At 56.6% G+C, this 48082-nt stretch carries 47 protein-coding genes and 1 pseudogene (1 of these 48 running past the window's edge); 32 read left to right on the forward strand and 16 right to left on the reverse strand.

Annotation, left to right across the window (positions count from 1 at the left end):
* Positions 1–70 carry the 5' portion of a hypothetical protein gene (locus tag AC6CHM_RS20180; protein ID WP_498174397.1) on the reverse strand. The gene continues 248 nt to the left of window position 1, outside the view, so only the first 70 of its 318 coding nucleotides appear in the window; its start codon is at positions 68–70; the stop codon falls past the left edge of the window.
* A gap of 249 nt (positions 71–319) precedes the next feature.
* Between AC6CHM_RS20180 and AC6CHM_RS20185 the strand changes: the two genes are divergently transcribed.
* A complete protein-coding gene (locus tag AC6CHM_RS20185; protein WP_370878713.1) occupies positions 320–418 on the forward strand; it encodes a DUF2274 domain-containing protein in 99 nt (32 codons plus the stop codon).
* A gap of 297 nt (positions 419–715) precedes the next feature.
* Here AC6CHM_RS20185 and AC6CHM_RS20190 read toward each other — a convergent pair whose 3' ends face one another.
* A complete protein-coding gene (locus AC6CHM_RS20190) occupies positions 716–1930 on the reverse strand; it encodes an ROK family protein (protein ID WP_498174399.1) in 1215 nt (404 codons plus the stop codon).
* Positions 1931–2126: 196 nt separating this feature from the next.
* Between AC6CHM_RS20190 and AC6CHM_RS20195 the strand changes: the two genes are divergently transcribed.
* The 6 genes from AC6CHM_RS20195 to AC6CHM_RS20220 all read left to right on the forward strand — a co-directional run bounded on the left by AC6CHM_RS20195 (position 2127) and on the right by AC6CHM_RS20220 (position 8209).
* Positions 2127–3365, forward strand: coding sequence for an extracellular solute-binding protein (locus AC6CHM_RS20195; RefSeq protein ID WP_498174401.1), 1239 nt, complete (start codon positions 2127–2129; stop codon positions 3363–3365).
* 82 nt (positions 3366–3447) lie between these two features.
* Entirely contained in the window at positions 3448–4329 is an 882-nt protein-coding gene (locus AC6CHM_RS20200; protein WP_115053985.1) for a carbohydrate ABC transporter permease, read from the forward strand.
* Positions 4329–5174, forward strand: a complete 846-nt coding sequence (locus tag AC6CHM_RS20205; protein ID WP_115053984.1) for a carbohydrate ABC transporter permease — start codon at positions 4329–4331, stop codon at positions 5172–5174. Before AC6CHM_RS20200 ends, AC6CHM_RS20205 begins: the two co-directional genes overlap by 1 nt.
* A 2-nt stretch (positions 5175–5176) precedes the next feature.
* On the forward strand, positions 5177–6193 hold the full coding sequence (locus tag AC6CHM_RS20210) for an SIS domain-containing protein (RefSeq protein WP_115054101.1): 1017 nt from the start codon (positions 5177–5179) through the stop codon (positions 6191–6193).
* A 1-nt stretch (position 6194) separates the two neighbouring features.
* Positions 6195–7136, forward strand: a complete 942-nt coding sequence (locus AC6CHM_RS20215; protein ID WP_498174404.1) for a carbohydrate kinase family protein — start codon at positions 6195–6197, stop codon at positions 7134–7136.
* Positions 7133–8209: an ABC transporter ATP-binding protein gene (locus AC6CHM_RS20220; RefSeq protein ID WP_498174406.1), complete on the forward strand. Its 1077-nt coding sequence runs from the start codon at positions 7133–7135 to the stop codon at positions 8207–8209. Before AC6CHM_RS20215 ends, AC6CHM_RS20220 begins: the two co-directional genes overlap by 4 nt.
* Here the strand turns inward: AC6CHM_RS20220 and AC6CHM_RS20225 are convergent.
* From AC6CHM_RS20225 to AC6CHM_RS20240, 4 genes are all read right to left on the reverse strand, one after another.
* Entirely contained in the window at positions 8206–8574 is a 369-nt protein-coding gene (locus AC6CHM_RS20225) for a YbaN family protein (RefSeq protein ID WP_498174408.1), read from the reverse strand. The two genes, AC6CHM_RS20220 and AC6CHM_RS20225, sit on opposite strands and share 4 nt — an antisense overlap.
* A gap of 86 nt (positions 8575–8660) precedes the next feature.
* Positions 8661–9281 (reverse strand): ATP-dependent Clp protease proteolytic subunit, encoded by a 621-nt coding sequence (locus AC6CHM_RS20230; protein WP_498174410.1) that lies wholly within the window; start codon positions 9279–9281, stop codon positions 8661–8663.
* Between the two features lie 39 nt (positions 9282–9320).
* Positions 9321–9668 carry an SRPBCC family protein gene (locus tag AC6CHM_RS20235; RefSeq protein ID WP_498174412.1) on the reverse strand — a complete coding sequence of 116 codons (348 nt, stop codon included), beginning with the start codon at positions 9666–9668 and terminating at the stop codon, positions 9321–9323.
* On the reverse strand, positions 9665–9979 hold the full coding sequence (locus tag AC6CHM_RS20240; protein ID WP_498174414.1) for an ArsR/SmtB family transcription factor: 315 nt from the start codon (positions 9977–9979) through the stop codon (positions 9665–9667). The genes AC6CHM_RS20235 and AC6CHM_RS20240 overlap by 4 nt, the downstream gene beginning before the upstream one ends.
* Before the next feature lie 208 nt (positions 9980–10187).
* Between AC6CHM_RS20240 and AC6CHM_RS20245 the strand changes: the two genes are divergently transcribed.
* Positions 10188–10601, forward strand: coding sequence for a DUF2147 domain-containing protein (locus AC6CHM_RS20245; RefSeq protein WP_498174416.1), 414 nt, complete (start codon positions 10188–10190; stop codon positions 10599–10601).
* 1721 nt (positions 10602–12322) lie between these two features.
* On the opposite strand, the gene AC6CHM_RS20250 is transcribed toward AC6CHM_RS20245, so the two are convergent.
* The 3 genes from AC6CHM_RS20250 to AC6CHM_RS20260 form a co-directional block, all read right to left on the reverse strand.
* Positions 12323–12502, reverse strand: a complete 180-nt coding sequence (locus AC6CHM_RS20250) for a hypothetical protein (RefSeq protein WP_498174418.1) — start codon at positions 12500–12502, stop codon at positions 12323–12325.
* Positions 12503–12716: 214 nt separating this feature from the next.
* Positions 12717–13052, reverse strand: coding sequence for a hypothetical protein (locus AC6CHM_RS20255; RefSeq protein ID WP_498174420.1), 336 nt, complete (start codon positions 13050–13052; stop codon positions 12717–12719).
* A gap of 2068 nt (positions 13053–15120) precedes the next feature.
* Entirely contained in the window at positions 15121–15681 is a 561-nt protein-coding gene (locus AC6CHM_RS20260; protein WP_336441231.1) for a TetR/AcrR family transcriptional regulator, read from the reverse strand.
* Between the two features lie 108 nt (positions 15682–15789).
* Between AC6CHM_RS20260 and AC6CHM_RS20265 the strand changes: the two genes are divergently transcribed.
* Positions 15790–16578, forward strand: a complete 789-nt coding sequence (locus AC6CHM_RS20265; protein WP_498174473.1) for an SDR family NAD(P)-dependent oxidoreductase — start codon at positions 15790–15792, stop codon at positions 16576–16578.
* Positions 16579–17239: 661 nt separating this feature from the next.
* Here the strand turns inward: AC6CHM_RS20265 and AC6CHM_RS20270 are convergent.
* Positions 17240–18163: an alpha/beta fold hydrolase gene (locus AC6CHM_RS20270; protein ID WP_498174423.1), complete on the reverse strand. Its 924-nt coding sequence runs from the start codon at positions 18161–18163 to the stop codon at positions 17240–17242.
* Between the two features lie 279 nt (positions 18164–18442).
* Here AC6CHM_RS20270 and traI point away from each other — a divergent pair, with 279 nt between their 5' ends.
* The 12 genes from traI to trbI all read left to right on the forward strand — a co-directional run bounded on the left by traI (position 18443) and on the right by trbI (position 28714).
* Positions 18443–19060, forward strand: coding sequence for an acyl-homoserine-lactone synthase (traI, locus tag AC6CHM_RS20275; protein WP_354346041.1), 618 nt, complete (start codon positions 18443–18445; stop codon positions 19058–19060).
* 15 nt (positions 19061–19075) lie between these two features.
* Positions 19076–20044, forward strand: a complete 969-nt coding sequence (trbB, locus tag AC6CHM_RS20280) for a P-type conjugative transfer ATPase TrbB (protein ID WP_498174425.1) — start codon at positions 19076–19078, stop codon at positions 20042–20044.
* A complete protein-coding gene (locus AC6CHM_RS20285) occupies positions 20034–20417 on the forward strand; it encodes a TrbC/VirB2 family protein (RefSeq protein ID WP_498174427.1) in 384 nt (127 codons plus the stop codon). The genes trbB and AC6CHM_RS20285 overlap by 11 nt, the downstream gene beginning before the upstream one ends.
* Entirely contained in the window at positions 20410–20709 is a 300-nt protein-coding gene (locus tag AC6CHM_RS20290; RefSeq protein WP_307277921.1) for a conjugal transfer protein TrbD, read from the forward strand. Before AC6CHM_RS20285 ends, AC6CHM_RS20290 begins: the two co-directional genes overlap by 8 nt.
* A gap of 9 nt (positions 20710–20718) precedes the next feature.
* A complete protein-coding gene (locus tag AC6CHM_RS20295) occupies positions 20719–23172 on the forward strand; it encodes a conjugal transfer protein TrbE (RefSeq protein WP_498174475.1) in 2454 nt (817 codons plus the stop codon).
* Positions 23144–23983: a P-type conjugative transfer protein TrbJ gene (gene trbJ / locus AC6CHM_RS20300; protein WP_498174477.1), complete on the forward strand. Its 840-nt coding sequence runs from the start codon at positions 23144–23146 to the stop codon at positions 23981–23983. Before AC6CHM_RS20295 ends, trbJ begins: the two co-directional genes overlap by 29 nt.
* Positions 23980–24180: an entry exclusion protein TrbK gene (trbK, locus tag AC6CHM_RS20305; protein ID WP_307277923.1), complete on the forward strand. Its 201-nt coding sequence runs from the start codon at positions 23980–23982 to the stop codon at positions 24178–24180. The genes trbJ and trbK overlap by 4 nt, the downstream gene beginning before the upstream one ends.
* The gene (gene trbL, locus AC6CHM_RS20310) at positions 24174–25373 is read left to right on the forward strand and encodes a P-type conjugative transfer protein TrbL (RefSeq protein WP_498174430.1); all 1200 of its coding nucleotides are present in this window, start codon (positions 24174–24176) and stop codon (positions 25371–25373) included. The genes trbK and trbL overlap by 7 nt, the downstream gene beginning before the upstream one ends.
* Before the next feature lie 40 nt (positions 25374–25413).
* Positions 25414–26076: a conjugal transfer protein TrbF gene (locus AC6CHM_RS20315; RefSeq protein WP_498174479.1), complete on the forward strand. Its 663-nt coding sequence runs from the start codon at positions 25414–25416 to the stop codon at positions 26074–26076.
* Between the two features lie 77 nt (positions 26077–26153).
* Positions 26154–26933 carry a P-type conjugative transfer protein TrbG gene (gene trbG, locus AC6CHM_RS20320; protein WP_498174481.1) on the forward strand — a complete coding sequence of 260 codons (780 nt, stop codon included), beginning with the start codon at positions 26154–26156 and terminating at the stop codon, positions 26931–26933.
* Positions 26933–27388 (forward strand): conjugal transfer protein TrbH, encoded by a 456-nt coding sequence (gene trbH / locus AC6CHM_RS20325; protein WP_498174432.1) that lies wholly within the window; start codon positions 26933–26935, stop codon positions 27386–27388. The genes trbG and trbH overlap by 1 nt, the downstream gene beginning before the upstream one ends.
* A 12-nt stretch (positions 27389–27400) precedes the next feature.
* Positions 27401–28714: an IncP-type conjugal transfer protein TrbI gene (gene trbI / locus AC6CHM_RS20330; RefSeq protein WP_498174434.1), complete on the forward strand. Its 1314-nt coding sequence runs from the start codon at positions 27401–27403 to the stop codon at positions 28712–28714.
* A gap of 372 nt (positions 28715–29086) precedes the next feature.
* Here the strand turns inward: trbI and AC6CHM_RS20335 are convergent, their stop codons facing one another.
* The gene (locus AC6CHM_RS20335) at positions 29087–29485 is read right to left on the reverse strand and encodes a type II toxin-antitoxin system VapC family toxin (protein ID WP_336441217.1); all 399 of its coding nucleotides are present in this window, start codon (positions 29483–29485) and stop codon (positions 29087–29089) included.
* A complete protein-coding gene (locus tag AC6CHM_RS20340; RefSeq protein WP_307277940.1) occupies positions 29482–29733 on the reverse strand; it encodes an AbrB/MazE/SpoVT family DNA-binding domain-containing protein in 252 nt (83 codons plus the stop codon). The genes AC6CHM_RS20335 and AC6CHM_RS20340 overlap by 4 nt, the downstream gene beginning before the upstream one ends.
* A gap of 700 nt (positions 29734–30433) precedes the next feature.
* On the opposite strand from AC6CHM_RS20340, the gene AC6CHM_RS20345 reads away from it, so the two are divergent.
* Positions 30434–30745: a DUF736 domain-containing protein gene (locus AC6CHM_RS20345; RefSeq protein ID WP_307277941.1), complete on the forward strand. Its 312-nt coding sequence runs from the start codon at positions 30434–30436 to the stop codon at positions 30743–30745.
* A gap of 420 nt (positions 30746–31165) precedes the next feature.
* On the opposite strand, the gene traG is transcribed toward AC6CHM_RS20345, so the two are convergent.
* From traG to traC, 3 genes are read right to left on the reverse strand one after another with little or no spacing between them, the layout of a single operon-like run.
* Entirely contained in the window at positions 31166–33079 is a 1914-nt protein-coding gene (gene traG / locus AC6CHM_RS20350) for a Ti-type conjugative transfer system protein TraG (protein ID WP_498174437.1), read from the reverse strand.
* A complete protein-coding gene (gene traD / locus AC6CHM_RS20355) occupies positions 33066–33281 on the reverse strand; it encodes a type IV conjugative transfer system coupling protein TraD (RefSeq protein ID WP_498174439.1) in 216 nt (71 codons plus the stop codon). Before traD ends, traG begins: the two co-directional genes overlap by 14 nt.
* Before the next feature lie 4 nt (positions 33282–33285).
* Complete coding sequence (traC, locus tag AC6CHM_RS20360; RefSeq protein WP_498174441.1) at positions 33286–33579, reverse strand: conjugal transfer protein TraC; 294 nt, start codon at positions 33577–33579, stop codon at positions 33286–33288.
* Positions 33580–33850: 271 nt separating this feature from the next.
* Here traC and traA point away from each other — a divergent pair, with 271 nt between their 5' ends.
* The 10 genes and pseudogenes from traA to AC6CHM_RS20410 all read left to right on the forward strand — a co-directional run bounded on the left by traA (position 33851) and on the right by AC6CHM_RS20410 (position 47824).
* Positions 33851–37150, forward strand: a complete 3300-nt coding sequence (gene traA / locus AC6CHM_RS20365) for a Ti-type conjugative transfer relaxase TraA (protein ID WP_498174443.1) — start codon at positions 33851–33853, stop codon at positions 37148–37150.
* Positions 37147–37677, forward strand: a complete 531-nt coding sequence (traF, locus tag AC6CHM_RS20370) for a conjugative transfer signal peptidase TraF (protein WP_498174445.1) — start codon at positions 37147–37149, stop codon at positions 37675–37677. Before traA ends, traF begins: the two co-directional genes overlap by 4 nt.
* A complete protein-coding gene (locus AC6CHM_RS20375; RefSeq protein ID WP_498174483.1) occupies positions 37667–38836 on the forward strand; it encodes a conjugal transfer protein TraB in 1170 nt (389 codons plus the stop codon). The genes traF and AC6CHM_RS20375 overlap by 11 nt, the downstream gene beginning before the upstream one ends.
* Positions 38837–38853: 17 nt before the next feature.
* Complete coding sequence (locus AC6CHM_RS20380) at positions 38854–39462, forward strand: TraH family protein (protein ID WP_498174447.1); 609 nt, start codon at positions 38854–38856, stop codon at positions 39460–39462.
* Positions 39463–39652: 190 nt separating this feature from the next.
* Positions 39653–40318, forward strand: coding sequence for a helix-turn-helix transcriptional regulator (locus AC6CHM_RS20385; protein ID WP_498174449.1), 666 nt, complete (start codon positions 39653–39655; stop codon positions 40316–40318).
* A 212-nt stretch (positions 40319–40530) separates the two neighbouring features.
* Entirely contained in the window at positions 40531–41580 is a 1050-nt protein-coding gene (locus AC6CHM_RS20390; RefSeq protein ID WP_498174451.1) for a class I SAM-dependent methyltransferase, read from the forward strand.
* A 31-nt stretch (positions 41581–41611) separates the two neighbouring features.
* Positions 41612–43012 carry a hypothetical protein gene (locus tag AC6CHM_RS20395; protein WP_498174453.1) on the forward strand — a complete coding sequence of 467 codons (1401 nt, stop codon included), beginning with the start codon at positions 41612–41614 and terminating at the stop codon, positions 43010–43012.
* A gap of 93 nt (positions 43013–43105) precedes the next feature.
* Positions 43106–43237: pseudogene (locus AC6CHM_RS20400) on the forward strand (GNAT family N-acetyltransferase); the annotation flags it as partial.
* A gap of 94 nt (positions 43238–43331) precedes the next feature.
* Positions 43332–45833 (forward strand): autotransporter outer membrane beta-barrel domain-containing protein, encoded by a 2502-nt coding sequence (locus tag AC6CHM_RS20405; protein WP_498174455.1) that lies wholly within the window; start codon positions 43332–43334, stop codon positions 45831–45833.
* A gap of 104 nt (positions 45834–45937) precedes the next feature.
* Complete coding sequence (locus tag AC6CHM_RS20410) at positions 45938–47824, forward strand: jacalin-like lectin (protein ID WP_498174457.1); 1887 nt, start codon at positions 45938–45940, stop codon at positions 47822–47824.
* Here the strand turns inward: AC6CHM_RS20410 and AC6CHM_RS20415 are convergent.
* A partial coding sequence (locus tag AC6CHM_RS20415) for a hypothetical protein (RefSeq protein ID WP_498174459.1) occupies positions 47815–48082 on the reverse strand: 268 nt, incomplete at its 5' end. The genes AC6CHM_RS20410 and AC6CHM_RS20415 overlap by 10 nt on opposite strands.

The raw sequence follows: 48082 nt of genomic DNA on the forward strand, positions 1-48082 counted from the left end.
CATAGCCGGGCGCGACAGCGTTGACGCGCACGCCCTGTAAGCCGCGGCCACACCGGACGCTCGCTGACATCGTCGGCCAAGACCCCCACCGACCTTAAGGCGCACTGCTGACGACAAACATCGACTTGGACGAAGGCACCTGCTCGCTTGCCCTGCTTGAGGCGACCTCAGAGTTCTTCGGCCTCACACTGCAGCAGACCCGCGCAATCATATCGGCCAGGTTTCGCTCCAGCCTTGGCAGGTAGGCGTGATCGTCACGCGTGGTCTCGTTCTGGAACCGTAAGGAGGTTGATCACGGAGAAGCTGAAGCTTTGGCGCGATTCTCGATGAAAAGCCGATCAAGGCGATGATTGAGTTACCCGTGCCACTACACAGGAATCTCGTTGCTTATACCTCACCAGGTCGCCCGGGTTCCTGATCTCTCGCTTCAACGTGGAAAATCAGTCTGCCCTGCCCCATTATTCAGTGGGGCAGCGACCGGCCCAAGCCTGAACTGTTGGTCACGCCCCCCAATGTCACAAAGCGCTTTCTCTGCCGCGAGACATTGGCGGCCACGTCGCAAAATCCGTTGCAGTGTGTCAACTGGTCCCGCACGAGGCAACCGTAAGCTTACCCGGCGTATCTGTCTGAGGTTGCTCGCGATCACCTATTGAAGGTTTGGAGGCAGAGTGCGTGACGAGATGGCAGGGAATAATCAGCCTCCTTGGCGTATTGTTCACGCGTTCTTCAAGATTGCCGAGAATCGGGGGTCGAAAGCGCGTGCAATGGGTTCAGCTGCGGCACCTATTGCAGCAGACCAAGGATCGGCAAGTCCAGCTTGCAGTCGCGGCTGCGGATGGCGGTTTGTCCGATCAGCAATGGATGGTAGTAAGGGCTCGATTTTTTCAACAAGCCGGTCAATCAGAATTCGGGGAGCGCCACCGCACAGGATAACTGTTTGCGGATCGAAAACGAGTTCGAGTATCTGGACCGCGCGCCGCAACCGTTCCGCTACATCATCCATCCACTTTTCAAGTTTTGACCCGCCCTGATGCACTGCGTCGGTCACCATTGCAAACAGATCAGGCGCAGATGGATCAAGTTCCAGTAATTTGCACAATGCCGCCATCGAAGCATAGTGCTCCAGTGGCTCGACATCGGCACCATCTCCCGGCACCAAGGTCAGCATCATGCCGATCTCTCCGGCGTTGGAATGGGCGCCTCCGTAAAGCTCGCCGTTGAGAATGAGACCCGTACCCAAGCCATAACCGAAATAAATGCAGATGGCATGGTCAAGTCCATGTGCTGCGCCGAGTAACCGCTCCGCTGTCGCCGCCGCCGAAGCGTCATTTTGTAACGCAACCTCAAGCCCCGTACCTTCGGCGATACGTTCTACAAGTGGAAAGTTCTGCCAGGCGGTCATCATCCATGGATCGTCATAGAGCGTGTTAATGCCAAAAGGTCCGGGCATGGCAATCCCAAGCCCGACAAGGCGATCTTCACCGCCGGAAACCTGTTCGGCTAACATTGTTCTTGCCCGTGCTACAAGATCAAGCACCACGACGACACCTACCTCCGGTCCCCCTGACGGGAGCATTGCCTCGATTTGAACCAGCACATCACCAACCAGGTTGACGATAACAGTGCGCGTTACATGTCGGTCAATCTGGAGGCCGATTGCAAAGGCTCCTTCGGGTACCAGTTGATAGGGTGTTGCCGGCTGCCCTCTGCCCTTTCGGATACTGGCTTGCGAGCGTACCAGACCCTCACCGGCCAGCTCTTCGATAATGTTGGACACTGTCTGGGGTGTCAGCCCGGTCGCCCTCGCCAAGTCGGCACGAGACAAGGCTCCGTTAATCCGTAGCGCATCAATCATGATACGTCGATTATGCGCGCTTGCTCCACCAAGATTGGTGCCGCTTTTGGCTCTTATCGTTGGTCTGTCATCCATGTCCAAGCCCTCTTGACAGCAGCAGAATATTGATCGACTAATAAGTCAAGAGAATTGATTTAATAGTCGACCGAAAGAGTCGCCGAAAAATCGTCTCCAGGGGAACGTGAGCAAAAGCTCTCGATCTGTAGCGATCACCGAGCACTGTCCATACCGGTCAGCGTTCAGAACTGCCAGAGCTAAACAGGAGGTAAGAATGTTGAAATCCGTCACGACCGCGCTTTTAGGCGCAACGCTGCTGGCGGCGGCGCTGTCCGCACCCGCTCACGCTCAAACCAAGATCAATGCCTTGTTCATGGCACAGGCCGCTTACAGCGAAGCTGATGTGCGCGCCATGACAGAGTCTTTCACAAAGGCGAATCCGGATATATCGGTCAATCTTGAATTCGTTCCATACGAGGGCTTGCATGACAAGACTGTCCTCGCACAGGGATCGGGTGGCGGCTATGACGTTGTATTGTTCGACGTTATCTGGCCTGCTGAATATGCAACGAACAAAGTATTGCTCGATGTGTCGGACAAGATCACTCCCGAGATGAAATCAGGCGTTCTTCCCGGTGCATGGACGACTGTCGAATATGAAGGCAAGCGCTATGGTCTGCCATGGATACTCGACACCAAATATCTGTTCTACAACAAGGAAATTCTACAAAAAGCCGGTATCGCGAACCCGCCCAGGACTTGGGCCGAGCTTTCCGAGCAGGCCAAGATCATCAAGGATAAGGGTCTGCTCTCAACGCCGATAGCCTGGAGTTGGTCTCAGGCCGAAGCTGCGATTTGTGATTACACGACGCTGGTCAGCGCCTATGGCGGCAGTTTTATCAAGGATGGCAAACCGGTATTCCAGACAGGTGGCGGCCTTGATGCGCTCAACTACATGGTTGAAAGCTACAAGTCAGGCCTGACAAACCCCAACTCGAAGGAATTTCTCGAAGAAGATGTCCGGCGCGTGTTCCAGAATGGCGAAGCTGCCTTCGCCTTGAACTGGACTTATATGTACAACATGGCCAACAATCCAAAGGACAGCAAAGTTGCAGGCAAGGTGGGAGTCGTTCCGGCTCCCGGCGTAGAAGGAAAAAGCACGGTCTCGGCAGTTAACGGCTCGATGGGTCTCGGGATTACCTCGACCAGCAAACAGCCTAATGAGGCGTGGAAGTACATTACTTTCATGACTTCCCAGGCGACGCAAAACCAATATGCCAAGCTCAGCTTGCCAATTTGGACATCGTCTTATGACGACCCGGCTGTTTCGAAAGGTCAGGAAGAACTGATCGCGGCCGCCAAGACCGGTTTGGCTGCCATGTATCCGCGCCCGACAACACCAAAATATCAGGAACTGTCGACGGCATTGCAGCAAGCAGTTCAAGAATCACTGTTGGGCCAAGAAGCGCCGGAAGCAGCGCTGAAAACGGCGGCTGAAAACAGCGGATTATGATTTGATTGGAAAGGCGGCCGCGTTGTCTGCCGCCGTTCCCTCATTCATTATAATATATTGATGATGTGACGGGCAATATTTCATGACGAACAATTGGATTACGACCCGGGCATGGCTGCTTATGCTGCCGCTGCTTGTCGTCATGATAGCGGTTATTGGCTGGCCGCTGATCGATACGATCCGGCTATCCTTTACCGATGCAAAGCTGGTAGGAACCCAAGGCAGTTTTGTTGGGCTGGACAATTATGTGAAGGTCCTTTCCGGTTCAAATTTCCAGCGTTCACTCCTGACAACTTTTTGGTTTGCGGTTCTTTCCGTCTCCGCAGAGATGGTGATCGGGGTCTTGGCGGCATTGCTTCTCAATCAACGTTTCTACGGCCGCTCGGTCTTGCGTGCACTGATGATTTTACCCTGGGCCTTGCCAACTGTCGTCAACGCCACCTTGTGGCGCCTGATATACAACCCCGAATATGGAGCACTGAATGCACTCCTCGTGCAAATAGGGATGCTTGATTCCTATCGCTCATGGCTCGGCGAACCCGGGACAGCACTGGCATCGCTGATTCTTGCCGATTGCTGGAAAAACTTCCCGCTGGTTGCCCTAATTGCTCTTGCCGCTCTTCAGGCTGTGCCCCGCGATATTACGGCAGCTTCCATGGTCGATGGCGCAGGAGTCTGGTCACGTTTCAGATTTGTCACCCTGCCCTATCTGGCCGGCCCACTTATGGTTGCATTGGTGTTGCGGACCATCGAAGCTTTCAAGGTTTTTGATATTATCTGGGTCATGACCCGTGGCGGTCCTGCTAACAGCACCCGCACCCTGTCCATCCTCGTCTATCAGGAAGCATTCTCGTTCCAGCGAGCCGGATCAGGCGCATCATTGGCATTAATTGTCACCTTGCTGGTGACGGTGCTTGCCGTCGCCTATGCAGCTCTTATTCGCAAAACCGCAGGAGCGTCATGATGGAGCGTCAAAGCCTCACCCTGACCATTTTCGTTCATATTGCGGCACTGGTTTTGGCTATCGTCATTCTTGCGCCAGTTGCCTGGTTGTTTGTTATGAGCATTTCCTCAACACCTGACCTGCTCGCAAAACCATTGCATTGGTGGCCTGATACTGTCGATCTTTCGCGATATGGTGTGCTGCTTTCTTCTGTTGCAAACAGTGCGGGTGAAGCATTTGTCGCCTCTCTTTTCAACAGCCTCAAGGTTGCAGGCATGGCGACTATAGCAGCGCTAGCCATTGCCGTTCCGGCGGCATGGGCAGTCTCGCGAACACCTGCGGTTGGCTGGTCCCTTTATGCGGTCATTGCCACCTACATGCTTCCGCCGGTTGCTCTTGCAGTTCCGCTTTACATGGCTCTTGCCTGGTGGGGCTTACTCAACAATGTCTTCGGACTCGCCCTCGTCTATCTGACGATCCTGGCACCTTTCACCACATGGCTGTTAAAATCAGGTTTTGACTCTATCCCGCGAGAAATCGAAAGCGCAGCGGTTATGGATGGAGCGCGGCTGGATCAGATATTACGCCTCATTACTCTGCCCCTGGCGGCACCGGTTATGGCCACTGCCGCTCTGTTTGCGTTTCTGCTTGCGTGGGATGAGTTCTTTTATGCGTTGCTTTTCACCTCTGATCAGCGCGCCAAGACATTGACCGTGGCTATTGCCGATCTGGCTGGCGGTCGCGTGTCGGATTACGGTTTGATTGCAACTGCGGGCGTACTGGCTGCCCTCCCCCCGCTGTTGATCGGTCTGTTCATGCAGCGTGCTCTAATTTCGGGCCTCACAAGTGGCGGCGTTAAAGGATGAATATGCTTTCTGAAACTACAAAGCCCGACGGACTTGTCGCTATTGAAAAAGAAATGGCACGGCAGAATGCAGACGCCTTGGCTTCCTTTGAAAACGCCTCGACTTTGGCAGCTGTAATTGCACAGTCATTGCGCAAGACCCGGCAGTTACTGCTGTTCGGCATGGGCGGTTCGCATGCGGTCGGTCGTGCAGTTGAGCCATTTTACCGAAGCCTCGGTATTGATGCGATTGCGGTTCCTTTGTCCGAACAACTGGGTCAGCCACTGTCGACAGATGGCAAAACAATTATTGTCACGTCTCAGTCAGGTGAAAGTGCCGAAGTTTTGCGTTGGTTCGGTGAGACAGGCATTCGAGCTGATACGTTCGGTCTGACGCTGGAAGAAGGGTCGACGCTGGCGCGGACAATTCCTTCCCTCATAGGTGCTGGCGGAACTGAAAAGGCATTTGCTGCGACGCGCAGTCTGACCATAAGCTTTGCGTTGCACCTCGCGATCATCAATGCGTTGGGAGAAAACACGGCGGAAGCCTTGCGGATCCTGGGATCGTCTGACGTTACCCAAGTCAAAGAAGCGATTTCCGCTTTTTCCAATGTGAGGGCGATCGTCACATCCGGGCGGCGAATGCAGGGTGTGGCCGAAGCCATAGCGCTGGGTCTTACCGAGTTGTCGCGTATTCCTTGTTTCTCGCTGGAAGGCGGTCAATTGCGACACGGGCCAATGGAGATGCTCGGACCAGATGTTGGCGTTGTTCTGTTTCGAGCCAAGGACGGAACGGCGGAACTCGTCAGCCGCATGGCGCTCTCGGCGCTCGAGGCCGGATCGCCGGTTATTGTGTTTGATGCATCGGATGAAGAGCCGATCAAAGAGGCGGTAATGATTGATGTCGGTGCCGCATCAGGTATTGCCGCTGTTTTTGCACTTCTGCCCGCTGCGCAACATTTCATGCTCGGCTTTGCCGGTTCGCGCGTAAAGGACCTTGGAACGCCTGTACGTTCCACCAAAATTACGCGGAGTGAATAATATGGCGCTGCGGCCTCTTGCCATTATCGGTAATGTCAATGTTGACCTCATACTGGGGCCTGCCGAACCTTGGCCACAGCCAGGTACGGAGATCATGGTCGATCACGATGAGCTTCGGGTCGGCGGATCGGCTGGCAATGCGGCTTTGGCTTTGCTGGGTTTGGGCGTTGAGTGCCAGATCGCCGCCAATGTTGGCGATGATCAGTTCGGCGAATGGTTGCGGCAGGCATTCAACGACCATGCCGTGCATTGGCCCGTGTGCCGGACCGGAACAACTCTTTCCGTCGGGATCACTCATCCCAATGGCGAACGCACATTCTTCACAACCAAAGGCCACATTGCGCACTTGTCGTGGACAGACGTGCACAAAATGCTTGATCCGAAGCTTCTGGAAGGTGGCACTGCAATCCTGTGCGGCTCGTTCCTGACCGGCATACTTGCAAATGATTATGATGCCCTGTTTGACTGGGCAGAAACGCATAATATCAAGATCGCTCTTGATACAGGCTGGCCTATAGACGGATGGACAGAGGAAAATCGTTCGCGCACACGACATTGGCTAAGCCGCTGTCATATCGCCTTGTTTAATGAGGTGGAAACCATCTCCCTTACCCACGCGACCGATGTAATTGAAGCTGCGCACAAGCTGAAGGCATTGATGCCGGACGATGCAATTGTTGTGGTCAAACGTGGCCCGGAAGGGGCGCTTGCCATAGGACCGGACAATATTGTTGTCTCGGCGCAAGCCCCTTCTGTCGCCGTCGTCGACACGATCGGTGCCGGGGATGTTTTCAATGCTGGCTTCGTTGCCGCACAAGCCAGCGGCCAGAGCATTGAAGAAAGCCTGCGCGCTGGTGTGCGTATCGCAACCATGGCCATATCCACTGTGCCTCGCCGTTATGATGGTGAAGATCTTCAAATCGTTTCGGGGAAAGAGTCATGAGCGCGCTTGAACTAGTTGATATTCGCAAACGCTATGGGAACATCGAAACTTTAAAAGGGATTGATCTGTCACTTGCCGATGGCGAGTTTCTCGTGCTGCTGGGTTCTTCAGGTTGTGGCAAGTCCACGCTGCTCAATATTATCGCTGGACTGGCCGAGGCTACGGTCGGTGATGTGCGCATTGGTGACCGCTCTGTAACCGGAATTCATCCGAAGAACCGGGATATAGCGATGGTGTTCCAGTCTTATGCGCTTTACCCGAATATGTCGGTGGCCCGAAATATTGGCTTTGGTCTGGAAATGCGCAAAGTTTCCGAAGCCGACCGCAATGTCGCGGTGCAAAAAACGGCAAGGATACTTCAGATTGAGAATTTGCTGGCGCGCAAACCGTCCGAACTGTCCGGTGGTCAGCGCCAGCGTGTTGCCATTGGGCGTGCGCTTGTGCGCGATCCGCAAATATTCCTGTTTGACGAGCCGCTTTCAAATCTCGATGCGAAATTGCGGATGGAAATGCGAACCGAACTGAAGCGTTTGCATCAGATGCTTGGAACCACGATTGTCTATGTGACGCACGATCAGATTGAGGCCATGACACTGGCAACGCGCATCGCGGTTATGCGCGATGGTCAAATCGAACAGCTGGCCACGCCGGATGAAATTTATAATCGCCCCGCTACGCGTTATGTGGCAAGTTTCGTCGGCTCTCCACCAATGAATATGCTGGATTCCACTTTCTCCGATGGATTTGCTCATATTGACGGGACACTGAGCAGTATTCCCCTCCCCGCGCATCTTCACAAGGCCGCCGCTGAAGCGCGGAACATTACAGTTGGCGTCCGTCCCGAGGGTCTGACGCTTGCGCAGGTCGGGGTCACGAATTTTGGTATAGATGCAAAGATTGAAGTGGTCGAACTGACAGGGCCGGAACTTGTTGTCACTGCCACCATTGGCACGCAACGTCTTACCGCCAGTCTGCCCCCTCGATCGCAGGTGACAGTGGGGGCCATGCAACGCTTTGCCATCGATCCCGACGCTCTGCATGTGTTCGACAAATCGACAGAAAAGCGAATTTAAATGCTTGGCCGACTGAGAACATATGCAGCGCTGGCAATAAAAAATATAGCGACGAACCCTGCCAATAATGGTGACGGCCGGGCAAAAAAATAAAATGAAGCATAACCAAAGGCCATGCCGCCGCACGCAATCCACTTGATCCGCATTGGTATGGCGCCACGTTCTCGCCAATTGACCAATGTCGGCCCAAAGACGGGATGCTCTAGCAGCCATTTCTCAAAACGCGGCGATGATTGCCCAAAACACCAGGCGGCCAAAATCAGGAAGATTGTTGTGGGCATTACTGGAAGAAGCAGACCTATGAAACCGAGCGCGACCATTAGCCAGCCGAGCGCGAAATAAACTGTCCGCTTCGCCTTGTTCATACCGCCTGCTTTCCACGCGCTGTTTATTGTAGACAAGTATCTACATGTTTTTGCATATGAAGTCAGCGGGTTTGCAGGTGCCAAACTCACGCAGGCAGCAATTGCTGCGGCCCTTCTCTCTTTGACAGAACCGTATCAATCAATCCCCACTCTTTTGCCTCGTCGGCGGTCATGAAATGATCGCGATCCAATGTCCGCTCCACCTCTTCAAAAGAGCGTCCGCAGTGTTCTGCATAAAGTCTCGTCACACGCTGCTTCGTTTGCCGCATCTCTTCAGCCTGGATAAAAATATCCGAGGCCTGACCCTGGAATCCACCAAGTGGTTGATGCACATGGATGCTGGAATTGACCAAGGCAGTTCGATGACCGGGTTCGCCAGCCATCAAAAGAAATGAACCCATTGATCGAGCGGTACCCATGCACAATGTTGCAACAGGGCAGGTGATGAATTGCATTGTGTCATATATCGCAAGTCCACTGGTTATCACGCCGCCAGGCGAATTGATGTACATGGAGACAGGCTTGGTGGGGCTTTCAGATTCAAGAAACAGCAGTTGTGCGCAAATCAACGCAGCCATTCCGTCCTCCACCTGACCGTTGAGAAAAACGATACGTTCGCGCAGCAGTCGTGAATATATATCAAAAGACCGTTCCCCTCGGCTGGACTGTTCCACGACCATAGGGACAAGTTGCATCATGTCGCGCATAGGCGAACTCCTCTCTGTCAGATTGAAAGTTTGTTGTGGTCAGGCGGCCAAGCGTTGCCTTGGAAAATTGCAGTTGGCAGCAATCATGGATTGCTCATGCACGATATGAAAAGTGGTTCCACCTTTGTCATTCGCGTTGATCTGGAACGTCACGGTACTGACCGCTTCATTATCTTTGATGCTATAGCGCACATGTGTGCCCGGTTCCGCAGAGATGAGGCGTAGCTCGATACGGTCCTGTGCTGCTTCATCGTCCATATCAGAGCACGGGAGACTGCCGAGCCACCGCGAGACATATTCGGGGATGGTTAATGCGCGCCACACCTTCGTTGGTTCAGCATCCAGTTCGTAAGTGAGCCTGATCCGCGCTTCGCTTTTCGGTGTCATTGATCCATCTCCTTGAGAAGCCGTTTCAGCTCGTCCACCCGCTTCGGCCAGAATGCGTGATATCGGCTTAGCCATTGGTGCATCCGCGCGATCCCATCCGGGTTTATTCGATACATCACGTTGCGACCGAGCTTTTGTTCGGCAATCAAACCGGCGCTACGCAAGACAGCAAGATGTTGCGAGATGGCCGGCTGCGACATTGCAAACCCGTGCCGCAACTGCGTGGCGTTCATTTCACCGTCGGCCAGACGTTCAAAAACTGCGCGTCGCGTTGGATCGGCCAGTGCCTTGAAAAACTCTGTCTCATTCATGAGAATACATAAGCATAGACTTATGTGATTCGCAAGGCCTGTGTTCGGGCAGGGGCTGGTGACCGAGCCGGCCAGGGCAAGCCGATCACCACCATCGAAATTTGCTCTTTTTTACCCCTAATCTCGTCAGATTTACGGTCTATATGGTTAATCAGCAAATCATTAGCCCGCTTATAGCCGGGCTCGACTGTCCTTTGGAGATCATGCCTTGTTCACATATCAAAAATTTGGCCTTGCCCTTGTCCTGTCCTCGGCACTTGTAACCGGTGCTGCCGCCGATACGCAGCCGGTAACCGGCACTTATGTCAATCAGTCCGGGGGCACCAAGGTCCGGCTAAGCGACTGCGGCACCGGTCTGTGCGGTACGGTCATATGGATGAAAAACCCGGTCAATGATGTCAACAATCCGGATGTTTCCAAACGGAACCGGTCCGTGGTCGGCATTCAGGCGGTGAGCCTGAAATCAACAGGGCCTGCCACATATGCCGGCTCTCTTTACGATACAGAAAGCGGCAAGACCTATTCAGGCAAGGCGCAATTCTCTGACAATGAGGTCACACTATCTGGATGTGTCCTGGGCGGATTGATATGCAAATCGTCCGTCTGGCGACGCGCAGAATAACCGGCTTTGTCCGCAAGTGGTTGCAGCACTGCGGCTGTGGTCTCGCAGCACGGATAGGTAGGCGTGCCGTTACGGCAGGTAGTGGATATCCCGGCGCAGATGGTGTCTGGACATTCCCACAGGTGCCTCGACGCAGAAGGCGTCACGTAACAGTTCCTATGTTGATGCTCCGGTGCGCCGGAAGCAACGATCCTGCTTCGCTGCATGCTCCTTGACGAGCCGGACCAATCATCTTGACGCCCAGCATCCTGCGGCTCGTGGCTTTGGTGATTGTGCCGGTACGCGCGCGTTATGAGTAAGCTGCTCCTCGGCGTCCGAAAGGCTTTGTCAGCGATCATTGCGCTTTTCGGCCAACCTGGCACGATAAAAGGCGTCCGCTGCCGCCGCATTGTGGGTACGGGACCATCCATCGAGCGGTGCGGAAAACGTCCGAGTTCGACGACAGCAAGGGCTGCGAGCTTGGCATTGATCGTCGCATGTTGCCTTGCAGGCGGATTGCACAACAGTGACTGCATGATCGCGCCGGGAAGGAAAATTCCTGCACCGCGGAAAATCCGCCATCAATGCCCGCCTCAAACAATAATTCCGGATCATCGTCTGGATCCGGATGATCTTCCACCGCTGTCGCCCTTGTAGTTGCGGTCAGCGTGGGAATTGGTGACCTGTCCATACCGCTTGTCGACGACGTGGCGGCAAGCGAAGCCAGCAGCAACGTAGCGACAATTGGGAGATTCCGGACAAGGTGGCCTGTCTCATTTACTATCCCAGACCAAGAGCCTTCACTGCTTGGCCACCTTTTCAGCCCCGTATAGGATGTTTTCGGATTCAAGGCCGGCCCGTCCATTATCAGATCGCCTGTTCGTTGCAGCGGGCCAATGGCCGGATCGCGAGTCCGGATTTTGATTTTCGCTTTGCATCTGTCGTCGTTGCTTGCCACACGATCGGCTAAATTTCAGGTAGGCAAGGCTTATGCACTTGATAAAGGTCGGGCGATCGTGCAAGATATTGACAGGCGCTATCCATCGGCGGCTGTGCCCTTTTGGCCAGAAACCCTCCGCTCCAAGCTTTGATAAGCAGTTAGTCAACGCCTTGATTATCATTACAAAATTAGTCGTAACGGCAGTTAAATCGCCGTTAGTTGCTCTTCCTCAGAGGGGATGGATTTCCCGACGGGCAAAATACCACCGGGAGTGCAATCCCCGTCATTATAGTCATCCGGCCAGCGGCATGCGGCAGAGGGGTTGGAGGCTTATTTCAAAAAGTTCTCAGCTGAGAACTTTTGCACAACTTTTGGTGGCCGCCATTTGCAAGAGTTCTCAGCTGAGAACTTCCAGGGAATGCGATATCGTGGGTTTTGAAGGCGGCCGAGGCGCGGTTTGCAACGTCTTCCTAATGTATGCTTGCCCCACTTGTTTGTTGACGGTTCCGGGGGCTCCGCCACGTACATCGCCGATCTCGCGATTGATTGGTCTTTGCAATCCAACAGAGTCACACTTTCCCGATGGTTAAGGCAAAGGCCCACCTAGTCCCTTAGTGGCGCCAGCCTGATTTGCGGGCGCCAGCCGGAACATATATTCACTGATGGCGAGTAGTTACCCAGTGGTGACTTGCCTGGCGCGCCCGGTCTGGCAATGAGCTGGCCCATATCGGCCTGTTTCCGATCAGCCATTGTGCAACACGGGCCGTGAGGCTCTTGACCCGCCCTTCCCGCTTGCCATAGGTCAGTTCGAGCAACTGGTTCCCGCGGGATAGACCAGCGCGGCGCGTCCGTCATTGCCAATGGCAAGAGGATGACGGACGGCAGCATCCAGCTCTATATGTCCGCCTTGCCTTGGACGGGGCGCCTTAGGTAAGTTGAGCCGCATGGGGCCTGCATCCATCAAGTGGGTCGGCTTGGTCATTTGTCCACCCGTCTGGTCTCCAGCGCAGGGACAATGTCCCGGTTTCCGAAGCACCAGCGCCCCCAGTAGTAAGCTCGGACCAGCCTGATCCTGCAACTCTGACTCATGGTCCTGTCTGCGGAGCATGAGTAGATCGCTCATCTGGAGAAAGGCAGGCGCCGTTGGCCGGACCGGACCTGACTGAACTTCTGAATTCCCTCGGGCAGCAGAGGCTTCAATCGCTGCAGGAGGAATTGCTGGCTTCGATCACCTGAAACATTGCCGGGCTGCATGGGGCGCGCAGGGCGATCCGGCGCCACGGCCAGTTGACCAACTGATCAATCATGGTGATATCGTTTACATCCGAGGTATTGAGACAAAGTTCGCCGATCCGGCGCAGACGGAAAAGAACCGTGTGTTTACCGAGGCAGCCGGGCAGTTTGCCCGGATGTTTGATCACGCCGGACATTTGACGATGAAGAGGCGCTGGCACGAGATGAATGAGCCGCTCAATCCCCACGATATTGTCCTCATCGATGGCTTCTCCCGGGGCACCGAGTGACCGATGCACTCGAACAATCGGGTTTTCCGTGCTGACCGCAACCCCGGATCATGCTGCCTAACGATGTTCGGCACATCATGCCCGATATCATTTGAGGCGTGGCAATCTTGCTGCAGATGGACAGAATTGAAAAATGTGCGCATAGCAAACCCCGGCAGCGGTCACGCAGGTTCCGGTTATTGCCATGACGGGCCCGATGCCCAAGTTGGTCGTTCCCGATGTTGCCTTACTTCGAAGAGCGGCGGGTTGGTCGGCCGGCACGGCAATGCGCCCGTTCGTTGTTCAAGTCCCGATTGATCCGGCACCAGCGCGGGACAAGTGTCCCATTTGCAGGGGCAGGTTCCAGGCGTTGCCCGCCCGCCATCATATTAGCAGCCCGGAAATAAGCCTAAATTCCGCGCACCGGAGATACCGCAGGACCCGGGGCAAAACAAAGCTGGGAAGGCAAGCCTCCCGTCCCTTGTTGCAAAGAATTCAGCTCGACAGAAATCCCGCATCGGTCCGTCAAGCCGGTAAAATGGCGAATGCAAGACCCTTGTGGGCGCATGGTGCGGCAGGTCAAAGCCGGCGACCACGGCATCATTTGATCAGTCCCCGGGGTGTGGACGCAACCCGTCGGGTGTCGATGCATACCAGGAACTTCCAGCAAGGGTTCATGCAAAGGCCGGCTAGGGGATGGACAGGCGTCAAGGATCTTCTGGATCGATATTCGATTCAGCACACAGCGCCATCCCGATCTTCGCCTGGCTTATTGGTCGCGACGCCTTTTCCTGCGATGCGCCCGTCAATCAGGTGCAAAGCTGGCTTGCCGCAGGGGAGGGCGAACCTGTGAGTTCGTGTCGCAGATGCCCCTGCCGAAATGCCAGCGATTTTCCATGGCACAACCCCATTCACACCGGCGCCGGCAGGAGGGGTGCAAGCGCCCAATCACGCCCCACATTGTGATAAGGCCATCGTTCATGCTCAGCCCCACCGTAGACCGACCAGCCGTCAGCGCCATATCCCCAGAGCAAGGTAACAGATGCTGGGAAAGGCGCACGCAAAATGCTGTAGCTTGCGATTTTGTGATACAGCGCCAGTCCCGGCGCGGGATCATCACGAGGGTAAGGCAGGCGCGGCGGTCCTCCACCGGCCCATATCTCGGGTCACGGCCGGTTCCATGATCGCTGCTGGGCAAATTGTTGTCACTGTGCGTTGACAGGATCGTTGCAGCAACACTTCCGACTGGCAAAAAGTTTGGCATGGCGCCTGCTGTAACCGGGCGCGAAATGCCTTCTTCACTTGCCCGGTTTAAGCGAATGCCCGGGGCATCACAACGAGCCTGTAGCCGAAGACATCATGGCAGGAGAACTGGTTTGCGTCATCGTGCAACGGGCAGATCCGGTTGAACGGTGGCAATTAACAGGCGCCAGTTCTCTGGTCTCAACGCGCGCCGATCAGGGGGCGTTGAGCATACGAGTTTTTTGCGTCCGGGAAGTATCGTGCGGCGCAGTTGCGCTTACCGTCCCCGCTGCAAGAAGGGCCTTACGTGTCGTCCTTGGTTCCGGCGACCGGTATTAATCCCCTGGGCTCGTGCTTGAAGCCCAGCAAGCCTTTCGAAAGAGCAGGAAGGTACTCATGTATAAAGGGATGTGGCCTAAAACCACGCGCCCCGCGAGAGGAAGTGAAATGGTCTTTAGCTGCGGGATGAGCGAAAATGCTCATTTAAAACGGGTACTAGGCACAGCCAAGCGCCGGCAAAACCGAATCCGAATTTTACTGGCGAGCGGTTGTGTCAAAGCAGCCCAGTGACTGTCTGCAGTTCTGATTTGCTTTCATCAGCGTCAAACGGAACCGGACTTCAGTTATTTTGCAGCCCGTGCTGGTTTACTTCCAGTGCTGGTTTACTTCCAGTGCTTTAGCAATGCCAGAAGGTCTGGACACTTCGAACAGCGCCGTTGGTCAAGTCCGGCGCTGGTGCCAGACAGGGCGCATACGGCGCCTGCTGTCAACGGATCAGGTTCGCAGGAGAAAGCTGCCGCCGCACTCTCTGGCGGCCCAGCCGGGGTTCAGTTGCGGTATTTGGCAAGCATGAAAATCATGTCACGGTCTGGTTGACTGCGTTATCAATCCAAGCACGTGTCTGTTCCAAAATTTCGTCCGACAGAACGGGATCGTCGATCGCGCGGGCGATGATCACCGCCCCCACCATCGCCGCCCAGCTTCCGACTGCCGCACGACGCCTGTCGACCTCGCTCAACTGCGCAAGCGCCTCACCGAGGCGATCGATCTGCGAGCGAAGGCCTTCGGTCATGGCCGAGCGGGCCGCCGGGTTCTGATAGCGGATATCTGCAACAAGGCCCGCAGTCGGGCAACCACTGCCGGCATTATCCCGATGCCGGGGTGAAAGATAGGCATTCAAATAAGCGCGAAAATCCCGCCCGCCGCCTTCGTCCGCGGCAAGGACATGGGCAAGGGTATGTGCGATCAAATCGTCTTTCGAACTGAAGTGGCCATAGAAGCCGCCATGGGTGAACCCGGCCGCTTCCATCACTTCCGCCACGCTGACCGCATCGAACCCTTTGTCGCGAAACAGCCGGCTGGCAGCATCCAAAATCCGGCGGCGGTTATCTGCCATCTGCTCGCGGCTAACCTTCATTTTGAAATTCTCCGTCTGGTCCATTGACTTTTACATGATGACGATCATATTTAGCTAATCATGATGTCCGTCATGATTATAGGTTCGATCAGAGAAAAGGGCAATGCCATGACCATTATTCCGTCAGTCCTCATCACCGGCGCCTCTACCGGCATCGGTGCCGCCTATGCCGAGCGTTTTGCCGGCCGCGGGCACGATCTTGTGCTGGTTGCCCGTGATATGGCGCGACTGGAGACCCTGGCGTTCCGCCTGCGCCAGGAATATGGCGTGGCGATCGACATCATCCGTGCTGATCTTACGCAGCCTGGCGAGCTTGCAACGGTAGAAACGAGGCTGCGCGATGACGCCCGTATCGGAATCCTTGTCAACAATGCAGGAACCGCCATTGGTGGTACGTTCATCGAGCAGAGTACCGACTCCGTTGCACGGCTGGTGGCGCTCAACACGACTGCGCTTGTGCGGCTCGCCAGTGCCATCGCTCCACGTCTTGCGAAGGCTGGCGAAGGAGCAATTGTCAATATCGGCTCCGTGGTCGGACTGGCGCCGGAATTCGGTATGACGGTCTATGGCGCAACCAAGGCTTTCGTTCTGTTTCTATCGCAGGGGCTCAGCCTGGAGCTTGCGCCCAAGGGGGTTTATGTCCAGGCGGTGCTTCCCGCCACGACGCGAACTGAGATATGGGAGCATGTCGGCGCTGACGTCAACACGCTCTCCAACGTGATGGAGGTGAACGATCTGGTTGATGCGGCACTGGTCGGATTCGACCGCCGCGAGCCGGTAACCATCCCACCGCTTCCCGACGCCGGTCAGTGGGACGCGCTTGAGGCAGCGCGCCAAGCCATGCTTCCAAATTACGGAAATCAGCATCCGGCCGAGCGCTACCGCGCGCCGGCCTAGAAACTCACCTGAAGATTTCGGTCCAACGATCGCTGCGGTGGGCAAACAATTCTAACTCATGGCAAACAAGGAACTGTCTGAGCTTTATAGTGTTGCCCATCAAATCCTTACCAACCCAATAGTCACTTCGCCCTTGACCCGCAACCGGGTTGGCCGGGCTTCGTCCCGGGCGCCGAAGGCGGAACGCGTCATTTTATATCGGTTCGGTAACAGCCGGAGCAGGAAAGGGTCCTGCTTGCCCAGACGCCAATAGACTGAACGAACATGGCGGGACTGTCGCCGCTCATTAATGTTCGGCCGGCAATGTATTGCTTAAGCCCGAGGGGTGATATGCGATTAGGAGAAATAATGAGTTTGTTCACGAGGGCCAAAAGCCCGACACCAACCGGATTTTGATCAGTGGCGGGGAAGGCAGTGTTTCAGCGTATCAGGCATTGATTTTGCCCTATGTCCGCCAACGTGCGTTCAGTTGACATATCCCATTTGCAGCCGGCCCGTAACTGCCATTGGCCATGCAACGCAGAATTTGCATCTATCCGGCAAAATCTGAAATCCATTGGTCGAAGACCGCAGATCAAAGACGTCTGCTCTAAGGAGATCGCGGAAGAGGTCGCCGGATTAACGGACAGGCCGCTGCTATTTTCCGGCGACGCGCTCCACCCTATCTGTTCGCCTCGTTGACTATCTCGTCCCAGGTTTTGACCTTCTCCTGCCCATCCAGGAATGGCATGACTGCCTCCGGCAACTCGGGCGCAAAGAAGATATCGTAATGGGTGCGGTTGGGAATGATAGCGAGCCGGTTTTGTGACATGGTTTCACGCATCCAGCCAGCATCCCTGAGCCCGCCGCCAAGCAATTGGTAAAACTTGATTTCATGTTCGGGCCTGTACATGTCACTGTCGGCAAACACCAGCATTACCGGCATTTTCAATTTGGCAACGTCCTTGGAATAATCATACGGTTTGCGCATGAAATCGCCCATCGCGCCGATGAGGCGCGGAAAGTCCGCCGGCTTCGGGGCCACCGCCGCGTAGCTTTTGTACATGGGTGTATCCTTCATCATGTCGGCCATGTCCGCATTCATCGTCGCCTGCATCTTGATCATCTCAGGATAGAACCCGTCCTGCGCATAGCCCGCCGAGACCAGGGCAAGGCGGCTGACGACTTCGGGATGCTGTACGGCAAGCCGGAACGCCACGCCGCCCCCGAACGAATAGCCAAGGACGTCTGCCTGGTCGTGTCCGAGTGATTTAAGGATAGTTGCCATAACATCGCCCATCGCCTCAAGGCTGATCGGGCGGGCTCCAAGCCCGGTGCGGCCATGTCCCTGAAGATCGACACCAATGACCTGCCGGCCTCTGGTGAGCCGCTCCATGATCGGTTTGAACATGTCGATCGAGCCAAGTCCGCCATGAAGGAGAAGCAGTGGCTTGCCTGCGCCCTCACCGTGAACTTCATAGTAATAGTTGATACCGTCCGCTTGGATATGCCCGCTTTTTGCGGACACAGCCGTCGCTGCATGGACTGCAGATGTGACGCCCAGTGCCAGTGCTGCCACTGCAAACAGGCTCGACAGGATTTTCATGTTCGTCTCCTCGGATTGTTTCAGTTGATGTCGTGAAGACGAACCACGACCCTGAAATCCTACATACCTTTCGGCAATGATCGAAAAAAAGTGAAATCGGCAAGCACGTGCCTGCCTGTGGCTTTGGCCGAAATGCGCATTGTCGCCGGTGCTGCTGGCTCAACCAATGCCGCAATCCCTTCGAACTGATGGCCGGCAGGACTGTAGAATTCTACACTCGAACAGATCTGAAATTCATGGTCGCTTGCCTCCGTTGCCAAACAAAGGAGGTCGTAAAGGATGTTAGCGCTTGCAATACAGGACGCCCGGGACCTGAATTCACGGCGACTCGTCAACGAACTCTTCAAGCTGAGAGCACGTGTTTTTTCGGGCCGGCTCGCTTGGAATGTCAACGTTCGCGATCGGCGCGAGACCGACGCCTATGATCTGCTTGACCCTACATATATCCTCGCCATTGCAGAAGACGGAATCCTGGCTGGCTGCGCCAGATTGCTTCCCGCAACCGGGCCAACAATGTTGGCGGATATTTTTAAAAAGCTCCTTGCGGCCGGGCGACTGGCGGCTCATCCGGCGATGGTGGAGAGCTCGCGGTTCTGTGTTGATACCTCCCTTGTGCGAAGCAGGACAGCGGGCACGTTGCACGAGGCAACCCTTACCCTGTTTGCAGGCATTATCGAATGGTCGATGGCAAATGGATTTAAAGAGGTCGTCACTGCAACCGACGTCAGATTTGAAAGAATCCTGAAGCGGGCGGGCTGGCCGATGCGTCGCCTCGGTGAGCCGTGCAGGATCGGAGATACGATCGCGGTCGCAGGTTCTCTTGCCGCCGACGCTGCAAGCTTTGACCGGATCCGCCCGGCGGCATATCGCTCGGCAATTGTGCCCAATCGCGAGTAGAATATGGGGGCTGTCATGAACCGGTTGCGCTCCCATCCGCGCCTTATCCGCAAGCTTGAGGAAGCCCTTGGCGACCATCTGTGTGCCGCACTTGGCGATGCTAACGTCGTTGAGATAATGCTCAACCCCGATGGAAAGCTCTTTATCGAACGATTGGGGAACGGCATGACGCCGGCTGGCGAAATGCCACCTTCCACAGCCGAGATCATCATTGGAAGCATCGCACATGCGCTGCAATCAGAAGTTGACCAGGACCGTCCGATCATTTCCGGCGAACTGCCGATTGGCGGGCACAGGTTTGAAGGATTGCTGCCTCCGGTCGTTGCCCGCCCCTCCTTCACGATCCGGCGCCGGACGTCGCACCTCATCAGGCTCGAGGACTATGTCAGATCGATGGTGATGACGGAGCGCCATGCTTCCGCCATCCGCCATGCTATTTCCTCTCGCCTCAACATCGTGATTTCGGGAGGCACCGGGTCGGGAAAGACAACTCTTGCCAATGCTGTTCTTGCCGAGATCGTCGAAATCGCTCCGGATGACAGGATTGTCATTCTTGAAGACACGGCGGAGATCCAGTGTGCTGCCGAAAACGCCGTTGCACTGCACACAAGTGACAGGATCGATATGGCGCGACTTCTCAAGAGCACTATGCGCCTGCGCCCGGACCGCATCGTTGTCGGCGAGGTCCGTGACGGTGCAGCCCTCACTCTGCTCAAAGCCTGGAATACGGGGCACCCGGGAGGCGTTACCACAATCCACTCCAATACGGCCCTGTCGGCTTTGCGTCGTCTTGAACAATTGACCGCCGAAATCAGCCCGCAACCCATGCGCGAAGTGATCGGTGAAGCCGTCGATCTGGTGATCTCAATCGAACGTACGCCGCAAGGGCGGCGCATTCGCGACATGGTCCGCGTCGAAGGCTTTACCGGCACTCAATATGAAACCCAAAATCCCCAGATCCAGGAGGAACGTTATGTCGCGTGATTATCGTGTGTTTCTATTCGCCGGAACTTTCGCGGCTGCAATGAGCATTTTTGTTATAGGACCTGTATTTGCCTCTTCCGGGGGAGGCGGGTTGCCATGGGAATCCCCGCTCCAGCAGATCCAGCAATCCATCACCGGACCCGTCGCCGGATTCATCGCGCTGGCTGCGGTCGCCATTGCAGGTGGAATGCTGATCTTTGGCGGTGAACTCAACGACTTCGCACGCAGGCTTTGCTATATCGCCCTTGTCGGAGGTGTCCTTCTCGGCGCGACACAGATTGTCGCCCTGTTCGGTTCGACAGGCGCATCGATCGGTCCGATGGAGGCGCCCGATCGGAAAGCCCTTCCGCAAGGGGAGAAGTCCCATGGCTGAAGTCGGCTCCGGGCTTGAAAGGACGCCGATCCAACGGGCGCTCTCTCGTCCGAACCTTTTGATGGGAGCCGACCGCGAGCTCGTTCTCCTCACGGCGCTTGCGACGGTGATCCTGATTTTCGTTGTTCTGACGTGGTATGCGGCCCTGTTCGGCGTCGCGTTCTGGCTGATCGCCGTCGGCGCACTGCGGATGATGGCAAAAGCCGATCCCTTAATGCGCAAGGTCTATCTCCGCCACATCAGATACACTGTCCATTACCGGCCGACGTCGACGCCCTGGCGCCGATATTGAGGAGCAATGATGGTCGCTCTTTCTCGCTTCCGCCACGCCGGCCCTTCCTTTGCGGACCTTGTTCCTTATGCCGGGCTCGTCGCCAACGGCGTTATTCTTCTCAAGGATGGCTCGCTGATGGCCGGCTGGTATTTCGCCGGACCCGATAGCGAAAGCTCTACGGACGTCGAGCGCAATGACATATCGCGCCAGATCAATGTCATCCTTTCACGCCTGGGTTCGGGCTGGATGATCCAGGTCGAGGCCGTCCGGGTTCCGGCAACCGATTATCCAGGAGACCGGGACTGTTTCTTCCCCGATGCGGTGACCCGCGCGATTGACGCCGAGCGTCGTGCGCATTTTGAACGGGAAAGCGGTCACTTCGAAAGCCAGCACGCGCTGATCCTGACATGGCGCCCGCCCGAGCCCCGAAGTTCCGGTCTGACACGCTATCTCTATGCCGATCGCGACACCCGGTCTGCCTCCTACGCCGATCAGGCGTTGGAGGCATTCCAGACCTCGATCCGCGAAATAGAACAATACCTCTCCATCACGATGTCGATCAGGCGGATGGTGACGCAGGAAGTCGGAGGGCCACGAGGGAGTGTGGTGAAATATGATGAGCTTTTCCAGTTCATCCGCTTTTGTATTACAGGGGAGAACCATCCTGTGCGGTTGCCTGCTGTCCCTATGTATCTCGACTGGCTGGTGACAGCCGAGCTGCAACACGGCATGACACCCATGGTGGACAACCGGTTTGCGGGCGTCGTTGCGATCGATGGTCTGCCAGCAGAGAGCTGGCCAGGCATCCTGAACGCGCTCGACCTCATGCCGCTGACCTATCGCTGGTCTTCCCGATTCATTTTTCTCGATGCCGAAGAGGCCAAGGCAAAGCTTGAGCGCACGCGTAAAAAATGGCAGCAGAAGGTTCGCCCATTCCTTGATCAGCTTTTCCAGACACAAAGCAGAGCCGTCGACCGGGATGCGATGCTCATGGTGGCCGAGGCCGAGGACGCAATTGCACAAGCCTCATCCCAGCTTGTAACCTATGGCTATTATACGCCGGTGATCATTCTGTTTGATAAGGACAGTGTCCAGCTCAAAGACAAATGCGAAGCGGTCCGCCGGTTGATTCAGGGAGAAGGGTTCGGGGCGCGCATCGAAACCCTCAATGCGACCGATGCCTTCCTCGGCAGTCTGCCCGGCAACTGGTATGCCAATATCCGCGAACCGCTGATCAACACGCGCAATCTCGCAGATCTCATCCCGCTCAATCAGGTTTGGTCCGGCAGGCCCGTTGCTCCATGCCCATTTTATCCGGCCGGATCCCCGCCCTTGATGCAGGTGGCAAGCGGCTCGACGCCGTTCCGGTTTAATCTTCACGTCGATGACGTCGGCCATACGCTCGTTTTCGGGCCGACCGGATCGGGCAAGTCCACGCTGTTGGCTCTGATTGCCTCGCAGTTTCGCCGCTACAAGGACGCCCAGCTCTTTGCATTCGACAAGGGGCGTTCCATGTTGCCATTGACGCTTGGAGTCGGTGGTGACCACTACGAGATTGGCGCAGAGCCGCAAGCGGCAAGAAGCGAGCTTGCTTTCTGTCCGTTGTCCGAGCTCTCGACGGACACGGATCGTGCATGGGCGAGCGAGTGGATCGAGATGCTGGTGACACTGCAGGATGTCCCCATCACTCCCGACTATCGCAACGCCATCTCCCGGCAGATCCAACTGATGGCGCAATCGCGTGGCCGGTCGCTTTCCGACTTCGTCTCCGGTGTGCAGATGCGCGAGATCAAGGACGCATTGCACCACTACACGGTCGACGGTCCGATGGGGCAACTTCTTGACGCGGAAGCGGACGGATTGTCACTGGGTGCTTTTCAGTGTTTTGAGGTTGAGGAATTGATGAATATGGGCGAGCGCAATCTTGTGCCGGTCCTGACCTACCTGTTTCGCCGCATTGAAAAACGGCTGACGGGCGAGCCAAGCCTCATTGTTCTTGATGAGGCTTGGCTGATGCTTGGCCATCCGGTCTTCCGGGACAAGATCAGGGAGTGGCTGAAAGTCCTGCGCAAGGCCAATTGCGCGGTGATCCTCGCAACCCAGTCGATCTCGGACGCCGATCGTTCCGGCATCATCGATGTGCTGAAAGAAAGCTGCCCGACCAAGATTTGTCTTCCAAACGGTGCGGCGAGAGAGCCCGGAACACGCGAGTTCTACGAAAGGATTGGCTTTAATGATCGCCAGATCGCCATTGTCGCCTCCGCCGTGCCGAAGCGGGAATATTATGTAATTAGTCCCGAAGGGCGCCGGTTATTTGACATGGCTCTTGGACCTCTGGCGCTTTCATTTGTGGGCGCATCCGGCAAGGAAGATATCAAGCATATCCGTGCCCTTTATGCCGAACATGCGGCCGACTGGCCGCTCCATTGGATCAAGCAGAGGGGGATTGCCGATGCGGCATTGCTGTTACCGAAAGCTTAGGAGAAACCTTTTCGCGACCGCCATGGCCGTGGCAGTGCTTGCGCCGGTCACCTCAGGTTCCGCGCGCGCTGGCGGTGTCACCGCACAGGCTACAGAATGGACCCAGCTGGCCAACAACGCTGAGCTGATCAGCCTCGTCGGCAAGTCGGCCGAGCAGGTGAACAATCAGATTACCCAGATCAATCAGCTGGCAGAGCAAATCCAGAACCAGCTCAACATCTACAGGAATCTTTTGCAAAACACCGCCCAGCTGCCGGATCATATATGGGGCCAGGTTGAAAATGATCTGGGCAAGCTTCAGAGCGTTGTCGAACAGGGGCAGGGCATCGCCTTTTCCATGGGCAATGTCGACGATGTCCTGAAGCAGCGCTTCGCGAGCTTCGCCGACATGAAAAGTAACCTGCCGGACAGCGCGAGCTTTTCGTCGACCTATCAGGACTGGTCAAACGCCAATCGTGACACGATCCTCGGCACACTGAAGGCTGCAAATCTCACCGCTGAGCAGTTTACCAGCGAGGAGAGCACAATGTCATCATTGCGCTCAATGTCCCAAAGCGCTGATGGGCAGATGAAAGCACTGCAGGTCGGCCATCAGATCGCCGCCCAGCAGGTCGGCCATCAGATCGCCGCCCAGCAGGTCGCGCAAATGCAAAAGCTGCGCGGGCTGGTTTCACAGCAGATGACCATGATGGGCACGTGGTTTCGATCCGAACAGGCACAAAAGGATCTTGCCCAGGCCCGACGGGAAAAATTCTTCAACGCACCGATCAATGACATCCGCGGCGGCCAGACAATGGAGCCGCGCTGGTGAGCCCGCGCATCCTCGTTATCCTCGTGCTGGCGTGTGCCATCGTTTTCGGAATGGTGATTCAACCCGACGCGATGACTGAGCCACTGGCGATGATTTCGGAACCGGGTGCTGCACAGCGCGAATACCGCGAGCGTTTTTTCGGTGGCGGTCCGGACCGTGATGTCCGCGGCGGCCAGGAGATGAAGTCAGGATGGTAGTTTTACGCGCTTCCCGCGCTCAGGAGACAGCGTTCTTCGTCGTCGCGATTTTGCTGCTTGCGAGCGCGCAAGCGCTTGCACAACAGGGTGCGGTGCTGACCACGCTGGAGAACCAGGTCGTGAGTGCCGCAAAGGGATGGGAGACAACGATCATGAATGCAGCGCGCTCCCTGTTCTGGATTCTCGCCGGTATCGAAATCGGCATTGCCGCTATCTGGCTGGCGGTCAGTGCCGCCGCGCTCGATTCATGGTTTGCCGAACTGGTGCGCCGGATCATGTTCATTGGCCTCTTCGCCTTTATCCTCGACGGTGGCCCGGCATTCGCCAAGGCCGTAGTCGACAGCCTGTACCAGATCGGCGCCGGTGGTGGCTCTCCGTCGCCCGCCAATATTTTCGACGCCGGAATCCGCGTTGCGTCGAAGATGTCCGAGCAGGCCAAGTTCGGTCTGTTCGAGGACAATGCGCTGGCCATCGCTGCGGTTTTCGCGATGGTTGTGGTTGTCGTTTCATTTTCCCTGATCGCAGCCATCTTCATTGCCGTCATGGTAGAGATGTATGTCGGGCTCCTGGCAGGAATGATCATGCTCGGGCTTGGCGGCTCCTCCTACACCAAGGATTTCGCCATCCGATATCTGGTTTATGCCTTCTCGGTCGGCATGAAACTGATGGCGTTGGTGATGATCGCCAAGATCGGCTCCGAGACCCTGCTCGGACTGGCTGAGGCGCCAACCGCAACCACCGACCAATTTATTACCACGCTCGCCATCGCCGGCATATCGGTCGTCGTGTTCGTAATTGCGATGTATGTCCCTCCTATCATGCAGGGCGTGGTGCAGGGTGTGTCCGTGACGGGCGGCATGGAGACGATCCGGCACGGCTCGCAGGCGTCGGGTTTTGCCGTCGGTGCGACGGTGGGCGCGACTTCCCTTGCCATGGGAGGAGCGAGAATCGGTGCAGCGGCGTACGCCGATGCCCGGTCGACGGGCTCGTCAGTGGCAGGAGCGGCGCTGAAAGGAATGGCAAGCGGGTTCGGGGCAACTGGAGGCGCACTCGCCTCGGCAGCCCGCGATCAGGCGATGGGCGGACGCGGCACCTATGGCACCTCAACGCTCGGGCTCGCCAACGCCAAGCTCGAGGAAGCCAGAAAGTCATCCCTGGCGCCCAAAGACTCATCCGGAAATAAGGGACGCTGATATGAGACGATCGACTGCCCGAAACAAGGCGTGGGGGGTGATGGCACCGGGTGAGACAGCAGAAAACCCCTATATGGCCGCACGGCTGGAATGGAATGAGCGCTACGGCTCCTATATCCACGCGGCAAGGACATGGCGGATCGTCGGCATTGCCGGCATGCTGATGGCGGTAATCGGCTTCAGCTATGGGCTTTTCCAAAGCACCCAGGTGAAGCTCGTCCCCTACATCGTCGAGGTCGACAAGCTCGGAACCGCCGCAAGTGCCGGCGTCCCGCAGCAGATCGAATATGCCGACCCGCGTGTGGTGCGGGCCACGCTTGGCGGTTTCGTTTCAAATTTTCGCTCGGTGACTCCCGATGCGATTGTACAAAAGCACTATATCGACCGCACCTATGCGCTGCTCAGAACTTCGGACCCCGCGACCGAGAAGGTGAACAGCTGGTTTCGCGGCAATTCTCCCTTTGAAAAGGCCAGGAACGCCACCGTAGCGGTTGAAGTCAACAACATCGTTGCGCTGTCAAACCAGTCCTACCAGGTCGACTGGACTGAATATGAACGCGACCGGAAGGGCAAGGAAACCGCGGTTCGGCGGTTTCGAGGCATTGCCACAGTCACCCTCAATCCACCACAAGATGAAAGCATCATCCGGCTCAATCCGCTAGGTCTTTACCTGCGTGACTTCGACTGGACGGCGCAGCTTTAAAAGGTATGAAACCAGACATGAACGTCAGCGCAATCTCCGCCAGGGCCGTCCTGATTGCATCCATCACCCTCCTCGTCATGACCACATTCCTTCCGTTCGCTCTGGCTCAGAGCATGAGCGCTAATGAAGCGAAAGGTACAAACATATCCGGCCAATGGCGGGGAAGCCGCGGACTCGTCACGAAAGGGGCGGATGGCAAGGTCATCTTTCTTTTCGGGGAAGTGCAACCATCCGTCGTCTGTTCACCATTGCAGGTGTGCGACATCGAACTTCAGGCCGGCGAGGTGGTCCGTGACGTCCTTGTCGGCGACACGGTGCGCTGGAAGGTTGAACCCGCCACCTCCGGTGCAGCCGGTGGACAGGCGATTCATCTGATCGTTAAACCCTCCGAGCCTGGCCTGGTCACGTCCATGGTGGTGACAACATCGCGGCGAACCTATCACATTCAGCTCAAATCGCATGCAAGGCAGTATATGGCACGTGTGGGTTTCGAATATCCCGAAGACGTTTCGGCGAAAGTCTCTGACATCAATGCACGGCTGGAAACCGGCACGATTTCCGGGGCCGGTTTGCCCCCAGAACAATTGAATTTCGGCTATTCGCTTTCCGGAACAGCAAGCTGGCGCCCGGTGCGCGTCTACGGTGACGGATCGAAAACCTATATCCAGTTCCCAAAATCCGTATCAGCCAAGGATGCACCGGTTCTGTTCGTCGTGTCGGGGGGCCAGAACCGCATTGTCAACTACCGCATGAAAGGCGATATAATGATGGTCGACTACAATATTGACCGTGCCGTACTTGTCTCCGGCGTCGGCTGGAAGCAGGAAAAGATCACCATCAAGCGGGGAGGGCGGTGATGCGATTGCATTCACCTGTTCGCGCCATGATGGTTGCCGGGTTTCTCGCCTTTGTTCTTTCAGGGTGTGCATCGGTTGCACCAACGGGATTGATCGCCGGCACCGCGCTGCCTGAAATCTCCGATACTGCCGCAGGCGCGATCGCCGGCGACATGGTCAGTCGTCTTGCCGAACAGGTGGGGCCCCGGACCGCTGCCGTTGCCTTGAATCAGGATGATACGCCGTTCGGACGGGCGCTTGAGGCAGCGCTCAAGGGCTGGGGCTATGCGGTTGTCGCCGACCAGAAGGCCGAGGATAGAACAAAACTCATCTCGCTTGTCTATGCGGTGGAGCCGTTCGAGGGACAGATGCTTGCACGGCTGTCGACGGCGAGCCTGAAGATCGGCCGCGTTTACAGCATAACAAACGTAGGCGCGACGCCGACAAGCCCGCTTTCGGTTATGCAGAGCAGCTAGAAAGGAGCGGTCATGGTGCAATCGCTGCAGCTTGGCGGAACGCAAAACAGCAACCAGGCCACCAGCATGCGGCGCGTCAATCGCCTGCCTGTATTCGTCCTGATTTGTCTGGCTGTCGCTTTTCTCGTCATCATATTCTTTGGTCTTACGGGACGTGGGCTTTATCCTGGTGACGAACCAGGCATTGACCAGTCTGCGGGATACCCGGCCTCTAGCTATGCCGATCAGTTGAAACAGGGTGTGGCCGACGGCATCATTGGCGAGCCTCAGCCGTCCCCAAGCTTCCAGCCCTCTCCCGTGGAAACGAAGCCGGACACATCCGCCAACCCTTTCGGGATGCAGACAAACCATACGGGCGAATACCAAAAGCGCGATAGCGGCCTGGAAGAGGACGGGGTGTGGCGGGCACGTCTTCAACGCGAGCAGGACGAACAATATCTGCGCGAACGGCAACGCCAACGCATGGCGCGTCTGCAAGCGAATGCAGCAGCCCATGATGCCCCTCTTGCCCTTGACCCTGGCAAGTTTGCAAGCAGGCCGGGCGATGCGACGGATACGCCCAACACACTCAAATCTTCATACTCCGCATCTCAAGCTTCCGGCTCGGACCTTTATGCCGCAGCGCTGAGAAATGGTCTTGCCGGTCAAAATTTTGATCCGAACGGCCAGGCATCCAAGCAAGACTTCTTCAATTCGGACATCAGGGAACTCGGATATTTGCCGAACCGGCTCGTCCCGCAGCAATCGCCCCATGAGCTGAAGCGCGGGTCGGTCTTTCCTGCAACGCTGATCAGCGGCATTAACAGCGATCTGCCCGGCCGGATCACCGCACAGGTCAGCCAGAACATCTATGACAGTGCAACCGGCCACCGCCTCCTGATCCCGCAAGGAGCCAAACTGTTTGGCCGGTATGACAGCAAGATCGCATTCGGGCAAAGGCGGGTTCTTGCTATCTGGACGGATATCATTTTCCCGAACGGCTCGACGCTTCAGATAGGCGCAATGGCCGCTGCCGATGTGCAAGGGAATGGCGGCTTCAAGGACAAGGTGAACAACCGCTATTTGAGGACGTTTGGTTCGGCCGCCCTCATCGCGATGATCGGAACGGGAATCGACATGGCCCTGCCTGAAAGCTCTACGCGTGCGACTCAGGATACCGCATCCGACGCAGCCAGGCGAAACTTTGCAGAATCCTTCGGACGTGTCGCCGAGCGCACGATCAACCGAAATCTCGACGTCCAGCCGACGTTGGAAATTCGCCCGGGCTATCAGTTCAACGTCGTTGTCGATCAGGACATGGTTTTCCCGGCGGCATATGGAAAATAGCGTGTCTGATATTTACGAAGCGGAAAACTAGTCGACGCGCACGATCACTTAGGTTGGTTGGCGATGAGGTAGCGCTCGGCTTAGCGATGTCAATGACTGTCGGCTACAATGATGAGGAGAGGGGAACAACGTGCATATTCGATCAATGGAGTTAGCCCGATAATTCCAGGTTTCAGCCACGTTGCTGGCCAAAACATGCGATTATTGCTACATATCAGGGCCACCTGCGGGCTATTGGCAGAAACTTGCGTTTGGAAAGACGCCGGTAAGAGGCTCTCGACAATCTCCGGCAGACGAAAGGTGACTATCTTACAAACCCAGACAGCCGGGTGCCCAGTTCTGCGACCGTCGTGCTAATAATGCGAGGCGCTGTCAGGACAGGAGCTGCGCCACCTGTCCTTGATCTGTCAGCAGTTCAACTGCCTGTTTATCGAACGACATAAAGGTTTCGCCGCCCAACCAATTGCCCTCATATGCCATGATACCATCCGCGAAATCACCACCAGCTTCGAGAATGGCGAGTCCGGCCTCAACAGCAGGACGATTCATCACAACATTTCCAGCATCCAGCAAATCACGGATCGTCAGGGCTACATCTTCCTTCGGGAGCTTCGCTCCGCGCCGTAGTATCCAAACCAGCTCACACAGGCACGGCAAGGCTACCGCGATAAGGGAAGCCTCTTTGAGAAGATTGCTCGCGGCACGGCCTTGCTTTGCGTCGTCCTGTAAAACAGCGCGCGCGAGTATATTTGTATCAACTGAGATTTTCATTCTTCACCCGCCCAACCAGAGGCGGCAATCTCGTTCATTTCGTCAATCGTCATCGGCTTTCTGACCTTGCCCGCATGCCGACTGATGAAACTATCAATTGTGCCTTTCGGCCGCGCCGCTTTCACCCGAAGCTCACCGCCCGGCAGTTTGTCCAATTCTATCCGTTCGCCGGGCCTAATGCCGAGATGTTGCAGTAAATCCCGCTTTAGCGTGACCTGTCCTTTCATTGTAACCCCTAGTGAAGTCACGACTCTCTCCTTTTTGCTCAGTAGGTCATGTACAGTAATGCAAATTCTCATTACTTGCAAGTGGGATTGTTTAGATGGGTGCAAAGCAATCGCGAGGGCTCAAGAAGGCCTAGCGGTCTTTACGCCATCAGGAAATTTCCCACAGGGACGAATGATTGCTGCGGCAAAGACAAATGGTTGACGGTAGGCCCATCTGATCATGTACGCTCGAATGCCAGGTCTTGATCTGACCATGCCGACTCCATATCTGTCTCCCCCCGTCTGTGCTCATTGGAAGTCCATGTGACCTCGTTCGCTTGCGTCTCTTTTTTGATTGCCAGGCCGGGGCAGGCTGCTTCCGATAAGCGGCGGCGACATTGGCGCGGGTCACCGCCATGCCATTTCGCTCGACGTAATCTGGTGACGAGGGACATGCGTCCAGGGTTCCTTCCATTGCAGTCCAGGCCACGTCCTTCGCGGGCTCGATGGGGCATGTCTGATCGGAGACCGGCTTCGCCTCGACCGTTATCCGCAACGGCCATCCGCAGCTTTCTTCCCCTGCGAACTGAGTTCGCATTCCTCGCGAAACAACAAAGCTGCTTCCTGCCGTCCTCCACTGCGTTTCGGCCCCTGCGGGGTGCGGTCCGATCGTCGCCGATCTTTGCGACAGCCATCGAGGCCGCGATGGGCGCGGCCCGAAACAAGCGAAAGGAACAAGACAATGGCTACCATCGGCACCTTCACCTCCACCGAAAACGGCTTTACCGGCTCGGTCCGTACCCTCGCACTAAACGTCAGGGCCCGCATTGCCCGCATCGACAACCCCTCCGACAAGGGCCCGCACTACCGCATCTATGCCGGCAATGTTGAGCTCGGTGCGGCATGGCAGAAGCGCTCCAACGAGAGCGAGCGCGACTACCTCTCGGTCAAACTGGACGACCCGAGCTTTCCCGCTCCGATCTACGCCACTCTGACTGAGGTGGACGGTGAGGCAGCCCTGCACCTCATCTGGTCCCGTCCAAACCGGGATTGAAGCCATCGGTCCAGGGGCTCCGCCAGCGAAGGCGGGGCTCCACCCGGGGTTGCCAGGAAGCACACGGGCATGTGGGCCTGGCATTCGTGCCGGACGTGAGCGATCCGGTCGCAGCGCAATCAATGCCCGGACGGAAACAAGACGGTTTTTGCTAACGTCCGGAATTGCGCACACGCCTCAGTCACGACTTCCACACGGTGGTAATGCTTGAGGAAATGGCTCGCGCAACCCAACCGGTTGAATGGCAGGGCAAAGCCGCGCCCGGTTACTTGTCACGGTGATCACGATAGCTGCTTTCCTTGTTTAAGCTGGGCGATTGCTCGACCCATCTGCGGATTTTCCAGGGTCGATATCATCCAACGCCTTTTCGCGCCGATCATCCCGTTCCGAAACGAACACAATAGGTTCGTCGCATCGATACTATGTTCTGTAAAAACGGCTTTTGCCGACGACCGATTTCATATCACTGCGCCGGAACCAGATCGCGCGACCGCATCGCAGCGGTGGGTTGCCCGCTGTAAACACGATCTGCTCGTCAGACCGCATTTGCATGATTTCATGCGGCAGGATCAGGCGGCGGACCGAAAGCTGTTTGGATCGCGAGCGTGACGATCCCCGCATCCCGGAGGAACGGTTTGTCTGGTCAACCTCGACCGTGGTATCGCCGCAACGCCTGGAAAGATACTCTGCTGTTTCCGGATCGTTGATCGCCGCAAACGAGATCCAGGAAGCGGACTCGAACCATTTCGAAGTCGCGTCGCGGCCGCCATAGGCCTCACGCATCTGTCCCAGTGACTGGAAGATCAAGATCAAGGTGATGCCGTATTTGCGTCCGGCATCGCGCGCGGTTTCAAGGATGCGCAGATAACCGAGGCGGGCTGCTTCATCAAGCAGGAAGAGTGTTCGGCCGGTCAACTCGCCCTTGCGGTTGTAGACCGCGTTCAAAAACGAGCCAATCACCACGCGGGCAAGCCCGGGATGCGCCTCGAGCACCTTGAGATCCAGCGTGATGAAGATGTCTGTCTCGCCTGCGGCAATGTCATCGGTCGAAAATGCACTTCCAGATACGAGGGCGGCATAGTTCGGATAGCTGAGCCAGTGCGTCTCCTTGACTGCATTGGCATAGACGCCGCTGAATGTTTCCGGTGTCATGGCGATGAACGGAGCTACATTTTCCTTCACAAAATCCGAATCCGACTGGTCATGGATGCGCGCGAGCCGCTCCCGAAGTTTCGGTTCGGGTTCGGACAGGTTGACGCGGACCTGTCTCAGACTCTGGTCCATCACATGCAGGTTTCCGGACAGGCAGACGTCGGCGATGAGGGCAATGAGGAGTTGCATCGCGGATGCGCGAAAGAAATCATCACGGGCGGATGCCTGCCGCGCACTGTCTGTCATCACCCAGGTCGCGACGGCAACGATATCCTCTTCTTTCGAATTGCCAAAGCGGCCGATCCAATCGAGCGCGTTGAACCCTGTTTCAGGATTTCCCGGGTCAAGCACGATGACATTCCGGCCCGCCTTGCGCCGGTGATCGACCACCATCGGCGCGACCTCGCCTGACGGATCGAGCACAACGAGACCGCCTCCCCATTTAAGTGCTGTGGGAACGGTGACGGATGTCGTCTTGAACCCTCCCGATCCCGCAAAAACCACGCCATGCGTTGAACCGAATGTGGCATCGAAACAGAGCATCGGCGCCTTGCCACCAGTCCCCCAGGTCTGCGGCGCGTCGGCCCTGAACGCAATATCTGTGACGCTGTCGCGGTCAACGCGGTAACGCTCGCCGACAACAATGCCGCCCGTTTGTGGAAACAGCTTTGCCGCCTGTTTCATGCTCATCCATTGGCTCTCGCCATGGATGGCACGCTTGCCCCCGATACGGCGCGGCGCGGGTCTGACAAAAGCGGCATTGCCTATCAGCGCTACTCGCAAGGCAAATATACCCGCAAGCAGCGTAACGCATGCGCCGATCATGATCGCCGCATCCGCATAGACGAAGACCGATTGACCCTTTGGCACATTATCGGACAGTTCGACCAGGCGGACGCTTTCGCGGATCGCAGCAATGACAACCGTCAAGAAACTTGCGCTTGCAACACTCCATCCGGCAGCCTTGATGTTCGCTGCGCCATTGGCGGCAAACAAGGTGAGGCTTCCGATGACGCCAGCCGTAACGTAAGGCATGGCAAGGCCAATACGGCCGAGTATCATGCGCGCCTGATCGGATTTTCCAAATGCGGCCAGCCAATGTTCGATGCCCGCCATTGCGAACATTGACGCTATCATCAGGGATGCGGGCATTGCTGTCAGCAGCAGCCTACGCATCGTCATGGCCGAACGCCTGCGCGCCGATTGCTGTCAGGCGGTCGCGCTCTTTTTCATCGTCAGCAAGACGAATGCCAGCGTCGATCAGAAGACCAAGCAGGAGTGCGCGTTTCTCATAACGCAATCCTGCCTTCACGATCAGCCCGCCGAGTTCGATTTTCTCACGGGTGTCCTGTCTGCGAGCCTCGGATGTCGTCAACCGTTTCATCCGTTCAAGCCTCGCCAGCGCTGTTTTTAATCGCGTCAGACGCGAGCGGCAACGAACTGCTCGCAGCGCTCGATCCCGCCGGTTTTTTCCCTTCGGCCGAGCCGTTCCGGTCCGGGCGAAACCGGGCGGCGAGCTCTTCGAAGGCTCTCCGTAGTTCCGTTTCGTCAATCGCAATATCACCGATCCCTGCCTTGAGGGCGAGGCGGCCGATGCGTTCTGCCTCACGCGTCTCGGCCTGTCGCAACTGGTCCTGAAGGAGGGCGATTTCTTGCCTGATCTTCGCGGATGGTTTCTTCATTGCGGGTCTTCCTTTTAAGATTGCTGCGGAAATTCCTTTTGGGGTTACAAGCCGCTCTCGGCTTGCAAGGATTGCGCAGACAAGCGCAACGCGCATCCCCGTTTATTCTACAGTCGGCAAGGCCGGCACTTTGGTAGATCATCCCCTCCGTTCCAAAGGAGCGGTCCAAGGGCGCAGTAATACGTCGCTGTCGCGACCCTTTGCTGACATGGCCCGATGTCAGCCGCTTCCGGACGAACATGATGCCTGTTTTGTCGTCGGAAGGTTTGCCTTGGCTATCACCCATTTCACACCCCAGCTGATCGGCCGCAGTTCCGGCCGCAGCGCGCTCCTGTCGGCCGCCTATCGTCACTGTGCGAAGATGACCTATGAGAGAGAGGCGCGGACGGTCGATTATTCCAACAAGCGCCATCTTGCCCATGAGGAGTTTCTGCTGCCACCCGGTGCGCCTGATTGGGCAAGAGCGCTGGTTGCTGATCGTTCGGTTGCCGCAGCTGCAGAAGCCTTCTGGAACCGGGTCGAAGCTTTCGAGAAGCGCGAGGATGCCCAGTTCGCCAAGGAGTTCATCATCGCGCTGCCGGTGGAGCTGTCGAAGGACGAGAACGTTGCGCTGATGCGCCAGTTCGTGTTCGAACAGGTCCTGTCTCGCGGGCAGATTGCCGACTGGGTCTATCATGACGATCCCGGCAATCCGCACGTGCACCTGATGACGACGCTCAGACCTTTGAACAAGGACGGTTTCGGCGCCAAGAAGATTGCCGTCATCGGTGAGGATGGCCAGCCCGTACGCACAAAACAGGGAAAGATCCGGTACCGGCTGTGGGCCGGCGAGAAGGAGGAGTTCCTGCAGCAGCGAGGTCGCTGGCTTGATCTGCAGAACGAGCATCTGGCGCTGCGCGGTTTCGAATTGCGTGTCGACGGGCGCTCCTATGCCGAACGGGGCATTGAGCTTGTTCCGACCACTCATATCGGCGTTGCGGCCAAGGCAATCCAGCGAAAGGCGCAAACACAGGGATGGCAGCCATCGCTCGAAAGGATCGAGCTTCACGATGCATCAAGGAAAGAAAACGCCGCCCGGATCATGAAGCGACCACAGATCGTTGTTGATCTTCTTTCCGATGAAAAGAGCGTCTTTGACGAGCGCGACATTGCAAAGGTCCTGCACCGCTATATTGACGATCCGGTCACCTTCCGCAACGTCATGGCGGCCATTCTTGACAGCACAGAATTGCTCCGCATCGACCGCGATGCCATCGACATTGCCACCGGCGCGCGGATCCGCGCCCGCTATACGACGCGCCAGCTGATCCGGCTTGAAGCGGCAATGGCAAAGCGGGCGATGTGGCTGAGCGAACAGGACAGCCAAGGTGTGCAGGCACAGGATCTTCAAGCGGTCTTGGCGCGCCATCATCGCCTCTCGTCCGAGCAGAGAACGGCGATCGAACATCTCACCGGCGGTGCGCGGATTGCCGCTGTGGTTGGCCGTGCCGGTGCCGGCAAGACCACGATGATGAAGGCTGCCCGCGAAGCCTGGGAAGCCGCCGGTTACCGCGTCGTTGGCGGAGCGCTCGCCGGCAAGGCGGCCGAGGGGCTGGAGAAGGAAGCCGGTATAAAAAGCCGGACTTTGGCTTCATGGGAATTGCGCTGGCGCGAGGGTCGCAGCGCGCTGGATGAACGAAGCGTCTTCGTGCTTGACGAGGCTGGTATGGTGGCGTCGAAACAAATGGCCCTCTTCCTTGAAGCGGTGGTCAGGTCCGGTGCAAAGCTCGTGCTTGTCGGCGATCCCGAACAGCTCCAGCCGATTGAAGCCGGTGCTCCCTTCAGGGCGATCGCCAACCGCATTGGTTACGCGGAGCTCGAGACCATTTATCGGCAACATGAAGACTGGATGCGTACGGCCTCGCTCGCGCTTGCCCGGGGCCATGTGGCGGAAGCCGTCCATGCCTATGAGGGCAAGGGTCGCATCATTGGCGAAAGTCTCAAAGAGGGTGCCGTGGCGCGGCTCATTGCCGACTGGAACAATGACTATGATCCGGAAAAGACCACTTTGATCCTCGCCCATCTTCGCCGTGATGTGCGCAAGCTGAACGAGCTCGCCCGCGACAAGCTCGTCGAGCGCAGGATTGTTGGAAAAGGACATGCCTTTGCGACCGGGGAGGGTGTCCGTCACTTCGATATCGGTGACCAGATCGTGTTCCTGAAAAATGACAGCGGGCTCGGTGTCAAGAACGGCATGATCGCCCGTGTCGTTGAGGCGGCACCCGGCCGCATTGTTGCCGAGGTCGGAGATGGGAATGAGCGCCGCCAGGTCACGATCGAACAGCGCCACTACACCATGGTCGACCATGGTTACGCGACGACAATTCACAAATCTCAAGGGTTGACCGTCGACCGCGTCAAAGTGCTGGCCTCGCTCTCGCTTGACCGTCACCTCGCCTATGTGGCGATGACCCGCCACCGCGAGGATATGGCACTTTATTACGGCACGCTTTCCTTTGCAAAAGCCGGCGGTCTGGTCTCGCTCCTTTCGCGTCGTGCGGGCAAGGAGACGACGCTCGACTACGAACGCCATGAGCTCTACCGGCAGGCGCTGCGCTTTGCCGACAATCGCGGCCTGCAGATTGTCCGTGTTGCCCGCACCTTGCTTCGTGATCACCTCGAATGGACGCTGCGCCAGACACGCAAGGTAGCCGGGCTTGCCCGGCGTCTGCGCAGTGTCGGCGAAAAACTCAGCCTTGTTGAAATCAGCAATACCCCTGCCAGAAAGGAGGTCAGGCCCATGCTCGCCGGCATTCCCTTCAATCCTTCTGCCCTGGAGGAAACAGTGGAGCAGAAGCTTCTGGCTGATCCCGCCGTCAGGAAACAATGGGACGATGTGTCTGACCGTTTCCGCTATGTCTTTGCCGATCCCGAAATCGCTTTCCGAGTAATGGACTTTCATGCGGTTCTGACGAACGACAAGGTTGCAAGGCAGACGCTTGAGCGCCTTGTCGCTGCTCCCGCCTCCATCGGGCGGCTTGCCGGCAAGACCGGACTGTTTGCCTCAAGCCTGGACAAACAGGCGCGGCGCGTTGCCGAAGCCAATGTGCCGGCGCTCAAGCGCAGCATTGAAAAATACCTTGATCTGCGCCAGGCGGCGCAGGAGCGGATAGGCAAGCAAGAACAGGCGCTGCGCCAACGCGCCTCGATCGACATTCCGGCACTCTCGCCGGCGGCGCACCTTGTGCTCGAACGGCTTGGCGACGCTATCGACCGCAATGATCTGCCGGCAGTCCTCGGCCATGCGATCAGCAACCCCGCGATCAAGGCGGAGATCGACATCTTCGGCAAGGCCGTGGCGGAACGGTTCGGCGAGCAAACCCTGTTGATGAATGCAGCGCGCCATGCCTCAGGCAGCCTTTTCGACAAGGCCGCGGAGGGGCTTGCTCCGGCAGAACGCGAGAAGCTTGTAAAAGCATGGCCGCTCATGCGCACCGCCCGGCAGCTTGCCGCCCATGAGCGCACCGCAGAAACGCTGAAAATGACCGAAAGCCTTCGTCAAGCCCAACAGCAGCCGGTGTTGAAGCAATGAGACGGGCGAGCGCCATCGTTATCGTCACCGGCACCGCCCTCGGCTTCCTGGCGGCGGTCGGCACCGCCTGGTTTTATGAATTCCGGTTCAACCTGACCCCCAGCGAGCCACTCGGATTGTGGCGTATCATCCTGTTGAACCGGCCAGCTAGGAACGGCGACCTGGTCTTCGTGTGCCCGCCTGAGAGCGCATTGTTCCACAAGGCGCTCGAGCGCGGCTATCTCAGGCGCGGGCTTTGCCGCGGGGGCTACGCGCCACTGATCAAGAGTGTGGTCGCAACATCGGGCCAGCATATCAAGATCGACACGCACGTTACTGTTGATGGCACTCCTGTGACCAGTTCGGCCGTGCGAAAAAGCGATGGCAATGGCCGTCCGGTCAGTCCCTTTTCAGGCGGTGTCGTTCCACCCGGGTTCATCTTCCTCCACTCACCCTTTGCGAGCTCCTATGATTCACGATATTTCGGGCCGGTTCCGGTCAGTGGCGTGCTTGGTCTTGCCCGGCCGGTCCTTGTCTATAATCCCTGATCGGCTGCACGGCCCCATCCTTGTTACGTTGTCAATCACCATCGGAACGGGTGGCTGGAGCGGCTATGTGCTTGCGCTTCCGGCAGTCCTCCTCTTCCCGGCGCTTTGGGCGCATGCGCGATCGCGCTGGATGGCGGCCCTCGTGTCGGCGGGATATTTTCTGGCAGCCACCCGAGGCCTGCCGCAGGGTGTTGCCAATTTCTATGGCACTGATCTGTGGCCCGGATTTCTGCTCTGGATCGGAGCCTCGCTGTCTTTTGTTGCCGTGCATGCTGCACTGTGGACCAGGCATCCAGGAAGAGGAAGGGCGGTGCGGTATTTGATAGCGGCCACACTCATGGCCGTACCACCCTTGGGGATTGCCGGCTGGGCTCATCCGGTAACTGCCGCGGGCATGGTGTTGCCAGGCTGGGGGTGGTGGGGCCTGACGATCACTACAGCTGGCCTCGCCATCATGACAACTCGGTGGGGGTGGCCGCTCGCCGCTCTTGTATTCGCAGGGTTTTGGCTCTGGTCCGCTGCGACGTGGACACCGGCAGATCAAACCGAAGGCTGGCAGGGGATTGATCTGCGACAGGGCAAATCGCTCGGCCGCGATATCGCGCTTGGCCAGCACCTGGAGCTGATCGCATTGGTTCGCGTCGCAGCAGGTCATGGCGCTCGCGTTGTCGTGTTGCCTGAGAGCGCACTCGGCTTTTGGACTCCGACCGTCCAAAGACTCTGGCAGGACGGGCTGCGCGGGTCAAAAATCACAGTGATGGCAGGTGCCGCCGTCGTCGATAAGGCAGGCTACGACAATGTTCTGGTCGCGGTTTCGGATGATGAGGCAGAGATTGTGTACCGCGAACGCATGCCGGTACCGGTTTCAATGTGGCAGCCATGGCTTGGCTGGATGGGGCGGGCCGGCGGCGCCCGCGCTTACTTCTTTGCCAATCCGGTCGCGCAGCTCCAGAACAGGAAAATAGCGCCTCTCATCTGCTACGAGCAGCTCATCATCTGGCCCATCATACAGTCGATGCTGCACGTGCCCGATGTTATTGTGGCAACCGGAAATGTCTGGTGGACCTCTGGCACCTCAATTGCTGCCATCCAGCGAACCAGTGCAAGTGCCTGGGCGCGGCTGTTCGCCATTCCCATCGTCACCGCATTCAACATGTAGAAGGAGGAATTATCGCAATGCTCGACGCTGCCCTTATTCAGCAGTGTGCTGATCCGTCGCTTGAAACCTCGCTCGTCCAACATTTTATCGCGCGGGCGGGCTCTTCCGATCCGCTTGCCGTGACCGTCCGCTCCGGAAACCGCGTCATTCTCGTTGAAAAACCCGCCACTCCTGATGAGGCAGTGGAACTGATCCGCCGGAACGTCGCCCGCAATATTGTGCGCGTCGGAATTACCCAATATCCGGCTGGTCTCGGCATCGTTGAGGCCGCCCAGATCGAAACCGACCTGGTCGACAGCTGTGCGAATATCCGCATGGGGACGGCTTTGTTTGCCAAGGTCTATCGCATCGTCCTGAAATGGTACGGCGCTCCGGCGAACGAGGCGTTTGAGGATGCCATCATCGCATGGCAGACCGGCTATTTCGAAGGGAATCCGGTTTTTGGAGCGGCCGATCCGGGCGGCAACGGGCCTGTCGTGCCGGTACAAGAACAGACGGCTGCGGCGCTGGAAGAGGATGAAAATGAGCGGCCGCAGCATGAGGCCCGCCCGGGTACCGAGGCCGAAGACGACCCGAACAGGGCGGCATTACGTGTCGATCTCTCCGCAATTGGTGGCATCAAATGATGTGCATCCGATCAGGTTCCGGCGCACCGCAATTCGTCAACAAGAAATATCTCATGGCCTGCGCCGGATCCTCGACCGGATGGAAACCTGCAATTTCAGTGCACTGTAGAGGAACATGATGGAAAATCACCAACCGTCGCCGTTGCCATGGTCGTTGGCAGTGTTGCAAAAAGTGGGCAGCAAAAGGGATATGGATCTGGCCCTTGCCAAAATAAGGGACCGTTTCCGGTTTGCTCACCTGACCTTCCTCGTGGTCCGCTCCGCAAACCGGACAGACAGCTACCCCTTCTGTTGCACGACCTATCCAGACGAATGGACCTCCCTTTATCTGCGCAACAACTATTTCGAGATCGATCCGGTGATCGAGCTCAGCCGCACAGGTTTTCTCATGCTCGATTGGTCAAAACTCGACCGGCGCTCCTCGAGGATTCGGGACTTTTTCGCTCAGGCTAATTCATTCAATATCGGAAGGCATGGTGCTACCCTCCCGATCAGAGGACCGGGCGGCGAACGCTCTCTCTTTTCCGCCACATCCAACCTGCCGAGGCTCGAATGGCGGCAATTGCGTATCGCGAGCAATCACAACATCCAGATTCTGTCCCACTACCTGCACGAGAAAGTGCTTTCCCTGACGGAGCTGCGGGAAAGCAGCAACTACCGGACGCTCTCCAGACGCGAGCAGGAGTGTCTTCAACTTCTGGCGCAAGGTCTCGTCCCCAAACGCATTGCTCCCAGATTGCATATTTCGGAAAGTGCCGTGCGCCTTTATCTTGGATCCGCCAGACGCAAACTCAATGCCGCGACGATCTATCAGGCTATCGGAAGGGCAAGCTTTCTTGAGCTAATCCGGACCTGACCGCCTCTGCATGTGGTCTCTCCCAATGCCTCAGGCGTGTTTTTCCAACTGCAATCCGCTCGTCAATCTGTCGAAATCAACAGGTTGCGCCGTCGCCCCTCATCCATCAGTTCTACCCGACCACGGATAGCCGCAGGAACCCCTGTAGCGGGCTGGTTTCCAAAGCCTGGACTGGAGCACCTGTCGTTTGGCATGATAGCGAGGATTACGCCATGGTGGACACAAGGACGATAGATGCCTGGCGGAGGGCTCCGCGCATCAATTCGTTTGCCGCCTTCTTTGAAAGAACCGCAAGCGGACTGGACGGGGCTCCGGACCTGGGCAAGCCGGAGCCTGCGATGGACCTGCTTTCGTTCGATCTCGACTGCATGTTGTTCTGGGACACGCATCGGCGTTTGTGGGGGCATTTCGACAGCCATTATTTTGCAAGCATTCCCTTTCGCCTCGAAGAGGAATGCCGCCTGGGCGCGGCGATCCTCTTGTTTGGTCAGAAGGTATGGGCGCGAAGTGGCCGGCCGGCCACGATCTATACTCTGGGGGCAGGCGCCGGCACACTTGCAAGGGCATTGGCAAAGCTCGGGGACGGGCGTCTGAAAACGCTCAACTGCAGTCCAACAAAGGGAAACCGGGTCTGTTTTTTTGCGCGAAGAGGCAGCGACGATGCTCACTTTTACCATGGACCATTCTTCCAACTGGACGATGAACGTTACGAGACAGATCAAACGCTTGAACCGTTCAGGGACGGATATGATGTGTTGCTGGAAGATACGACCTTTCAAATGTATGGCCCGGACCGGGACAACCAGACAGCTTTCATAGCGCCTCGGGTGAAGCGGGGCGGCGTCCTGGTGCAGGTGCAGAAACTGAACCACCCTAACCTTCAGGTCTATCTTGAGCGGGAACGTCAGAAAGACAGGGAGTTCAAGTCGAGGTTTTTTTCTACGGAGCAGATAACGGAAAAGAAGCGCGCTGTTCTGGATACGATGAAAGATCTCCAGGTCGATCTCGAGCGAACGCAATCGGCACTTCAACGGCATTTCCGCTACGCCGTCGTCACGTGGAACAGTGGAAATTTCTACACCATCGTCTCCTCCAATTGCCTGGGATCGGTCCGTGATTTCGTCACATCAATGGTAAAGCCGGCGCTGCCGTCAGAGTTTTGCTACGAACAATTGCCGCGCATTCTCGTAAATGATGAAAATGATCCGTTACCCTCGGACTGGACATGGCGCGCACCCTGGCCGATCGGCGGTGAAATGTGAACGGCAGTTTCTCAAGCGAGAGTAGATGCAAATGAGCAGAGAGCTGCGAGATTCGGGTTGCGATAATGCTGTGGAGGAGGTCAGAAGAGCATTGTCTTTTCTTCTGCCCGATCTTGACGGGTTCTGGAGGCGTTCGCTCAAGGATTATGCCTGTGCAGTTTATGACAAAGGTGCCCGCGGCCAATGTCAAGTTCGCGACGAGGCAATGATCAGGCTGCAAAAGTTTGTCGCGCGCATTGCGACAAGGTCAGGAGCCAGTCTAGCCGATGCAGAGCGTGCAAGTGGGCAAATTGCGGCTTTGCCGATCATACAAAGCGGTCCTCACTGTCATTTGCTGATCGAGACGGATGCCTTCTATACGCACCTGTTCAGCGCACTCGGCCTGGTGGCCCACCATTGCTCATGGCATATCTGCTACAGTTCTTCGACGGTGAAGTTCGTAGAAAAATCCAAAAAAGGCCCCGGATGGCTTTCGCTCGGCAGCGAGGCGGTAAATGTTTTCGGTCTGTCGCGAAGCCGGATGGATCCTTTCAGTATTTGCGGCTTCAACGGGCGCTATCGATTTACCCTGTCCGGGCAAAAGGGTGAGCCAGCAAATGCTGCTGTCGCTAAGCTCAAAGTTATTTTGCCGGACCGGGACTTTCCGTCAGCAGCCGAGGCGATCAAAGCTGCCAATCAGATTCTGTGGCGCAGATCATTTCCTGCATCCCTCGGATTGCTGCAATTCGACGATATCGACGTTGCTGACCTCGTGGCGGAACATTTTGAGGATAAAGCATCCTGGCTGTCGGCCAGTTTTGCCGGCGCCGGTCTCTTCGCGAAAAACATACTAGGCGCGTCGAGACAGCTCAATGCAGGACCATGGGCGGGATGGGTGCGTCAAACAACGGATTTTTTCTGGGGCCTGGAGGGCGGCAGGATATATCCCCTGCGTTTGAACGACGGATTCCTCTCGGGCGGATCCGATACGAGCTTGAAGATAAGGTTTGAACCCGAAAGCATTGCAATCTCATTGCGCCAACGCAAACTGGTGCCCAATCTCCTGGTGACGTTTCTAGTGACGTCCATTCTTCCCGGGGTTCGTGTCCTCGGCGGCTGCCGGCAGGTCATATATTATCCCCTCATGCGCTATCTTGTTGCCAACGCACTCGCGGCTTCAGATGATCGCGATCTGCTTGACGCAATGCGTGCTGACGAGCGTCCGGGCATGTGGGGACATCGCGTCTTGCGGCCAAAGGACGGCTGTCCATTTCTGGAGATCGAGGAAAGCGGCGATGCGTTGGAGGTGGCTGCAAGACATGGCGGCAGACCGCTTGAAGGGGCCTGCGGAAACCTTGCCAGTTTTACCGGTGATTCCCTTTGGGCAGAATTGTCCACGCATATCCGCCGGCGTGCAATTCATCCTGCTTCTCCGGAGTGGCAATGGGCATAGTTCTCATGGGTTCCGGCGCGAATGCGACTGGAGGACTCTCGAACACCGTCGCTGACCTGTACCAAAAGAAACCTTCATTTATTGGAGTTGTCCATGGATACAACGGAAATATTGATCAGGCGGATTTTCCCTGATGAGTTCGAGATCTTCCGGCGCATCCGCCTCGAAGCCCTTCGTTCCGAGCCGGCTTCATTTGCAAGCCGCTTCGAGGATTGGGTCGCACTTCGATGGTGTGTGGAATGCGTCCGACCGCAGCTGGGCGAATATGGATGGTTCCCTGAGTGGCTCCTGGAACCAGAATTTCGCGATCTTCGCTGGCATGGCAGGCACGGTGCGAGTGGACAACACCGCCGGTGATATCTTCTTCACCGGCATGCAATTCATGACAGATGGCTATGAGATCGGTGGCGGCACGCTTACCACAAATATGGCAGAGACGGTCATCCGCACCGATGCGGGCGTCCGGACCACGATTTCAGCGGCAATCGCGGGAAGCGGCGGGCTGGTGAAATATGATTCAGGAACGCTCATCCTGTCCGGTAGCAACAGCTATACGGGTGGGACGGCGATCAATGGGGGCACCCTCTCGGTTTCATCGGACGTCAATCTTGGCAATGCGGCTGGTGGTCTAGCCCTTGATGGCGGGACGATACAAAACACGGCTGCATTCCAGACAGGGAGAACCGTCACCCTCGGGGCGGGGGGAGGAACCTTCCAGACCAACGACGATCTTGCTGTGAGCGGGCCAATTTCTGGCACCGGCAGTATCACCAAGACGGGAAACGCCACGCTGACGCTCACAGGCCTCAACAGCTATACGGGAAATACCCTCGTCGAAAGTGGCACCCTTATTGGCGATGTCAGCTCGATCCGTGGCAATATCAAGAGTGATGGAACCGTTATATTCAGCCAAGCCGACAATGCCGCCTTTGCCGGCAATATTGGCGGATCGGGCGATATGGTGAAGGATGGTGACGGCACACTGCTGCTTGGCGGGCACAGCTCGCTGGATTGGAAGATCGAGAAAGGCCTTCTGAACAGCGCGGCCGATCGGTTTGGTGGCAATGTCTCGATCGACGCAGGTAGTGGCCTCATCTTTGATCAGAGCGTCAATGCCACCTATGCAGGTATCGTCTCGGGCTCGGGTAATTTGGTCAAGAGTGGTGCAGCCGGGCTGGTGCTCTCCGGCGACTCTGCTGCTTTTACCGGCACGACAACCCTCGCTTCCGGCGTGCTTGCTGTGAACGGTACACTCAACGGTACCCTTGATGTGCTAGCCAACGGACGTCTTCAGGGTACGGGAACGGTCGGCACGACGATCCTGTCCGGTACAATTGCGCCGGGCAATTCGATCGGCACACTCACAGTCAATGGCGACTATACGCAGCTCGCCGGTTCCAGCTATGAGGTAGAAATCGATCCGAGCGGGAAGTCAGACCTGATAGATGTTAGCGGCGCAGCAAAAATCGAGGGAGGCACTCTCTTCGCCCTGAAGGCGCCGGGGGGGTATGATGCGGGAACACGCTATACCGTTCTGACCGCTGCCGAGGTGACTGGCACCTATGACGTGCTCGACCAGAATGCGCCCTTTGTCGACCTGACGATCACCTATGATCCCACTGCTGTCTATCTGGACGTTACGCGCAACGCTGTCTCTTTCTGCGATGTTGCCGCGACCGGCAACCAGTGTGCAACCGGTAACGGCGCAGAGAGCCTGGGGCTCGGTAACCCAGTTTATCATACCATTGCCGGCCTGCCGGACGGCGAGACAGCGCGCGCTGCCTTTGATCAGCTCTCCGGCGAGTTTCATGCTTCCGTAAAGGGTGCTATGCTGGAGGACAGCCGCTTCCCGCGTGAGGCAGCCACGGCACGCATCCGCGCTGCCTTTGAAGGTCCCGCGTCCAAGTCGCTGCCGGTTTTTGTCTATCGCCCCGAAGGAGAAGCAACGGCAGGAGAGGGCAAAAATGCAAGTGCTTTTGCTCTTGCTTCGAGCAATGTCGATCGTTTTGCCCTGTGGGCTCATGGCTTCGGCTTATGGGGTGAAATCGACGGAGACGGCAATGCAGCTTCTCTCGGCCATGATACGGGTGGGTTTCTTATCGGCGGCGATGCGCCGATCGGCAATTGGCGTATTGGCGCCCTTGCCGGCTATGGTCATTCGTCCTTTGACGTCGACGAGCGCGTATCGGCTGGATCCAGTAACAATTATCATCTCGGCATTTATGGCGGCGCGCAATGGGGCGCTTTGGGTCTCAGAACTGGTGCCGCCTACACCTGGCATAGGATTGAAACCGCCCGATCCGTTTCCTTCACCGGTTTTGCCGACCGATTGCTTGCCGATTATGACGCTGGCACCACACAAATCTTTGGCGAACTCGGTTATAAGATCGAACAGGGCAGTTTCGATTTCGAGCCGGTCGCGGGTCTTGCCTATGTGAACCTGCATACGGATAGCTTCGCGGAAAAGGGTGGTGCCGCGGCACTGACAAGCCAAAGTTCCGACATCGACGCAACATTTACGACGATCGGTTTGCGTACTTCGTCCAGCTTCGCATTAGCAACGATGAACGCATCAGTGCGTGGAATGCTGGGCTGGCGTCATGCTTTCGGCGATACGACGCCATTCGCGGCAAACGCTTTTGCTGGCGGCGAAACGTTCGTAATCGCCGGTGTGCCGATCGCCAAGGATGCTGCCATTTTGGAGGCTGGTATCGATCTTGCGGTTTCGCCCAATGCCAAGCTTGGTGTGTCCTATTCGGGGCAGATTGCAAACGACACCCGAGAGCATGGTTTCAAGGCCGATTTTACGATGAACTTCTGAGAAATACAGCATCGCTGAGATTGGCATACTGCAACACTGGCTGCATTGCAGAAAAGCTAAGGCGAGTGGCAATTTGTGTTCAGGTGTTATCAATGGAGGGATAAATGACAAATTCCGATTGTTGGGTCCAGTTTTGGGAAAGCGATGACTACAAAAAGGGGACGCGCCGATTTGATAAAGCAATAGATGTACCTAACATGTCGGAATACGAACTCGTAAATCCTGACGGGCGCGACAGAGAACTAGACGATAACGTTGACTCACTAAAGACCGGAGCGACCGGCTGGTTGGAACTGTACATTAAAAAGAACTATGACGGAAACGTCTTACGGGTCCCGCCGAACTCCAGCTATCCAAACCTCGATGACTACAACATGGGAGGCAATACGAACAGCTTTCGCCTCTTTAGTCAGCGACCGATCACCTGGCCTGTAACCGACATAGATGCCCCAGGCGAATGTTGGGTCCGCTTTTATGGCTCCCCTCGATTCTGCAGCGATTATCCAACTCGAGTCAACGGTCCCGGCACTGCCGATCGCTTTTCCTTGTGGGGTGGGACAAATGTACCGTGGTCACTCACTACGGGACCATCAACCTGGGTCAGGCTTTATTCCGATAGGGACTTCGGCGGTTCACCGATCAGTCTTGGACCCAACTCTTTGATACAAAATTTTTCAGCCGGATTCGCGATGTCGACACCACAGAGCCTGAGAGTATTCGACACTCGACCAAACGACTGGATCGCCAGCACCCCTAACGGGCAGAATGTCCAAACCCTGCTCAGTCTTGAGGAACAGAATGCAAGCGAATCCTTGGAGTCCTTAATAGCGGGGATCGCCGGTACCGTGCCCCAAGTTGGCACGGCGCTGGAGTGGCTCGTCGGCGCACTATGGCCCAGTCCCCAAGAACCGATGCAGGTATGGGACAGCATCAAGCTCTATATCGACGCGTTATTGAGCAGTCTGATCGAACAGGCTAAGGCCGATTACTTGCACAGCACGCTTAACGGAATCTACCGAGTCTTGATCTCCTACAATCAAGCCGAGTACGGAACTAGTCAAAAGGGAAGCCTGTTTTCGTCCCTTCTAACAGAAGTCCGCGCGGATCAGCCATATTTTGTAGATCCAGATGACCCATCGAGTACATTAATCTACATGATCCCCATGAGTACAATTCTCATCGTTTTGCTTAGGGAACAAGCCCTGTTTTACGAAGAAATTTACTTAGAAAAAGACAAAATAGCAGAAGAACATAAGAACATAGTTTCTGAAAACATCACACAGCTAACTGCACTGGCAAATTCTGGGGCGAAAGACGCGTTGGTTTGGCGTATAGGGCAGATTGAAATATCGGATGAAGGAGGGAGTTACTATGTCATCGACCCTCCGGCCAATTACAAATCTGGGAAATACCCTTCACTGGCATTTGCCGAGGAGCAGCTATTACAACGTCAATCATACGTTGGAAACGAATACAAAATTCAACTAGATGCCCTCCTGAGTCCCGTTCGATTGTGGAAATATCTTTGCGTTGAGAATACAAAGGTTCCGACCCGCGAATATCACCAGGTACAAAGCTTTCTCATCTCGGACAATGATCCGTCCCAAACACCTTTCAAGGATGACCCAAGTTCGCCGGTTACGGGTGTCGTCTTGCGGAGCGGTAGTATCATCGATTCTATTCAGATGATCTACGGCGGACAGCCCGGGCCAATACACGGCAGTCCGAGCAGTGGTAAATCCCATCACTGGAACTTCGAAGAGGGTGAAGCCATCATCGGAGTTTTTGGCGGTGCGGGGGGCGCCGTCGATCAACTGATTTTTCGCACAAACCTTGGTCGGGAGATCGGCACCGGAGGATCCGGCGGAAACTATTTCATTGCTTTGGCCCCGCAGGGGGTCAACGCCAGTCTCGTGCGAATTGATGGATATCAGTCTGAGAAAACCCTCGAAGCTATTCGCTTTACCTGGGCTTACCAGCGCTACGTGTAAAAACTGGAGGCCGCGATGGACGGAGAGCTATCGCTCGGCAGAAGCAGATCCAAGCCTGTCGCAGCTCGTATCTGAGGCGTTACTATAGGCGCCTTGTTTGTAAAAGTGAGGCTTTGAGATAGATTGTAGACATCTGCGCTACAATCGAAATCGGTCAAAACTGGCCTATTATCGGCATTTTCAAAGGAAGGGTTGCTGACAACTTCCCTGTTTGAACGCAGCAGTAATTCGTAAGCGTGTGTCGCATTGCTCTTAAAG

The sequence above is a fragment of the Phyllobacterium sp. GQ127 genome, from assembly GCF_059758635.1.

Coding starts and splice junctions, on each gene's coding strand:
- AC6CHM_RS20265 (WP_498174473.1), top strand. CDS start 15,790: ATGACCATTATTCCGTCAGTCCTCATCACCGGCGCCTCTACCGGCATC.
- trbB (WP_498174425.1), top strand. CDS start 19,076: ATGAACCGGTTGCGCTCCCATCCGCGCCTTATCCGCAAGCTTGAGGAA.
- AC6CHM_RS20235 (WP_498174412.1), bottom strand. CDS start 9,668: ATGACACCGAAAAGCGAAGCGCGGATCAGGCTCACTTACGAACTGGAT.
- AC6CHM_RS20285 (WP_498174427.1), top strand. CDS start 20,034: ATGTCGCGTGATTATCGTGTGTTTCTATTCGCCGGAACTTTCGCGGCT.
- AC6CHM_RS20230 (WP_498174410.1), bottom strand. CDS start 9,281: ATGCGCGACATGATGCAACTTGTCCCTATGGTCGTGGAACAGTCCAGC.
- traD (WP_498174439.1), bottom strand. CDS start 33,281: ATGAAACGGTTGACGACATCCGAGGCTCGCAGACAGGACACCCGTGAG.
- AC6CHM_RS20220 (WP_498174406.1), top strand. CDS start 7,133: ATGAGCGCGCTTGAACTAGTTGATATTCGCAAACGCTATGGGAACATC.
- traI (WP_354346041.1), top strand. CDS start 18,443: ATGTTAGCGCTTGCAATACAGGACGCCCGGGACCTGAATTCACGGCGA.
- AC6CHM_RS20380 (WP_498174447.1), top strand. CDS start 38,854: ATGCTCGACGCTGCCCTTATTCAGCAGTGTGCTGATCCGTCGCTTGAA.
- AC6CHM_RS20195 (WP_498174401.1), top strand. CDS start 2,127: ATGTTGAAATCCGTCACGACCGCGCTTTTAGGCGCAACGCTGCTGGCG.
- trbG (WP_498174481.1), top strand. CDS start 26,154: ATGACCACATTCCTTCCGTTCGCTCTGGCTCAGAGCATGAGCGCTAAT.
- AC6CHM_RS20190 (WP_498174399.1), bottom strand. CDS start 1,930: ATGGATGACAGACCAACGATAAGAGCCAAAAGCGGCACCAATCTTGGT.
- AC6CHM_RS20335 (WP_336441217.1), bottom strand. CDS start 29,485: ATGAAAATCTCAGTTGATACAAATATACTCGCGCGCGCTGTTTTACAG.
- traG (WP_498174437.1), bottom strand. CDS start 33,079: ATGACGATGCGTAGGCTGCTGCTGACAGCAATGCCCGCATCCCTGATG.
- AC6CHM_RS20405 (WP_498174455.1), top strand. CDS start 43,332: ATGGCAGGCACGGTGCGAGTGGACAACACCGCCGGTGATATCTTCTTC.
- AC6CHM_RS20240 (WP_498174414.1), bottom strand. CDS start 9,979: ATGAATGAGACAGAGTTTTTCAAGGCACTGGCCGATCCAACGCGACGC.
- trbL (WP_498174430.1), top strand. CDS start 24,174: ATGGTAGTTTTACGCGCTTCCCGCGCTCAGGAGACAGCGTTCTTCGTC.
- AC6CHM_RS20345 (WP_307277941.1), top strand. CDS start 30,434: ATGGCTACCATCGGCACCTTCACCTCCACCGAAAACGGCTTTACCGGC.
- AC6CHM_RS20250 (WP_498174418.1), bottom strand. CDS start 12,502: ATGACCAAGCCGACCCACTTGATGGATGCAGGCCCCATGCGGCTCAAC.
- trbI (WP_498174434.1), top strand. CDS start 27,401: ATGGTGCAATCGCTGCAGCTTGGCGGAACGCAAAACAGCAACCAGGCC.
- AC6CHM_RS20225 (WP_498174408.1), bottom strand. CDS start 8,574: ATGAACAAGGCGAAGCGGACAGTTTATTTCGCGCTCGGCTGGCTAATG.
- AC6CHM_RS20410 (WP_498174457.1), top strand. CDS start 45,938: ATGACAAATTCCGATTGTTGGGTCCAGTTTTGGGAAAGCGATGACTAC.
- AC6CHM_RS20385 (WP_498174449.1), top strand. CDS start 39,653: ATGGATCTGGCCCTTGCCAAAATAAGGGACCGTTTCCGGTTTGCTCAC.
- AC6CHM_RS20395 (WP_498174453.1), top strand. CDS start 41,612: ATGAGCAGAGAGCTGCGAGATTCGGGTTGCGATAATGCTGTGGAGGAG.
- AC6CHM_RS20215 (WP_498174404.1), top strand. CDS start 6,195: ATGGCGCTGCGGCCTCTTGCCATTATCGGTAATGTCAATGTTGACCTC.
- trbH (WP_498174432.1), top strand. CDS start 26,933: ATGCGATTGCATTCACCTGTTCGCGCCATGATGGTTGCCGGGTTTCTC.
- AC6CHM_RS20295 (WP_498174475.1), top strand. CDS start 20,719: ATGGTCGCTCTTTCTCGCTTCCGCCACGCCGGCCCTTCCTTTGCGGAC.
- trbJ (WP_498174477.1), top strand. CDS start 23,144: ATGCGGCATTGCTGTTACCGAAAGCTTAGGAGAAACCTTTTCGCGACC.
- AC6CHM_RS20390 (WP_498174451.1), top strand. CDS start 40,531: ATGGTGGACACAAGGACGATAGATGCCTGGCGGAGGGCTCCGCGCATC.
- AC6CHM_RS20205 (WP_115053984.1), top strand. CDS start 4,329: ATGGAGCGTCAAAGCCTCACCCTGACCATTTTCGTTCATATTGCGGCA.
- AC6CHM_RS20315 (WP_498174479.1), top strand. CDS start 25,414: ATGGCACCGGGTGAGACAGCAGAAAACCCCTATATGGCCGCACGGCTG.
- AC6CHM_RS20270 (WP_498174423.1), bottom strand. CDS start 18,163: ATGAAAATCCTGTCGAGCCTGTTTGCAGTGGCAGCACTGGCACTGGGC.
- traC (WP_498174441.1), bottom strand. CDS start 33,579: ATGAAGAAACCATCCGCGAAGATCAGGCAAGAAATCGCCCTCCTTCAG.
- AC6CHM_RS20260 (WP_336441231.1), bottom strand. CDS start 15,681: ATGAAGGTTAGCCGCGAGCAGATGGCAGATAACCGCCGCCGGATTTTG.
- AC6CHM_RS20290 (WP_307277921.1), top strand. CDS start 20,410: ATGGCTGAAGTCGGCTCCGGGCTTGAAAGGACGCCGATCCAACGGGCG.
- traF (WP_498174445.1), top strand. CDS start 37,147: ATGAGACGGGCGAGCGCCATCGTTATCGTCACCGGCACCGCCCTCGGC.
- AC6CHM_RS20200 (WP_115053985.1), top strand. CDS start 3,448: ATGACGAACAATTGGATTACGACCCGGGCATGGCTGCTTATGCTGCCG.
- AC6CHM_RS20210 (WP_115054101.1), top strand. CDS start 5,177: ATGCTTTCTGAAACTACAAAGCCCGACGGACTTGTCGCTATTGAAAAA.